Here is a 56,935-nt window from a genome sequence, read left to right on the forward strand (position 1 = left end):
GGTGGCTACCGTGGCCCCCGCGACGACCGGCAGGGCGGTTTCCGCCGAGACGACCGCCGTGACGACCGGCGCGACGATCGCCGTGATGACAGGCGTGACGACCGGCAGGGTGGGTTCCGTCGGGACGACGACCGTGGTGGCTTCCGTGGTCCGCGTGACGATCGTCGTGACGAGCGCCCCGGTGGCTACCGTGGCCCCCGCGACGACCGGCAGGGCGGTTTCCGCCGAGACGACCGCCGTGACGACCGGCGCGACGATCGCCGTGATGACAGGCGCGACGACCGCCAAGGCGGTTTCCGCCGTGACGACCGCCGCGACGATCGCGGTGGCGACCGACGTGACGACCGTGGTGGCCGCCCGGCGCCCGCTGCCGGCGGTGGCTTTCGTCGCGATGACCGCTCCGGTGGCGGCTACGGCCGCCGGGACGACGACCGGGGCGGCTTCCGCGGCCCCCGCCGCGACGACCGTGACCGGGACCGTGGTGGCTACCGCGGTTCCCGTGACGACCGCGGCGACCGCGGAGGTTACGGCCGCCGGGACGAGCGGGACCGTCCCGACCGCGAGCCGATCAAGCGTCTGCCGATTCCCGAGGACGTCACGGGCGACGAGATCGACAAGGACGTGCGGCAGGAGCTGCAGAGCCTGCCCAAGGGCCTTGCCGAGGACGTCGCGAAGAACCTCGTCATGGTCGCCAACCTGATCGACGAGGACCCCGAGAAGGCCTACGCCTACGCCCGCATCGCGCTGCGTCTCGCGTCCCGTGTCGCCGCCGTGCGTGAGGCGGCCGGTTTCGCCGCGTACGCGACGCAGAAGTACTCCGAGGCGCTGGCCGAGTTCCGTGCGGCCCGGCGGATGACCGGCACCGTGGAGCTGTGGCCCGTCATGGCGGACTGCGAGCGCGGGCTCGGCCGGCCCGAGCGGGCCCTGGCGATGGCCGGTGAGCCCGAGGTGCAGAAGCTCGACAAGGCGGGACAGGTCGAGATGCGGCTCGTCGCGGCCGGAGCGCGCAGGGACATGGGGCAGCTGGACGCCGCCATCGTGACCCTGCAGAGCCCCGAGCTGGCCTCCAGCTCCGTTCAGCCCTGGACCGCCCGGCTGCGTTACGCGTACGCCGACGCACTTCTTGCGGCCGGCCGCGAGGACGAGGCCCGGGAGTGGTTCGCCAAGGCGATCGAGGCCGACAAGGACGGCGCCACCGACGCGTCGGACCGGCTCGCCGAGCTGGACGGTGTCGAGTTCGTCGACGCCCTGCAGGATGACGAGCACGACGGCGGCGACAACACCGACACCGGCAGCGGCGAGGTGAAGGACGTCGACACCGACGCCCAGCCGACGTCCGACCCGGACGGGCGTCCCGGCGAGTAGCCGACACCGGCCGCAGCTCGGCTGTACATGAGTGGGGGCGGCACCCGTGGACCGGGTGCCGCCCCCACTCATGTCCGCCTCCGACGGCGTGGCGTCCGTCGCCGTCAGTCCAGCGTGAGGCTCCGCAGGACCAGCCCCGTCGCCGGCTTCGGTCCGAACGACGTCGACTTGCGCGGCATCGTGACGCCCGCGATCGCCAGCTTCCTGACGATCTCCTCCTGCACCGGATGCATGAGCACCGCCGTGCCGTCGACGCGCTCGGCCTGGGTGGCGGCTGCCTCCGCGTCATGGATGTAGGTGATGTGCTCGGGAGCGTCGGGGATCTGCCAGATGTGCTCCAGCAGCGTGGAGTGCAGCACCGTTGCGTCGAGCGTGCGCCAGGCCTCCGGGCGGCCGACAGGCACTGTGCGGTTCAGCAGTCCCGCGTCGGGCCGGTCGACGAGATGGAAGCGTCCGTCGCCGGCGAGGAGGAACGCGTTGCCCTCCGCGACCGCCTCGGCCAGCGCGTCCAGGGCCTGCGTCAGCGGGACGTCGAGGTGCCGCACGCGGAAGGAGCCGGCCAGACCGCTGAGCGCGTCCGCCACCGGAAGGCGGCGCAGCAGACGGTGGATCGCCCGCACCTGCAAGGGGTAGCGGGTGGTGTCGATGAGCAGCACCAGGCCGTAGTTCCAGGGGCTCGGTGACGGGTGTTCTCCCCGCAGCCGGAGGTACGTCGCCCATCGGTGGTGGCCGTCCGCGATCATCGCCTGGTGGCGTCCCAGGTCGTCGTGGATCTCTGCCAGTTCGCCGGCGTCCGTGACACACCAGAGGCGGTGGCTGAAGCCGTCCTCCGTGGTGGTGGACAGCAACGGCGAGCGCTGGATGGTGCGTTCGATGACGGCGGTCGCGCCGACGGCATTGCCGGTGCTGCGGTAGGTCAGGAGCAGCGGTTCCAGGTTCGCCGCGGTGGTCCGCATCAGGGCGGCGCGGTCCGCGACGATGTCCGGCATCACGTCCTCGTGCGGCAGGACGACGCCGTCGGACGGCTCGGTGAGAGCCAGCGCCCCGATCACGCCGCGCTGCAGGACGTCGCCCTTGCGCTGCTCGTACACGTACAGCGCGGGTTTGTCGTCCGCCGCGAGGATGCCATCGGACAGCCAGCGGGACAGCGTCCGGGCGGCCTGGCTGTGGCGGTCCTCCGCGGTGGTCGCCTGCGGCAGGATCAGCCGCACGATGTTGTGCGGGTCCGCCGACTCCAGGTGGTGCAGGCCGTCGGGCCTGACGATCACGTCGTACGGCGGCGAGGTCACGGCTGCGAGACTGCCGACCCGCTCGGGGACGTAGCGCAGTCCACGGAACGGGATCAGATGCAGACCGCCATTGGCCGCAGGACCTTCGTTGTTCATCAGGGCATCGTATGCGGCCAAGGGCCATGCGCGATGATCGGGGGAGTGGACCCGAGCGAGGAGCGGAAACGAATGAGCCAGCAGGGTATGAACCGGCCGAGCGGGAGCGCGCGGGCGCTGAGCGAGGCGTACGACACGGCCCTGCTCGACCTCGACGGTGTGGTGTATGCCGGCGGGCAGGCGATCGTGCACGCCGTCGAGTCGCTGGCCACGGCCCGCGAGCAGGGCATGCACCTCGCGTATGTGACGAACAACGCGTTGCGCACCCCCGAGGTCGTCGCCGGTCACCTGACCGAGCTCGGCATTCCGACCGAGGCCGGTGACGTGATCAACTCGGCGCAGGCCGTGGCCCGGCTGATCTCGGAGCAGGTGCCCGCCGGGTCGCGGGTCCTGGTGATCGGTGGGGAGGGACTGAAGGTCGCCCTGCGCGAGCGAGGTCTCGAGCCGGTGGAGTCGGCGGACGACGATCCGGCAGCGGTCGTCCAGGGGTACGGCGGCCCGGACCTGGCGTGGGGCCGGTTCGCCGAGGCCTGCTACGCGATCGCGGGCGGTGTGCCGTGGTTCGCGTCCAACACCGACCTGACGATCCCCAGCGCCCGGGGCATCGCGCCGGGCAACGGCGCGGCGGTCGAGGTCGTACGGATCGTCACGGGGGCCGAGCCGCAGATCGCGGGCAAGCCGCTGCCGCCGATGCACAAGGAGACGATCCTGCGGACCGGGGCCGAGCGGCCGCTGGTCGTGGGGGACCGGCTGGACACCGACATCGAGGGCGCCTTCAACGGAGGCGTCGACTCCCTGCTCGTGCTGACCGGCGTGACGGATGCGGCGCAGCTGCTGGCGGCCGTGCCGCAGCACCGGCCGACCTATGTGGACGCGGATCTGCGGGGCATGCTCACCGGGCAGCCCGAAGTGGCCGAAGCGGACGGTGCGTTCCGGTGCGGCGGATGGACCGCTGCCGCGCAGGGTCAGGAGCTGACGCTGGAAGGTGAGGGCGAGCCGATGGACGGGCTGCGGGCGCTGTGCGGGGTGGCGTGGACGAGCGCGGGGGAAGGTTCCTGCCCGCTCGACGCCGGGAAGGCGCTGGCCAGGCTGGGGTTGTAGTCGGCTCTGCCCCCAGGACGCCCGACCGAGAAATTTGGGAGGGTAGGCTAACCTAACCGCGTGTTGGTTGACAGTCCCCCGAACCGGAGCGCGGAGCCCATATCCGCACCTGCGAGCCCGAAGCGCCACGCCCTGCGTGCCACCGGGCTGCTGGTGTCGTTCGGCGTCCTGCTGCTGATGTGCGTCGCGAGCATCGCCGTGGGCGCCAAGTCGATTCCGCTCGCCGACGTCTGGGACGGGTTGTTCCACAACACGGGCTCCGGCAACGACGTGATCATCAGGGACGTACGCGTGCCGCGGACGGTGCTCGGCCTCACCGTCGGCGCGGCGCTCGGGGTCGCAGGCGCGGTGATGCAGGCGCTGACCCGCAACCCGCTGGCGGAACCGGGGCTGTTGGGCGTGAGCGCCGGCGCCTCGGCCTCCGTCGTCTCAGCCATCAGCTTCTTCGGGGTCACCTCGCTCACCGGGTATGTGTGGTTCGCGTTCCTGGGCGCCGCCGTCGTGTCCACCGCCGTGTACGCGCTCGGCGGCAGCCGCGGCGCCACCCCGGTACGGCTCGCGCTCGCCGGGACCGCCGCGACGGCGGCACTGTACGGCTACATCAACGCCGTTCAGCTGCTGGACGCGGCAGCGCTGGACCGTCTGCGTTTCTGGACGGTCGGCTCGCTCGCCTCCGCGGACATGGAGACCATCCGCAGAATCGTTCCGTTCATCACTGTCGGGCTGGTGCTCGCGCTCCTGCTGGCCCGGCCGCTGAACGCCATGGAGATGGGCGACGAGACCGCCCGCTCCCTGGGCGCGCACCTGACCCGCACCCGCGTCCTGTCGATGGCCGCGATCACCCTGCTGTGCGGGGCCGCGACCGCGGCCTGCGGACCGATCGTCTTCGTGGGACTGATGATTCCGCACGTCGTCCGCGCCATCACCGGGCCCGACATGCGCTGGATCCTGCCCTACGCGGCGGTTCTGTCGCCCGTCCTGCTGCTCGGCGCGGACGTCGTCGGCCGGGTCGTCACCCGCCCGTCCGAGCTGCAGGTGGGCATCGTGACCGCGCTGATCGGTGGGCCCGTCTTCATCCAACTCGTACGCCGCAAGAGGATGGCCAAGCTGTGATGAGGTCCGTGAAGTCCGTGCGGGCGATACGCACGCCCGGCGGGGTGTCCGTGCGGATCGAGCCACGCGCGGCCGTTGTCTTCCTGGTGCTCGCGGCAGCCGCCGCGGCCGTCTCGGTCGTGCTCATAGGCAGCGGCGACTTCCCGATGTCGTTCGGCGAGGTGGTCGACACACTGCTCGGGAACGGCACCGCGGCACAGGAGTTCATCGTCCAGGACGTCCGGATGCCACGCGTGCTGGTGGCGATCCTCGTCGGCGCGTCACTCGCGCTGAGCGGCGCGATCTTCCAGTCCCTGTCACGCAACCCGCTCGGCAGCCCGGACGTGATCGGCTTCTCGCAAGGGTCGACCGTCGGCGCGCTCGGCGTGATCGTGCTCTTCCAGGGCGGCTCGCTCGCCGTCGCGGGCGGCGCAGTCGCCGGGGGAGTCGTCACCGGTATCGCCGTTTACACGCTGGCGTGGAAACGCGGCGTGCACGGTTTCCGGCTGGTGCTCGTCGGTATCGGTGTCGCCGCCATGCTCACCGCGCTGATTCACTACCTGATCACCAAGGCCAACCTGGTGGACGCGACCAGGGCCACTCTCTGGATGACCGGGTCGCTCGACGGCCGCGACTGGGCGCAGGTCTGGCCGCTCGCCGGTCTGTGCGCCGTGCTGATGCCGCTCGTGTTCGCGCACGGACGGCCGCTGCGGATGCTGGAGATGGGCGACGACGCGGCGTATGCGCAGGGCGTTCCGGTGGAGCGCACCCGTGTCGTGCTCATGGGCTCCGGTGTGCTGTTCATCGCGGTCGCCACGGCCGCCGCCGGCCCCATCGCCTTCGTGGCGCTCAGCTCCCCGCAGCTCGCGCGCCGGCTGACCCGCTCGCCGGGGCCGAACCTGGCCGCGGCCGCGGTGATGGGCGCGGCGTTGCTGCTGGTCGCGGACTGGGTCGCCACCAACGCCTTCGGCGACCGCATGCTGCCGGTCGGCGTGGTCACGGCCGTGCTCGGCGGCGGCTATCTGCTCTGGCTGCTCGTCACCGAGCGCAAGGCGGGCCGGATATGACGCCGCCCATGACGGCACGGCCGGCCGCCGACGCCACCGTCACCTCAACCACCAGGAATTCCAGGAGTACGACGACGATGCAGCGCCTCACCGCCGAATCGGTCACCCTCGGCTACGACCAGCGGGTCATCGCGGAGAACCTGTCGGTGGAGATACCCGACAACTCCTTCACGGTCATCGTCGGCCCCAACGCCTGCGGGAAGTCCACCCTGTTGCGTGCCCTTTCCCGCATGCTCAAGCCCTCACAGGGCAGGGTGCTCCTCGACGGCCAGGCCATCCACTCCCTGCCCGCGAAGAAGGTCGCCAGGACGCTCGGGCTGCTGCCACAGTCGTCGATCGCCCCCGACGGCATCACGGTTGCCGACCTCGTGGCCCGCGGCCGCTATCCGCACCAGGGGCTGCTGAGGCAGTGGTCGTCGGAGGACGAGCGGATCGTCGAGGAGTCGATGGCGGCGACGCGGGTCGGCGAACTGGCGGATCGCTATGTCGACGAACTGTCCGGCGGGCAGCGTCAGCGGGTCTGGATCGCGATGGCGCTCGCGCAGCAGACGCCGCTGCTGCTGCTCGACGAGCCGACGACATATCTCGACATCCAGCACCAGCTGGAGGTCCTCGACCTGTGCGCCGAACTGCACGAGTCGCAGGGACGGACGCTGGTGGCGGTACTCCACGACCTCAACCAGGCCGCCCGCTACGCCACGCACCTCGTCGCACTGCGCGACGGCGAGGTCGTCGCGGAGGGGTCGCCGGCGGAGGTGGTGACGGCGGAGCTGGTGGAGCGGGTCTTCGGGGTACGGAGCCAGATCATCGAGGATCCGGAGTCGGGGACGCCGCTGGTGATTCCGGCGTCGCGGAGGGCGCGGGCGGCGCTGGGGGCGGCATAGCGGGGGCACGTGGCGCCTGCGGGCTTGTTCGGGGGCTCCGCCCCGCGCCTCAAGCGCCGGCGAAGCTCGAACCTGGCGGACTACAGCAGCGAGCGCAGACGGAGGAGGTCGCGGAAGCCCGCCTCCAGGCGGACTCGGCCCGTCGCCCACGCCTTCGCGAAGTTCAGTTCGCCGGCGACCATCGACACCAGATCGTCGCCAATCATCGCCAGGCGGATCTGGGCCTTCTCCCGCGGGGGGCCCGCCGCGGTGTCCGTCACCTCGATCCGGCCGGATTCGAGGCGGCCGATGAAGGTGACGTCGAGGTCCGTGATGTGACAGCTGAGGGAACGGTCCAGGGCGGCAGCACCCCGTACGTTGCCGTTCGCCGTCGCCAGATTGTCCGAGAGTCTGTCGAGTGCGCCGCGGCACTCCTGCGTGGTGGCCATCGGCAGCGACGGTACCTCAGGGCTTCGCGGTAGCGTCTGGGCCATGAGTGACTCGATGCCCGCCCCCGGTCCGCAGGAACCCGACGGCGGCGCGCCGGACCCCGCGCCGCTGGGCGTGCAGCGCGAACCCACCGGCAGCGCCGGGGTCGACGTGCTGCTCGAGCGGCTGGCCGATGTGGACCACCTCGCTGCGGACGGACACCTCGAGGTGTACGAGGATGTACACCGGGGCCTGCGGGATGCGCTGACCTCACTCGACACTCATGAATCGCACAATCACAGGAGCTGAACCGAACGTGGCAGGAGTGGCCCGCCGCCGTCTCGACGCAGAGCTGGTACGCCGGAAGCTCGCTCGTTCACGCGAGCACGCGAGCCAGCTGATCGCGGCGGGCCGGGTGACCGTCGGGCGCAACACGGCGAACAAGCCCGCCACTCAGGTCGAGACGAGTGCCGCCATCGTCGTCGCATCCGACGAGAGCGACCCCGACTACGTCTCGCGCGGCGGGCACAAGCTCGCGGGCGCGCTCGCCGCGTTCCTCCCGCTCGGGCTGAAGGTCGAGGGGAGGCGGGCACTGGACGCCGGTGCGTCGACCGGCGGGTTCACCGACGTACTGCTCCGGGCCGGCGCCGCGCATGTCGTCGCCGTGGATGTCGGCTACGGCCAGCTGGCCTGGTCCTTGCAGAGTGATGAACGTGTCACCGTCAAAGACCGTACCAACGTGCGTGAAATGACGTTGGAGACGATCGACGGAGTGCCGGTGGACCTTGTGGTGGGGGATCTCTCCTTCATTCCGCTCGGGCTCGTGCTGCCCGCGCTGGTGCGCTGCAGCGCACCCGACGCGGACCTCGTGCTCATGGTCAAGCCGCAGTTCGAGGTCGGCAAGGAGCGTCTCGGCAGCGGGGGAGTGGTGCGCAGCCCCGAACTGCGTGCCGAAGCCGTACGCGCCGTGGCGCGCCGCGCGGGGGAGCTCGGGCTCGGAGTACGGGGCGTCACCGCCAGCCCACTACCGGGACCCTCCGGGAACGTCGAATACTTTCTGTGGCTTCGGGCCGGGGCGCCCGAGCTCGATCCGGCGGACGTCGACCGTGCAGTGGCGGAGGGACCTCGTTGACCACGACATCAGAATCGACACCGGGCACCACGTCGAGACGTACTGTTTTCCTGCTCGCGCACACAGGGCGGCCGGCGGCCATCCGAAGCGCCGAACTCGTCGTCCAGGGGCTGCTGCGCAGCGGCATCGGCGTGCGCGTGCTGGCGGCGGAGGCGGCCGACCTGCCGCTGCCGGACTCGGTGGAGACCGTCGTGGAGGCGACCCCCGAGGTCCTCGACGGCTGCGAACTGCTGATCGTCCTCGGCGGCGACGGGACGCTGCTGCGCGGCGCCGAATTCTCGCGCGCGTCCGGGGTGCCGATGCTCGGCGTCAACCTGGGGCGGGTCGGCTTCCTCGCGGAGGCCGAACGTGACGACCTCGACAAGGTGGTCGACCGGGTCGTCAGCCGCGCGTACGAGGTCGAGGAACGCATGACCATCGACGTCGTCGTCCGCACCAACGGCGATGTGGTGCACCGCGACTGGGCGCTGAACGAGGCCGCCGTGCAGAAGGTCTCGCCCGAGCGGATGCTCGAGGTCGTCCTCGAGATCGACGGCCGCCCCGCCACCGGCTTCGGCTGCGACGGCATCGTGTGCGCCACCCCGACCGGCTCGACGGCTTACGCCTTCTCCGCCGGCGGCCCGGTGGTGTGGCCGGAGGTCGAGGCGCTGCTGATGGTGCCGATCAGTGCCCACGCGCTGTTCGCGAAGCCGCTGGTGACCTCGCCGACGTCGGTGCTGGCGGTCGAGGTGCAGCCGCACACCCCCCACGGGGTGCTGTGGTGCGACGGGCGCCGGACCGTCGAACTCCCCCACGCGGCTCGCGTGGAGGTCCGTCGGGGCGCCGTGCCCGTACGACTCGCCCGACTGCACCACGCGTCGTTCACCGACCGGCTGGTGGCCAAGTTCGCCCTCCCCGTCGCCGGGTGGCGCGGAGCCCCTCACTAGGGCCCCGGGGGCGGGGGAAAGCCCGGGAGAGTGAATCGGAGACCGGGGCCCGTCGCACACCGGGCCCCGGACCTCGTATGGTCGTGTCCGTGTTGGAGGAGATGCGGATACGGTCACTCGGGGTCATCGACGACGCTGTTGTCGAGCTGTCGCCCGGATTCACCGCGGTGACCGGCGAGACAGGCGCCGGCAAGACCATGGTCGTCACCAGCCTGGGGCTGCTGCTCGGCGGGCGCGCCGACCCCGCCCTGGTGCGGATCGGCGCGAAGTCGGCCGTGGTGGAGGGCCGGATCAGCGTGTCACCCGACGCGCCGGCCGCGCTGCGGGCCGAGGAGGCCGGGGCAGAGCTCGACGAGGGCACACTGCTCATCAGCCGTACCGTCTCCGCGGAGGGGCGCTCGCGCGCCCACATCGGCGGCCGTTCGGTGCCGGTGGGCATGCTGTCGGAGCTCGCCGACGAGCTCGTCGCCGTTCACGGCCAGACCGACCAGCAGGGCCTGCTGAGGCCCGCACGGCAGCGGGAGGCCCTCGACCGGTACGCCGGCGACGCCGTGAGCGGCCCGCACGCCAAGTACGCCGCCGCCTACCGGCGGCTGCGTGCCGTCGGCGCGGAGCTCGAGGAGATCACCACCCGCGCGCGTGAACGGGCGCAGGAAGCGGATCTGCTGCGGTTCGGGCTGAACGAGGTCGCTTCCGTGGAGCCGCTGGCCGGCGAGGACGTGGAGCTCGCGGCGGAGGCGGAGCGGCTCGGCCACGCCGAGGCCCTGGCGTCCGCCGCTTCCGTCGCACACGCCGGGCTTGCGGGCAACCCGGAGGACCCGGAGGTCGTCGACGCCACGACCCTGGTCGCGGCCGCAGGGCGGGCCCTGGACGCCGTACGCTCCCACGACCCGGCGCTGGCGGCGCTGGCGGACCGCATCGGCGAGATCTCCATCCTGCTCGGCGACGTGGCGGGTGAGCTTGCCGGATACGCCGACAACCTGGACGCCGATCCGCTGCGGCTCGCCGCGGTGGAGGAGCGCCGGGCCGCGCTGACGCAGCTGACACGCAAGTACGGCGAGGACATCACCGCCGTGCTGGCGTGGGCGGAGGACGGCGCGAGCCGGCTCACCGAGCTGGACGGCGACGACGACCGCATCGGCGAGCTCACGGCGGAGCGTGACGCTCTGCGGGACGAACTGTCCGGTCTCGCCCAGGCGTTGACGGACGCCCGCACCGAGGCGGCGGCACGTTTCGCCGAGGCGGTGACGAAGGAACTGGCGTCGCTCGCGATGCCACACGCCCGGGTGTCGTTCGCGATCCGTCAGACGGAGGATCCGGAAGGCGTCGTGGTCGACGGGCGGCCGGTGGCGTACGGGCCCTCCGGCGTCGACGAGGTCGAACTGCTGCTGGCCCCGCACCCGGGCGCGCCCCCACGGCCCATCGCCAAGGGCGCGTCGGGCGGTGAGCTGTCGCGCGTGATGCTGGCGGTCGAGGTCGTCTTCGCCGGGACCGACCCGGTGCCGACGTACCTCTTCGACGAGGTCGACGCGGGCGTCGGCGGCAAGGCGGCGGTCGAGATCGGCCGGCGGCTCGCCAAGCTGGCGAAGTCGGCGCAGGTGGTGGTCGTGACGCACCTGCCGCAGGTGGCGGCGTTCGCGGACCGCCAGCTGCTGGTCGAGAAGACGCACGACGGAACGGTCACCCGGAGCGGTGTCACGGTCCTCGAGGGCGAGGACCGGGTCCGGGAGCTGTCCCGGATGCTGGCGGGCCAGGAGAACTCGGAGACGGCCCGCGCCCACGCGGAGGAACTGCTGGCGACGGCTCGCGCGGACGGTTAGGACCTGCGGACGTCCTGCGCGAGAGCACTCGTCTCACAAACCACCCGTGTGGGTGATCCCGGTGTGCTGGACCGGCTGTGTGTCCACGCACGACAACCGGGTCGGTGCCGGAACGTCCGTACGGACTGGCATCCTTGGCGGGTGACACAGCTGCGTACGGTCCAAGTGCTGGGTGGCGGCAGTGCGGGCAGCAGCGCGCACGTCAGGTCGCTGGCCGCCGGGCTGGTGGCGCGGGGCGTGCGGGTGACGGTGTGCGCGCCCGCCGACATCGACCGCGCCTACGACTTCGCGGGCGCCGGCGCACACTTCGCCCCCGTCCCGCGCCGTAGCGACCCGGCGGCGGTCGGCGCGCTGCGCGCGGCCTGCGCCGGGGCGGACGTGGTGCACGCACACGGACTGTACGCCGCCGTACGCGCCGCGCTCGCCCTCGCCGGACAGCGCCGCCGCGTCCCGCTCGTCGTCACCTGGCACACGAGGACCCACGACGAGGGCGCGCGGGCAGCGGTCCTGCGACTGCTCGAGCGAAGGGCCGTACGCGCGGCGGCGGTTGTCTTCGGCACGTGCTCCGAACTCGTCGACCGGGCACGGGCCGGCGGCGCGCGCGACGCCAGGCTCGCTCCCGCCGCCACGCCGACGCCCCTTACGCTGCCCGCCGCCGGGCACGGCAAACTCCGGGCCGAACTGGGCGTGGTCGAACGACCGTTGCTCATGGCCGTCGGCCGCCTCGAGCAACACCGGGGCTACGGAACGCTGCTGGACGCCGCAAGGTCCTGGCGCGACCTCGATCCGGCGCCGATGCTGATGATCGCCGGTGAGGGGCCCGAGCGGGGCACGCTCCGGCGCCGCATCGCCGACGAGGGTCTGCAGGTCAGGTTGCTGGGGCGACGCGACGACGTCACCGAGCTGCTGGCGGCGGCGGACGTCGCGGTCCTGCCCTCCCGCTGGGAGTCCCGCTCGCTGCTCGCCCAGGAGGCGCTGCGGCTCGGCGTGCCGCTCGTCGCGACGGCGGTCGGCGGAGTGCCGGAACTGGTCGGCGAAGCGGCGGAGCTGGTGCCGTACGGAGACGCGGCTGCACTGTCGTCGGCGGTGACCCGCCTGCTGTCCGACCCGGCGCGACGGGAGTGGCTGTCGGAGGCGGGGCGGGCGCAGGCGGGGACGTGGCCGACGGAGGACGAGACGGTGGCGCAGGTACTGAGCGTGTACGACGAGTTGGCGGTGGCGTAGCCACGGCGCGGTGCCTGTCCGGGGCGCTGCCCCCGTGCGCCTGCGCCTCGCTCTCCCCTACAGCCTGGCGGCGGTGAGGTGCTCCCAGCGAGGCTGGAGCTTGCCGGTCTTGCCGGGGCGCTGTCCCGGGCCCCGGGCTTCGATCGCCGGCCGGGGGGTCTGGCCGGTGGGGTGGGAGCTTGCGGGGTTTGTCGGCTCCGTCCCGGACCCCCGCACCTCAAACGCCGACGGGGCTTGAGCAGCCCGCCGGAGCGGCTGGATGCCGCGCAGCGGCATTTTCAGCCCGTCTGGGGACACCTCCCACGGCTGACAGGCCGTAGGGGGATTGAGGACACCGCGCGGAGCGCGGTACGGCTCCGGGGCCGGCCCGCCACGCGGCGGAGCCGCACATCGGTACAGCGGGAAGGGGCGGGGTGGGGAACAGCCCCGCGCAGCGGCCATCCACCCGCCGCCCCTCCAGGCGTGCACCACCGTCACGACGTGTGGCGGCGGGCCCGCAGCGCCAGGCTCAGGGCCAGGACCGTTTCCGGGTCCTCCAGGTCCGTGCCCAGGAGCTCGCCGATCCGGGCCAGCCGGTTGTACAGCGTCTGGCGGTTCAGGTGGAGTTCGCGGGCGGTCTCCGCCTTGCGGCCCGCGTGGGCCAGATACGTCTCCAGCGTCGGCAGCAGCGGCGGGCGGGAGGCCGCGTCGTGGGCCCGCAGGGGGCCGATCGCGCGGTCCACGAACGCCGCCAGGTCGGGGTGCTCGCGCAGGCGCCACAGCAGCAGGTCGATGTCGAGGCGGCGGGCGTCGTACCAGGGCCGGCCGCTGAGGCCCTGCGCGGCGGTCGCCGTCTCCGCCGCGTGGCGCAGGGCCGCGCTCGCCGCGGCCCAGCCTCCGGCGGCCGCGACCACGACGACCGGTGGATGCGATCCCGCGCGTTCCAGCCCGGCCCGTTCCACGCCGGCGCGCAGCGCCTCCGCGACCCGGTCCGCGACGACGGGCCGGTCGGTCTCCGTGCGCAGCCCGACGAGGAGCGGCACACGGCCCTCCACCGGCCGTACGCCGAGCAGCACCGGCACTCCGAGGGACGACAGTTCCTCCGACACGGCGCGCGCGAGCACCGCCCAGTTGCCGGTCGGAGTCAGCTCGGCCGTGAGCCGCATCACCACCGGCAGCAGCGGCCCCGTGCCCGGCTTGAAGCCGAGGACCCGCGCCTGGGCGGGCGCGTCCTCGGGTGCGATGCGGCCCTCGGCCAGGTCGGTCAGGAAGTCTCCGCGCCCGCGGGCCGCGAGCTCCTCCTCCTGGCGCGCCTGCATCAGGACCACGGCGAGGATGCCCGCCGCACGTTCCGCCGCCATCCGGTGCACGGGCAGCAGGGGGGAGGAGACCGCCAGCAGCACCAGCCGGGCCCGTACCGCGCCGGTGCCGCGGCCGCTGCCCGGCACGTCGACGAGGACGGCGTTCGCCGGTGGACCCTCGTGGCGTCCGCCGCGCAGCCCTTCCCACACCTGCAGCGGGTCGGCGGGCGCGGGCTCGGAGCCCGGAAGGTCGGCCGCGTAGAGCAGCTGTCCGTCGGGTGTCTCCAGGAAGACCGGGTCGCCGGTGAAGGCGGCCAGGATGCCGAGCACCTGGGGGATTCCGCCGCCGCCGAGCAGGGCCTCGGTGCAGCGCCGGTGCACTTCCTCGGCCTGCTGCAGCAGCGCGTAGTGGCCGTTGACGATCTCGGTGTGGATCTCCTCGGTCACCGTCACGAACGGAACCTCGCGGTGCAGTTGAACCAGAGGCAGCCCGGCCGCGCGCGCCGCTTCCACGATCGTGGCCGGCAGCCGCGAGAAACGGGGCCCCAGTTCGACCACGAGCGCCGCGATGCCGCGTTCGGCCAGCCGGTGCACGAAGGCGCGCTGCTCCGCCGGGCGGGTTCCGAGGCCGAGGCCGGTCGTCAGGAGCAGTTCGCCGCCCTTGAGCAGGGAGGCGATGTTCGGCACCTCGCCCGCGTGCACCCAGCGCACCGTGCGGTCGAGCCGGTCCGACCCGGCGAGCACCTCCGGCAGTCCACTGCGGAGCCCGGGCAGTTCGAGTGCCCGCTGCACGGTGATGCCGCCCTGCGTTTCCATGGCTGACGACGCTACCGGGGCGACTCTTCCAAGGACAACCGCAGCCTCCTAGCCGCCGTAGGCGCCGGATGCGGTGAGGCGCAGTGCCGTGTCGATCAGCGGGACGTGGCTGAAGGCCTGCGGGAAGTTCCCCACCTGTCGCTGCAGCCTCGGGTCCCATTCCTCCGCGAGCAGCCCGAGGTCGTTGCGCAGCCCCAGCAGCTTCTCGAACAGCCGCCGGGCCTCGTCGACCCGCCCGATCATCGCCAGGTCGTCCGCCATCCAGAACGAGCACGCCAGGAACGCGCCCTCGTCACCGGGCAGACCGTCGACGCCCTCGTGGCTGCCTTCGGTGGGGTACCGCAGGATGAAGCCGTCGTCGGTGGACAGCTCGCGCTGGATCGCCTCGATGGTGCCGATGACCCGCTTGTCGTCGGGCGGCAGGAAGCCCATCTGCGGGATCAGCAGCAGGGAGGCGTCCAGCTCCTTCGAGCCGTACGACTGCGTGAACGTGTTGCGCTCGGGGTCGTAGCCCTTCTCGCAGACGTCCCGGTGGATCTCGTCGCGCAGGTCCCGCCACCGGTCCAGCGGTCCGTCCGCGTCGCCGGACTCGATGAGCTTGATGGTGCGGTCGACGGCGACCCATGCCATCACCTTGGAGTGCACGAAGTGCCGGCGCGGTCCGCGGACCTCCCAGATGCCCTCGTCGGGCTGGTCCCAGTGATTCTCCAGGTAGCGGATCAGCTTCAGCTGGAGCAGCGAGGCGTAGTCGTTGCGCGCCAGGCCCGTCATGTGGGCGAGGTGCAGGGCCTCGGTGACCTCGCCGTAGACGTCGAGCTGGAGCTGGTGGGCCGCGCCGTTGCCGACGCGGACCGGGCCCGAGTTCTCGTAGCCGGGCAGCCAGTCGAGCTCGGCCTCGCCGAGCTCGCGCTCGCCCGCGATGCCGTACATGATCTGCAGGTTCTCGGGGTCGCCGGCGACCGCACGCAGCAGCCACTCGCGCCAGGCGCGGGCTTCCTCGCGGTAGCCGGTGCGCAGCAGCGAGGAGAGGGTGATCGCCGCGTCGCGCAGCCAGGTGTAGCGGTAGTCCCAGTTGCGGACGCCGCCGATCTCCTCCGGCAGCGACGTGGTGGGCGCGGCGACGATCCCGCCGGTCGGCGCGTACGTGAGGGCCTTGAGCGTGATCAGCGAGCGGACCACGGCCTCGCGGTACGGCCCGTGGTACGTGCAGTGGTCGACCCACTCGCGCCAGAACTCGGCGGTGGCCTCCAGCGAGCCCTCGGGGTCCGGGAGGGCCGGGGGCTCCTTGTGCGAGGGCTGCCAGCTGAGCGTGAAAGCGATCCGGTCGCCGGGGCCGACGGTGAAGTCCGAGTAGGTGGTGAGGTCCTTGCCGTAGGTGTCCACATCGGTGTCCAGCCACACCGAGTCCGGCCCGGCGACGGCTACCGTGCGGCTGTCGACCTTGTGCACCCACGGCACCACGCGCCCGTAGCTGAACCGCATCCGCAGCGCGGAGCGCATCCGCACTCGCCCGGAGACGCCCTCCACGATCCTGATCAGCTGCGGCGCGCCGTCGCGCGGCGGCATGAAATCGGTCACACGCACCGTGCCGCGCGGGGTGTCCCACTCGGATTCGAGGACGAGGGAGTCGCCGCGGTAGTTGCGGCGGGTCGCGACCGGCGCGTGGGCATGCGAGCCGTACGCCGGGCCCAGCCGCCAGAAGCCGTGTTCGTCGGTGCCGAGCAGCCCGGCGAAGATGGCGTGCGAGTCGAAGCGGGGCAGGCACAGCCAGTCGACTGTGCCGTCCCTGCAGACCAGTGCTGCGGTCTGCATGTCTCCGATGAGTGCGTAATCCTCGATGCGCCCGGCCACGTGCATCTCCAGTCGAACGGCCACGTCCGCCCCGCGGGGCGCTTACTGCGGTTTCTGCGGTCCAGGGTCGTTGACGAGCCGCGACGACCCCAAAAACACCACGCGGGAGGCTGTGCCACTTGCCTGGTGGGGGGCGCCGAATGCCGGGTGACGGTCTGGGGAAGATGCCGTTCACGGGTCCGACTCGGCAGCGAGTGTCCGAGCAGGATACGACGCACGTCAATGATCTGTATGGGGGTCCCGGCAACACAGGTGCGCCGAACGGGTGAGCGGCAGGTGGGCGGCGTGGAGCGGTTCCCGAGTGTTGTCGTCACCGTACCTCCGGCACCGGCGGGGCGCGTGCGCTGGCGTGGCCGGAGGCGGGCCATCGCCGTCGCTGATACCCTGGTACCCCGTGGACCGGTGGCCGGAAGGCCCCGAAACCGCAGCGACGGCACCCCCGAATCCGGGACGGCAGCCGGCACGCACCTCACTTCGCGACCACGGGAGCCCCCTCTTGGCGATGCCGCCCAAATCCATGACGACCAAGCACATCTTCGTCACCGGGGGTGTCGCCTCCTCCCTCGGCAAGGGCCTCACGGCCTCCAGCCTGGGCGCGCTGCTCAAGGCACGGGGCCTGCGGGTCACGATGCAGAAGCTCGACCCGTACCTGAACGTCGACCCCGGCACGATGAACCCGTTCCAGCACGGTGAGGTGTTCGTCACCAACGACGGAGCCGAGACCGACCTGGACATCGGCCACTACGAGCGCTTCCTCGACGTCGACCTCGACGGCTCCGCCAACGTCACCACCGGCCAGGTCTACTCGCAGGTGATCGCCAAGGAGCGGCGCGGTGAGTACCTGGGTGACACCGTGCAGGTCATCCCGCACATCACCAACGAGATCAAGTCCCGCATCCGCCGGATGGCGACCGACGACGTCGACGTCGTCATCACAGAGGTCGGCGGCACGGTCGGCGACATCGAGTCGCTGCCGTTCCTGGAGACCGTCCGCCAGGTCCGTCACGAGGTCGGCCGGGACAACGTCTTCGTCGTCCACATCTCGCTGCTCCCCTACATCGGCCCGTCCGGCGAGCTGAAGACCAAGCCGACGCAGCACTCGGTCGCCGCGCTGCGCAACATCGGTATCCAGCCCGACGCGATCGTGCTGCGCGCCGACCGTGACGTGCCCACCGCGATCAAGCGCAAGATCTCGCTGATGTGCGACGTCGACGAGGCCGCCGTCGTCGCAGCCATCGACGCCAAGTCGATCTACGACATTCCGAAGGTCCTGCACACCGAGGGCCTCGACGCCTACGTCGTGCGCAAGCTCGACCTGCCGTTCCGCGACGTCGACTGGACGGTGTGGGAGGACCTGCTCGACCGGGTCCACAACCCCGACCACGAGGTCGACGTCGCGCTCGTCGGCAAGTACATCGACCTGCCCGACGCCTACCTCTCCGTCACGGAGGCGATGCGCGCCGGCGGCTTCGCCAACAAGGCCCGCGTCAAGGTCAAGTGGGTCACCTCCGACGACTGCAAGACCGCGGCGGGCGCGCAGAAGCAGCTCGGCGACGTCGACGCGATCGTCATCCCGGGCGGCTTCGGCGAGCGCGGCGTCGACGGCAAGGTCGGCGCGATCCAGTACGCCCGCGAGAACAAGATCCCGCTGCTCGGCCTCTGCCTGGGCCTGCAGTGCATCGTGATCGAGGCCGCGCGCAACCTTGCCGAGATCCCCGACGCCAACTCCACCGAGTTCGACGCGGCCACCTCCCACCCGGTGATCTCCACCATGGAGGAGCAGCTGGCATACGTCGAGGGCGCCGGCGACCTGGGCGGCACGATGCGGCTCGGCCTCTACCCGGCGAAGCTCGCCGAGGGGTCGATCGTGCGCGAGGTCTACGACGACCAGCCGTACGTGGAGGAGCGCCACCGTCACCGCTACGAGGTCAACAACGCCTACCGCGCGGAGCTGGAGAAGAAGGCGGGCATCCTCTTCTCGGGCACGTCCCCCGACAACAAGCTCGTCGAGTACGTCGAGTACCCGCGCGAGGTGCACCCGTACCTGGTCGCCACCCAGGCCCACCCGGAGCTGCGCTCCCGGCCGACCCGGCCGCACCCGCTCTTCGCCGGACTGGTGAAGGCGGCCGTGCAGCGGCAGCAGTCGGGCGCGTAACGCACAGGCGATACGGTTGACCGGGGTACGGACCTGCGAAGGTTCGTACCCCGGTTTCCGTTGTGTGTGGGTGGAAGGACGCTTTTCGATGGCCATCAAGGACATGCCTGAGCAGTGGGAGGTCACCGCGACCGAAACGCCGTTCCGGGGCAACAAGACCAGCGTCCGCACCGACGATGTCGTCATGCCCGACGGCACGGTCGTCAAGCGCGACTACCAGGTCCACCCCGGGTCCGTGGCCGTGCTCGCCATCGACGACGAAGACCGCGTCCTCGTGCTGCGCCAGTACCGGCACCCGGTCCGCCAGAAGCTGTGGGAGATCCCGGCCGGACTGCTGGACGTGCCCGGCGAGAACCCGTTGCACGCCGCGCAGCGCGAGTTGTACGAGGAGGCGCACGCCAAGGCGGAGAACTGGCGGGTGCTGACCGACGTCTACACCACCCCCGGCGGCTGCGACGAGGCCGTGCGGATCTTCCTCGCCCGCGATCTGTCGGCTGCGGATGGCGAACGGTTCGAGGTCGCCGAGGAGGAGGCCGACATGGAGCTGGCACGCGTGCCGCTCGACGAACTCGTACGGGGGGTGCTCGCCGGCGACCTCCACAACACCTGCCTGGTCGTCGGCGTCCTGTCGGCGGTCGCGGCTCGCGGCGGCCACGGCTTCGACGCGCTGCGGCCGGCGGAAGCGCCGTGGCCCGCGCGGCCGTTCGAGGCGTGAGCGCCCCGAACGGCACGGATGGCGTACGTGGTGTGACGATCGGCTGATCCGATCGGGCGATGGCGCCGCCGTGCTCTGCACGGATCGTCGCAGAGCGTGAACTACGCTCGAATGGCCCGTGCGGAGCCCCGGCGGGCTCGGCTCGTGCACGGCGGAGTGGAGCGTGGCCCGTGACGGATCAGGCGCTGGACTTGGACGGCCCCGACCGGCCGGCCCCACCCGAGCACATCGCCGTCCTCCCCGCACCTGGAGACGGGCCCCGCGACGGCTCCCCGACGCCCGAGGTTTCCGCTGCGGAGGAGCGCGCCGACGCCTACGACCAGGCCGGTGCCGATGATCGGGCCGGCGCGGGCGGCCGGGCCGGCGCGGACAATGACGACTCACTCGACGGGGCCGCTTCGGACGAGCACATCGGGGACCGGGCCGAGTGTGACGACCGGGCCGGCGCCGATGGTCGGGCCGTCGCGGACGACCGGACCGGCGCTCGCGACGATGCAGGCTCTCTCGACGGTGCCGCTTCGGACGAGCACGTCGGGGGCCGGGCTCGGTCGGATCACCGGGCCGGCGCTTTCGACGAGGCGGCCTCGTCCGAACGGGCCGGCGCCCACGACCGGGCCGAGTCGGACCGCGACGCGGAGTTCAGCGACCGACTGGACGTAACGCCCGCGCCGGACACCGGAGTTGGGGACGGGACGGGGGAGCCCTCCGAGGGTGGTGCCGCGGGCGGGCGGGAAGGGCTGGAGAGTCGGGACGACGGCGGTGCGGACGGGGTCGCGTCGACTGCCGCCGGTCTCGCCCGCCCCGGGGATCGGCCCGAGGCGCAGCCCACGCCCGGCGGGGGGCCCTTCTTCGGGCGGGAGCGGGAGCTCAAGGCGCTGCTCGCCGACATCGAGCGTGCCGGGCTCGACACGCTCGCCGGGCGCAAGGCGCCGCGCGCCCGTGTGCTGCTGATCGCCGGGCGCCCCGGCGCGGGGCGTACCGCGCTGGCGGAGCAGTTGGTCCGCCGGGTCGGCGGGCGCTGTCCGGACGGCGTGCTGCGGGTACGGCTCACCGAGCCCGGCGGGCGGCCGGTGCCGATGGAGGAGGCGGCCCGCGGGCTGCTCGACCGGCTGGGCATCGCCTCGCCGCCCGGCGCCGGCGACGACGAGCTGACCGAAATGGTGCGTCGGGCACTCGCCGCACGCAGGGTCCTGCTCCTCATCGACGACGCGGCCGACGCGGAGCAGGTCGACCTGCTGCTGCCGCAGAACCCCGACTGCCTCGTCGTGGCGGTCTCCCGGGGCCCGCTCACCGGTATCCCCGACGTACGGCCGTGCACGCTCGGCGGCATGGACGCGAAGTCCGCGATCGAGCTGCTCACCACCTTCACCGGGTCCGTGCGGATCACGGTGGACCCGCAGGCGGCGGAGGCCGTCGCCGAGGAGTGCGGCGGCCAGCCCGCCGCGTTGGTCCTGGTGGGCGGCTGGCTCGCGGCCCGCCCCAATGTCTCGGTCGCCGACGCGGCAAAGCGGCTCCGTGGTCTGCCGCCGGACGAGGAGCAGCCCGCCGGGGCCAGGCCGCTGGAGCGGGCGTTCCGACTGGTGTACGAGTCCCTCCCGCAGTCCGCCGCGCGGGCCCTGCGGCTGCTGGCGCTCGCTCCCGCCGGGCTGGCGGACGCGCACACCGCCTCCGCGCTGGCCGGCTGCTCCGTGCCGGCCGGGCAGGAGGCCCTCGAGAGGTTCGCCGCTCTCGGGCTGGTCCGGCACCGCGAGGACTGCTTCGAGGTGCCGGGCGCGCTCGCGCCGCTGCTGCGGGCGCTGCTGGTGGCGACCGACCGGCCCGCCGAGGTGCAGCTCGCGCGGGCGAGGATGCTGGAGCGGACCGTACGAAGGCTTCACGCGTGCCGGGCGGCGACCGAGCCGGAGGACTCCCCGGCCCGTAAGAAGCTTGCCGCGGTTCCCCGGGCGCTGCGCTTCACCTCGGCATGGGAGGCCAAGCAATGGCTGCGTGCCCGGCAGGCCGAGCTGCTGGCCTCCGCACGCCTCGCCGTCGAGGACGGTGAGCTGGACACCCTGGCGCGCAGGCTGGTGGCCGCCCTGGTCAGGGCGCTGGTCGCGCACTGGGGCACGGAGGCGGCGGCCTCCGAACTGTACGGGCTGCATCAGCTGGTCCTCGATGTCGCGGAGCGCCGCGGCCTGCACCGTGAGCAGGCCGCCGCGCTGCTCAATCTCGGAGACCTCGACGCACAGACCGGCCGCACCGGGGACGCGCTGGCCCGTTACCGGGCCGCTCTCGACGCGGGACGTGCCGCGAACGATCCGTACGCGACGAGCCGCGCGATGGAATCCGTAGGTGGCGCGTACCAGGAGATCGGGGACTGGCAGCGGGCGTCCGACTGGTACGGCCGGGCTCTCGCGCAGCGTCAGGCGCGCGGGGAGCGCGCCGACGAGGCTCGGCTGTACGGCCGGCTCGGCACCGTGCACACGTACGCGGGGCAGTACGGCGAGGCGCTGCGCAACTGGCGGGCGGCGGCCGCGGGCCACCGCAAGGTCGGCGATCTGCTTTCCCACGCGCGGGCGTTGAGCGAGGCGGCCCGCGTCCAGGAGTACGCGGGCCGGCACGAGGAGTCGCTGCGCACGTGCCAGGAGGCGGTGGAGTGGGCGCGCCGGGCCGGCGACGTACGGCTGCAGGCCGCGCTGCAGCTCAGGCTGGCCGACACGCTCGACAGGCTCGGCGACCCGGCGGCTGCGGGGCTGCACCGTGCGGCAGCGAAGAGAATGCTCGAAACGGAGGATTGAACCTACGAAATCCGTGGCGGTTCCCTGGAAGATTAATGCTTTGCAAGGCTAGACAGCGAGAAGTCCTTCATTAGACTGGCTGCACCACGTCATCTCGTGGTGTGTCCCGGTATGCCCGTGCGCATCTGGGTACGCGTGTCATCGACCGATATACCCCCTGAGTCAAGGACCGTGATCGACGTGAAGGTCGGCATCCCCCGCGAGGTCAAGAACAACGAGTTCCGGGTGGCCATCACCCCCGCCGGTGTGAACGAGCTCGTGCGCCATGGTCACCAGGTCTTCATCGAGCAGAACGCCGGTGTCGGTTCCTCGATCACGGACGAAGAGTTCATCGCCGCGGGCGCGCAGATCCTGCCCACCGCTGACGAGGTCTGGGCCACCGCCGACCTGCTGCTGAAGGTCAAGGAGCCCATCGCGGAGGAGTACCACCGCCTCCGCAAGGACCAGACGCTCTTCACCTACCTCCACCTCGCCGCCTCTCGCGAGTGCACCGACGCCCTGCTGGAGTCCGGCACCACGGCGATCGCCTACGAGACCGTCGAGGTGAACCGCACGCTGCCGCTGCTCGCCCCGATGTCCGAGGTCGCGGGCCGGCTGGCCCCGCAGGTCGGCGCGTACCACCTCATGCGCTCGGTCGGCGGCCGCGGCGTGCTCCCCGGCGGTGTCCCCGGCACCCAGGCCGGCAAGGCCGTCGTCATCGGTGGCGGCGTCTCCGGCTGGAACGCCACGCAGATCGCCGTCGGCATGGGCTTCCACGTGACCCTGCTCGACAGGGACATCAACAAGCTGCGCGAGGCGGACAAGGTCTTCGGCACCAAGGTGCAGACGATCGTCTCCAACGCCTTCGAGCTCGAGAAGGCCGTCCTCGAGGCCGACCTCGTCATCGGCGCCGTTCTGATCCCCGGCGCCAAGGCGCCGAAGCTGGTCACCAACGAGCTCGTCGCCAAGATGAAGCCCGGAAGTGTACTTGTCGACATTGCAATCGATCAGGGCGGCTGCTTCGAGGACTCGCGTCCCACTACGCACGCCGAGCCGACCTTCCCGGTGCACAACTCGGTCTTCTACTGCGTCGCCAACATGCCGGGCGCGGTGCCGAACACCTCTACCTACGCCCTGACCAACGCCACGCTGCCCTACATCGTGTCGTTGGCCAACAACGGCTGGGTCGAGGCGCTGCGCCGTGACCCCGCGCTCGCCAGGGGTCTCAACACCCATGATGGCAAGGTGGTTTACCGCGAGGTCGCGGAGGCGCACGGCCTCGAGAGCGTCGAGCTGCTGACGCTGCTCGGCTGACCGGTCAACCCGCGTCGTCAACATCACGAGTCCGGCCGGACCTTGCTCAGCAAGGTCCGGCCGGACTCGTGTCCGCCCGCTTTGCGGCTCTCGGTCAACTCGCCTCGAACGTAACCCTTTAACCGTTTCGCGCACCCCTGAAACGTGCGGGCGGAGGCACGCGAGGAAGCTTGTGCGCCCTTGACAGAGGGGTGTTCGATTGCCGACACATCGGGCCGGGTCCGGCGGATTGTGTTGCTGCGGACCGGTGACACGCCATAGAGTCGCCAATCGTCGGCATGGTGCCACGCTGACCTATCGATAAGTTTCCTGGTCACATCCAAGGAGGTAAGACGACTTGTGAATGAGTCGACATTTACTCCCGGGGGTGCCCGACCAGGAACGCCTGCGGCGGGCCAGGGCCCGTCGTCCGGTCTCGAGGCTGTCGGCTCCGTCGCTGTCCGCCCCTTCGCGACGCACCAGCACACGACGCACATGACGACAGCCCACACGATGAAGACGATGGACGGCCAACACGTGAACGCCACGGCCGGCAACGAGAGTGGCCGAGAGTCCACCCACTTCGCCGCCTACGAGGAAGTCCCCGAGGGGCACTTCTACGACCCCGATGCCGAGTACGAGCCCGATCCCGAGTACGCGGCCACCCTCGCGCCCGACGCTGCCCGACAGCGCCGCGAGAGGATCGGCCCCACCGGACGGCCGCTGCCGTACTTCCCGATCCCGGGCCCGCTGACCGACCACGGCCCCGCGAAGATCATCGCGATGTGCAACCAGAAGGGCGGCGTCGGCAAGACGACGTCGACCATCAACCTGGGCGCCGCGCTCGCCGAGTACGGACGACGCGTGCTGCTCGTCGACTTCGACCCGCAGGGCGCTCTGTCCGTAGGTCTCGGCGTGAACCCCATGGAGCTGGACCTGACGGTCTACAACCTCCTCATGGAACGAGGCATGTCGGCCGACGAGGTCCTCCTCAAGACCGCCGTGCCCAACATGGACCTGCTGCCGAGCAACATCGACCTCTCCGCCGCGGAAGTGCAGTTGGTGAGCGAGGTCGCGCGCGAGTCGACCCTGCAGCGCGCGCTGAAGCCGCTGATGTCCGACTACGACTACATCGTGATCGACTGTCAGCCGTCGCTCGGGCTGCTCACCGTCAACGCGCTGACCGCGGCGCACAAGGTGATAGTGCCGCTCGAGTGCGAGTTCTTCGCGCTGCGCGGAGTCGCGCTGCTGACCGAGACGATCGAGAAGGTCCAGGAGCGGCTCAACCCCGAGCTGGAGCTCGACGGCATCCTCGCCACCATGTACGACTCGCGGACCGTGCACAGCCGCGAGGTGCTGGCGCGGGTCGTCGAAGCATTCGACGACCACGTGTACCACACCGTGATCGGGCGGACCGTCCGCTTCCCGGAGACCACGGTCGCCGGTGAGCCCATCACGACGTACGCCTCGAACTCCGTCGGCGCCGCCGCGTACCGCCAGCTCGCCAGGGAGGTGCTCGCCCGGTGTCACGCCGAGTGAGTCTGCCCGGGGCCGACGAGCTGTTCCGTACGACCGGGGGCATGGCGCTGCAGGCGTCGTCCCCGCGCAAGCAGACGAACCCGAACGCCGGCGGTGAGCCGCGCGTCCCGACGCAGGGCGAGCCGGACGACTCGGCCGCGGCCGAGTCGCCGTCCCGGCCGCCCTCGTCGGCCGAGGCGTCGGCGCCGTCCGAGGAGCACTCCGCGGCGGACGCGGAGGCCTCCGGGGAGGGCCGCAGCCGGGCCACCGACGCCGCAGCCGCAGGCCGGTCCGGGTCCGCGGCGCCGCCCCAGGCGCGTCGCGCCCAGGAGGCCGCGCCCCGACGGCGGGGACGTGGCGCGAACCGCCGGCCCAGCGGGCGGGAGCGCCACGACGAGAAGATCACGGTCTACGTCTCCGCCGAGGAACTCATGGACCTCGAGCACGCGCGGCTCGTCCTCCGCGGCGAGCACGGCCTGGCCGTCGACCGCGGCCGGATCGTCCGCGAGGCGGTGGCGGTGGTCCTCGCGGACCTGGAGCAGCGGGGCGACGCGAGCATCCTCGTGAGACGCCTGCGGGGTCGCTGACCGGATAACCTGCGGGCGCGCCTGTACCTCCCGCCCCCTGGACCCACATGCCCCCGAACGACGACCCGCCCCGCCCCTCCCGCCGCCGCGCCCTGGGGCGGGGCCCGGGCACGTCGCCCCCGGCGGAGACCGCCCCTGCGCCTGGCGGCCCGGTTGGAACGGGAACCGGGGGAGAGCCCGTAGGCCGCGAGGAACGTGCGTGCGGGGGAGAGCCCGTGGGCCCCGAGGACCGCGCGCTTCGCGATGGCGAGAGGGGCGCGGAGGCGGTTCCGGCCCCGGCCCCGGTCGCTGCGCCTGGCGAGCCCTCGAGCCCCGCGCATCGTGCGCTGCGCGACGGCGTGCCGAGCACGGCGGCTGAGGCGGACGTGGCAGGTGCCGGGGACCGTGCGTGCGGGGGAGAGCCCGTGGGCCCCGAGGACCGCGCGCTTCGCGATGGCGACGGGGGCGCGGAGGCGGTCTTGGCCCCGGCCGCCGACGCCGGTTCGGCCGGGGCCGAGGGGGGCGTTGAGGCGGTTTCGGCCCTGACCCCGGTCGCTGCGCCTGGCGAGCCCTCGAGCCCCGCGCATCATGCGCTGCGCGACGGCGGGGCGGCCGCTCCCGCCTCTGGGGCCGGCGCAACCGACGCCGAGGACGCTTCGAGCGGCGGCACGCGCGAGCCGGACGCGCCCGGCGGCGGGTCCCCCGAGGGGGACGGGCGCTTCACGGTGCGGCTGGCGAACTTCGAAGGTCCCTTCGATCTGCTGCTGCAGCTCATCTCCAGGCACAAGCTCGACGTCACCGAGGTCGCCCTCTCCAGGGTCACCGACGAGTTCATGGCGTACATCCGCGCCATGGGGCCGGACTGGGATCTCGACCAGACCACCGAGTTCCTCGTCGTCGCCGCGACGCTGCTCGACCTCAAGGCCGCCCGGCTGCTGCCCGCCGCCGAGGTGGAGGACGAGGCCGACCTCGCGCTGCTCGAGGCGCGGGACCTGCTCTTCGCGCGACTGCTCCAGTACCGCGCGTACAAGCAGATCGCCGAGATCTTCGACGGGCGGCTGGACGAGGAGGCCAGGAGGTTCCCGCGTACCGTCGGGCTCGAGCCTCATCACGCCGAGCTGCTGCCCGACGTCGTCATCAGCATCGGGGCGGAGGGCTTCGCCAAGCTCGCGGTGAAGGCCATGCAGCCCAAGCCGAAGCCCCAGGTGTACGTGGACCACATCCACGCGCCCCTCGTCAGCGTCCGCGAGCAGGCCGAGGTCGTCGTCGGGCTGCTGAGGGAGCGCGGCCGGGCCACCTTCCGGGAGCTGACGGAAGGCGTCGACGACACCCTGACCGTCGTCGCCCGGTTCCTTGCCCTGCTGGAGCTCTACCGCGAGAAGGCCGTCGCGCTGGACCAGGGGGAGGCGCTGGGGGAGCTGACGGTGGTCTGGGCCGGCGCCGAAGCCGAATCGGTGACGGTGACGGACGAATTCGATCAAGTCGTGGAGGAGAAGCCATGAGCGACGACCTCAAGCCCGCCCTCGAGGCCGTTCTCATGGTCGTCGACGAGCCGGCCACCGAGGAGCACCTCGCCAAGGTGCTGGAGCGCCCGAGACGGCAGGTGTCGGACGCGCTGCGCGAGCTCGCGGACGAGTACACCGTGCAGAGGCGCGGCTTCGAGCTGCGGCTCGTCGCGGGCGGCTGGCGGTTCTACAGCCGCCCGGAGCACGCCGCCGCCGTGGAGCGCTTCGTGCTCGACGGCCAGCAGGCACGGCTCACCCAGGCCGCCCTGGAGACTCTCGCGGTCGTCGCGTACCGGCAGCCCGTGAGCCGGTCACGGGTCTCCGCGGTGCGTGGAGTGAACTGCGACGGCGTCATGCGCACCCTCCTTCAGCGGGGTCTCGTGGAGGAGGCGGGCGCGGAACCCGAAACAGGTGCGATCCTGTACAGGACGACGAACTACTTTCTGGAGCGGATGGGCCTGCGAGGCCTGGACGAGCTTCCGGAGCTCGCGCCCTTCCTACCGGAGGCGGACGCGATCGAGGCCGAGACGCAGGAAGGCGTTCCGTCGTTCGATCCGGACGCTCCGGACACAGACGACGCAGACAGACACTCAAACAATCAGACGGAATTTTGATGCGAAGCAGCAGCGGCAGGAACAGCAGCGGAAACAACGGCGGGAGCCGTGGTGGCAACAGCGGCGGCCGCGGCAACAGCGGCGGGCGCGGCAACTACAGGGGTGCCGGCAACAGCCGCGACGACCAGCAGAAGCGTGCGGGCAAGCCCCGTCCCGAGGAGCGCCGCTACGACGTGGGCGGCTCGCCGGAGGCGCCGAAGAAGGGGCGCGGCGGCGCGGCCCGCGGCGGAGCCAAGGGTGGCCCCAGGCAGTCGCCCCAGCGTGGCGGCGGCCGCACCGCTCCCGCGCGTTCGCGTGAGTACGACGCCCGCACCGAGGAGCGCAACCGGGAGCGTTACGCGAACAAGCCTGAGATCAAGACTCCCAAGACGTTCGGTGACGAGGAGGGCGAGCGGCTGCAAAAGGTGCTCGCCCGCGCCGGCATGGGTTCGCGCCGGGCCTGCGAGGAGCTGATCGACGCCGGCCGTGTCGAGGTCAACGGCAAGATCGTGATCGAGCAGGGCGTTCGCGTCGACCCCGAGAAGGACGAGATCAAGGTCGACGGTCTGACCGTCGCGACCCAGTCGCACCTCTTCTTCGCGCTGAACAAGCCCGCCGGTGTCGTCTCCACCATGGAGGACCCCGACGGCCGTCAGTGCCTCGGCGACTACGTCACCAACCGCGAGACCCGTCTGTTCCACGTCGGCCGGCTCGACACGGAGACCGAGGGCATCATCCTGCTCACCAACCACGGCGAGCTGGCCCACCGCCTCACCCACCCCAAGTACGGGGTGAAGAAGACGTACCTCGCCGCCATCCAGGGGCCGCTTCCGCGTGAACTGGGTAAGCGTCTCAAGGACGGCATCCCGCTCGAGGACGGCTACGCCAGGGCCGACCACTTCCGGGTGGTCGAGAACACCGGCAAGAACTACCTCGTCGAGGTCACCCTCCACGAGGGCCGCAAGCACATCGTGCGCCGCATGCTCGCCGAGGCGGGCTTCCCGGTCGACAAGCTGGTGCGGACCTCCTTCGGTCCGATCTCGCTCGGCGACCAGAAGTCCGGCTGGCTGCGGCGACTGACCAACACCGAGGTCGGCATGCTGATGAAGGAAGTCGGCCTGTAGGAGTCGGCCTGCAGGAGTCGGTCGGCCTGCAGGGGTGCCGGGAAACCGGCCCGTAGGAGAACAAACGCAGAGAAAGAGCCCGTGACCTGCCCTCAGGTCGCGGGCTCTTCGGCGTCCTACGGGCTTGTGGCGACCGCCACGTGAGCTTTATAGTCAACATGACTATTAGGGAGTCGGCGTGAGTCTCGCGGAATTTCTTCAGCCCCTGCAGCAGCCCCTGTTCACCGTGCTCGAAACCCCGGTGAGCTGGACCGAGTTCCTCGGCTTCGGCAGCGGCGCCCTCTGCGTGTGGCTCGTCGCCCGCCAGCACATGGCCAACTGGCCGATCGGCATCGCGAACAACGTCTTCTTCATCCTGCTCTTCACCCAAGCGGGCCTGTACGCCGACGCCGGCCTGCAGGTCGTCTTCATCACCCTCGCCGTGTACGGCTGGTGGGCCTGGACCCACGGGGGTGGCCCAGGCTCTGCCGTTCTGCCGGTGCGACGCACCACCCGCACCGAGTGGACCTGGCTGCTCGCGGCGGGGGTGGTGGGGACCCTCGCGCTGACCGTTCTCCTCGACCGGGCCACCGACTCGACCGTCGCCTTCTGGGACGCGCTGACCACCGCCCTCTCGCTGATGGCGACCTACGGCCAGTGCCGCAAGCGCGTCGAGTCGTGGTGGCTGTGGATCGCCGCCGACGTGGTGTACATACCGCTGTACGCGTACAAGGAGCTCTACCTCACCTCCCTGCTCTACGTCGGCTTCATGACCCTGTGCGTCCTCGGCCTGCGCAACTGGTCCCGCGACGTGTCCGCACGGCAGCCGGACGCCGTGGGGGTGAGCGCGTGAAGCGCTACGGACACGGCCTGGTGCTGGGCAAGTTCTATCCGCCGCACGCCGGCCACCACCATCTCGTACGGACCGCGGCCGACCGCTGCGAGCGCCTCACCGTCCTTGTGTGCGCCGCCTCCGTGGAGTCGTTGTCGCTCGAGGACCGGGTGGCCTGGATGAGCGAAGTGCACCCGGGAGTACGGGTCGTCGGCACGGTCGACGACATCCCCGTCGACGTCAACGACCCCGCCGTCTGGGACGCGCACATGGCCGTCTTCCGTGCTGCCGTGCCCGGACGCGTGGACGCCGTCTTCACCTCGGAGGCGTACGGAGAGGAGCTGGGCCGCCGCTTCGGCGCCGAGTCCGTCTGCGTCGACCCCGGCCGCAGTGTCTTCCCCGTATCCGGGACCGCCGTGCGCAAAGACCCCGTCGGCTGCTGGGACTTCCTCGAGCCCCCGGTGCGCGCCGCACTCGCCCGACGCGTGGTCGTCCTCGGCGCCGAGTCGACCGGTACCACCACGATGGCCTGGGCCCTCGCCGAGCACTACCGGCGGCGCGCCGGGGTCTGGGCACAAACCCGATATGTGCCGGAGTACGGGCGGGAGTTCAGCGAGCGCAAGCTGGCCGCCCTGCGGACGCTGCGTCCGGGCGCGAGCTGGGAAGAAGTCACGTTCGCGTCGGAGGAGTTCCCGCTCATCGCACGACGGCAGACACAGCTGGAGGAGGACGCGGCACGGGCCGGTTCGCCCGTCGTCTTCTGCGACACCGACGCCTTCGCCACCACCATCTGGCACCAGCGCTACATGGGCGGCCCCTACCCCGCCGCGCCCGAACCGCGCAGACAGCACCTGTGGCTGCTCACCGACCACGTCGGTGTCGGCTTCGAGGACGACGGGCTGCGCGACGGAGAGCACCTGCGGCCCTGGATGACAGGCCGCTTCCGGGAGGAACTGGCCCGCACCGGCCGCCGCACCGTCGAACTCACCGGACCGCACGAGCGGCGGCTCGCCACCGCCGTCGCAGCCGTCGACGCACTCATCGGCGAAGGCTGGGACCTCGCCGACCCTCTTCCGGAGACACCATGAGCGCCACGCGCCCGGCGGGCTACGACCCGTACGCCTTCGAACCCTTCGCCGTCACCGTCGACCTCGCCGTCTTCACCGTCCGGGAAGGCCGGCTGCTGGTCCTGCTCGTCGAACGCGGACAGGAGCCCTACCGGGGCGTCTGGGCGCTGCCGGGCGGCTTCCTGCTGCCCAGGGAGTCCGCCGAACAGGCCGCCCGCCGCGAACTGGCCGAGGAGACCGGCCTGACCGAGCAGACCGCCGCCGACCTCCACCTCGAACAACTGGGTACGTACAGCGACCCCGACCGCGACCCCAGGATGCGGGTCGTCTCCGTCGCCTACACCGCGCTCGTACCGGACCTGCCGGAGCCGCGCGGCGGCGGCGACGCCGCCCGTGCCCGGTGGACGCCGCTGCCGGCGGCCGCGCCTCCCCCGGCCTTCGGCCGGGGAGACCCCCGTCTCGCTCCACTCGCCTTCGACCACGACCGGATCCTCGCCGACGCGCTGGGCCGCATCGGTGCCAAGCTCGAATACACCTGTCTCGCCACCGCCTTCTGCCCGAGCGAGTTCACGCTCGGCGAGCTCCAGCAGGTGTACGAGACCGTCTGGGGCGTCGAACTCGACCGTCCCAACTTCCGGCGCAAGGTCCTCGCCACCCCCGGCTTCGTCGAGGCCGTCGAGGGCGAGCCGCGCCGCACCGGCGGCCGAGGGAAACCCGCCGCGCTCTACCGGGCGGGAGCCGCGTCCGCCCTGCACCCACCACTCCTGCGACCGGAGGGACGGCAACAGACATGACCACCACGAGGAGCACCAGGACCATCACCAAGCAGGCAGCCACCGGTTCGCTGACCGGGCTCGCGCTCGGCGACGCGCTCGGCTTCCCGACCGAGTTCAACGACGTGCCGTCGATCCTGGCCAAGTGCGGGCCGTGGCGGCGGATGGAACTGCCCACGCCGGCGATCGTCACCGACGACACCCAGATGACGCTCGCCCTCGCACGCGGCATCCGCACGGCGATGTCCCGCGGCCTGCTCGTCGCGTCCCGGCTCGTCGGGCCGGTGCGCGACGAGTTCGTCGGCTGGTACCACTCGCCGGACAACAACCGGGCCCCCGGCCGCACCTGCCTCGTCGCCTGCCAGAAACTCGACAGCGACCGGCCCTGGCAGGAAGCCAGCCAGATCGACTCCAAGGGCTGCGGAGCCAACATGCGCGTCGCTCCCGTCGGCCTCGTACCGGGCCTGAGCGAGGAACAGCGCGCCGGCGCGGCGCAGTTGCAGGCCGCACTCACCCACGGCCACCCGACGGCGCTCGCCGCGAGCGACCTCACCGCCCGCGCGGTGTACCTGCTGGCGCAGGGCGCCGAGCCGACCGGTCTGGTGGGCCAGCTGCGGTCGTACGCGTACGAGAACCGCAGCCGCTATCTGCACCGCTGGCTCGGCGACCTGTGGACGTACTCGCACGACCCGACGCCGGAGGCGTTCATCGCGCGCGGCTGGGACGAATGCCTGCAGATCCTGGAGCGGCTGGCCGCGGCGCTGCGCACGCCGGAGCCGGAGCTCGATCCCTGTCTGGCCACTGGCGAGGGCTGGATCGCGGAGGAGGCGCTCGCCACGGGCCTGCTGTGCTTCCTGACGTTCCCCGAGGAACCCCTGACGGCCCTGCGCCGCGCCGCGTGCACCAAGGGCGACTCCGACTCCATCGCCTGCCTCGCCGGCGCCTTCGCGGGCGCCCACCTGGGAGCCGGGGCATGGCCCAGCCAGTGGGCGGACCGGATCGAGTACCGGGGCGAACTCGTGACGCTGGGGGCGCTCTGGGACGCTTGATCCATGACCGAATCGCTCGACCTGGCCGATCTGCGCTCGGCGCTGCCCGCGCAGAACGGCGGGCTGCTCTTCGCCACCGTCTCCGGGGCGCATCTCTACGGATTCCCGTCCCGTGACTCGGACGTGGACCTGCGGGGCGTGCATCTCCTCCCCATCGCCGCTCTGCTGGGACTGCGCGAGCCCGAGGAGACGGTCACGCGGATGTGGGAGCGGGACGGCGTCGAGATGGACCTCGTCACCCACGACCTGCGCAAGTTCGTCCGGCTGATGCTGCGGCGCAACGGCTATGTGCTGGAGCAGCTGCTGTCGCCGCTCGTCGTCGAGACGAGCGAGGCGCACGCCGAGCTGGTGTCGCTCGCGCCGGAGGTGCTGACCTCGCATCACGCCCACCACTACCGGGGTTTCGCCGGCACCCAGTGGCGGCTGTACGAGAAGACCGGCGAGCTGAAGCCGCTGCTGTACACCTTCCGCGCGCTGCTGACGGGCATCCACCTGATGCGCACCGGCGAGGTACAGGCCCATCTGCCCACGCTGCTCGCACAGGTGCCGGCGCCCAGCCGGCTGCGGGACCTCATCGCCGCGAAGGCCGAGGCGGAGCACGGCTTCGCAGACGGAGTCGACAAGGAGCGGATGAGGGCGGACGTCGAGGCGTTGCATGGGGCGCTGGAGGAGGCGCAGGCGGCAACCGAGCTGCCCGACGAGCCGTCGGGGTTCAACGCGTTGGACGAGCTGGTGACGCGCACGCGCATGCGGTAACTGCTGGGCACCGCCCGGCGGACGAGTCGGTCGGTCACCCGGCCGACGCCCTCCGGGCCCTCACCAGGAAGTCCTCCACGCGGTCCCGGTCCGGTTCCGGAGGGAGGGGGGAGCCGGGGGTTGCCGCGTGCGCCTCTTCGGCGAGGCGGGTCATCCACGACTCCACCCGCTCCCACCGAACTTCGCCGCGCTTGACCTCCAGCAGGCGTTCGCGGTCTGCGCCCACATCGATCACCAGCTCGCCCGTGCGCAGCAGATCACGGCAACTGGCCAGCAGCCGCAGCAGATGCATCGCGTGCTTCCACCGCGGCGCGCCGTGCTGCCGCACGTCCGCCTCCAGCTTCCTGCGCTGGCCGGCGGCGTACCGGACGAACGTCTCGTACGCCCGGCGGGACAGGAACGCCCCGCGCAGGGACAGCAGTTCGCGGCCGGTGTCGTCGAGGTGCTCGACGAGGGGTGAGTGCAGGCACTCCAGGACGTTCGGGTTGGCGCGCAGGGCCAGCTCCAGGAAGCGTTCCAGCTCCCAGGAGAACTGCTCCTCGGCCGGCCCGTCGATGTGCGTGGGCGGCTTCTCGAAGCCCCAGAAGAGCCGCGTGGGAGCCAGGAACACCCCGCGCCGGTCGGTGTCGCTGTCGTCGGTGGCCAGCCCGAAGGCGCGCGAGCCCATGACACACGAGTAGACCGTGTGGTCGCTTACGAGTGTCTCGGGGTTCATGCGCGAGAGGGTACGTGACGAACCCCCGGCTCCTCGGACTACGTCAGCCGGATCGAGTCCCCGGAGACGGTGATCTGCTCCGGTGGCAGCGGCTTCGTCGCCGGGCCATCGGCGACGGTGCCGTCGGCGATCTTGAACTTGCTGTCGTGGCACGTGCAGTTGATCATGCCGCCGGTCACGTTCACGACCGTGCACCCCTGGTGTGGGCAGACCGCGGAGAACGCCTTGAACTCCCCGGCCTTCGGTTGGGTGACGACAACTTTCCTGTCGGCGAAGATCTTGCCGCCGCCGACCGGGATGTCGGCGGTACTGGCGAGTTCCTCGCCCGCGGCGGCGGGCGAGACGTCCTGCTCGGGCGTGCCCGGCGGCTGCGTGGCCGGGTCGTCCCCGCCACCGTCTCCGCCCCCGCAACCCGTCATCAGGGCGGCGGCGCCCGCCGCGCCCGCCGCCAGGACCGTCCGCCGGTGCGTGCTCATGGCAGTCTCCTCAAGCTCGTGACCCCGATCCGCTCGGGCACGAGCATCCTGACCCGGGAAGCGGCGCAGACGAAGCACCCCGGCAGCGTGTGTCCGCCCGCCGGCCCGGTGTGCGCCCGCTCAGTCCCAGGGGGTGAGCCGATGAGGACGGCCCTCCGCGTCCCGGCGAACCGCCAATACGGCTTGGACCGCCGAACGCTCCACGGGCCCGTACACGTGAGGGAACCGCCCCGCGGTCCCCTCGCGGCGGACCTCGGCCCCCCAACCGTGCTTCGTCGATGACCAGGACCAGCAGCTCCGGCACCTCGCGGTAGTGCGCGTCCGCCACGGCCGGCGCCGAGGGTTCGTCGGCGGAGCAGTGCACAAAGCCCTCGGCGGCCGGCGACGCGGGGGCGTACGGCCGCTCGGGGGCGGCGGTCCATTCGGCCGCGGGCACGACATGGAAGATCATGGGCCCAGTTGTCACGCAAACGCGGCGGGCCGCTGCCCGCCTCGTCTCGCAGGGCGGTCGCCGCGGCCGTCCCGCCGCGCGCTGACTACGCTGAAACCCGGAGCACCCGCGCAGGCAGGCACTGGCAAGCACTCAGGTGAGCACTAAGGAGCACGACGTGGCGGTACGAGCGGTCCGTGGAGCCGTCCAGCTGGAAAGGGACGACGCCGGACACATGGACGAGCAGGTCAGCGAGCTGCTCACCGCCATCCTGGAGCGCAACGGCCTGGTCCCCGACGATCTGATCAGCGTCTGGTTCACGGCCACCCCCGACCTCCACAGCGACTTCCCGGCCGCCGCGGCGCGCAAGCTCGGCATCGTCGACGTGCCGCTGATCTGCGCGCAGGAACTGGACATCGTCGGCGCCATGCCGCGTGTGGTGCGCATACTCGCCCATGTCGAGTCCGACCTGCCCAAGGCGGAGATCGCCCACGTCTACCTCGGCGCCGCAGCCGCCCTTCGCAAGGACATCGCCCAGTGAGAACCGCGCTCGTCATCGGAACCGGTCTGATCGGCACGTCCGCGGCGCTGGCCCTCGCGGGCCGCGGAGTCGCCGTGCACCTCGCGGACCACGACCCGGAGCGGGCCCGGACCGCCGCCGCTCTCGGCGCGGGCACGGAGGAGCAGCCGGAGGGACGCGTCGACCTGGCCGTCGTGGCCGTGCCGCCGGCGCACGTCGCCACGACGCTGGCCGACGCCATGCGTGCCGGCGTCGCCCGCGGCTACCTCGACGTCGCCAGCGTCAAGGGCGGCCCGCGGCGGGAGCTCGAGGCACTCGGCATCGACCTGTCCGGCTACATCGGGACCCATCCGATGTCCGGCAAGGAACGCTCCGGACCCCTGGCGGCCACCGCCGACCTCTTCGAGGGCAGGCCGTGGGTGCTGACACCCACTCGCGACACCGACACCGAGGTCCTCAACCTCGCGCTGGAGCTCGTCGCCCTGTGCCGGGCCGTCCCCGTCGTGATGGACGCCGACGCCCACGACAAGGCGGTCGCTCTCGTCTCCCACACTCCCCAGCTCATCTCCTCGATGGTCGCGGCGCGGCTCGAGGACGCCGACGACACCGCGGTACGGCTCTGCGGGCAGGGCATCCGGGATGTGACCCGTATCGCGGCCTCCGACCCCCGGATGTGGGTGGAGATCCTGTCCGCCAACCCCGGTCCGGTGGCCGATGTGCTGGCCGGGGTGGCTGCCGACCTCGACGAGACGGTCCGTGCGCTCAGGTCCCTGCAGTCCTCCGACGAGTCCAAGCGGCAGGACGGCGCCGAGGGCATCGAGGACGTCCTCCGCCGTGGCAACGCGGGACGGGTGCGGGTGCCCGGCAAGCACGGCACGGCGCCGGCGGCGTACGAGGTCGTCGCGGTGCTGATCAGCGACCAGCCCGGCGAGCTGGCCCGCATCTTCGCCGATACCGGGCGCGCCGGGGTGAACATCGAGGACGTCCGCATCGAGCACGCGACGGGGCAGCAGGCGGGTCTGGTCCAGCTCATGGTCGAACCCACGGCGGCGACGCTCCTGACGGCGGCCCTGCGGGAGCGGGGCTGGTCGATCCGCCAGTAGCCGACGACGCCGCACCCGACCGGCCGGCAGCCGACGGTCGGGTGCGGCCTTCGCACAGCGCCCGACCGCCTCCGCAGGCGCCCGGCCCGGCCCCCGGACGGGGGCCGGGCAGGCCCCTTGGACCGGCCCCGCCGGACGGGTGCAGAAGCGGTGGTCCGCACTCGGTAACCTTGTGCTGGGTGATTCGGCGTTCCCGCCCACCCACTCCCACCGACCTGGAAGGTGTCCGACACCGTGGAATCCGTGATCGTCGCCATCGATGGCCCCTCCGGCACGGGCAAGTCGAGCACCTCCAAGGCCGTCGCGTCCGCGCTGGGCCTGAGCTACCTCGACACCGGCGCGCAGTACCGAGCGATCACCTGGTGGATGATCAGCAACGGCATCGACGTGTCCGACCCCGCCGCGATCGCGAGCGCCGCCGGCAAGCCCGTGATCGAGTCCGGCACCGACCCGGACAAGCCGACGATCACCGTCGACGGCCTCGACGCCTCCGGGCCCATCCGCGACCAGGACGTCACCTCCAAGGTCAGCGCGGTCAGCGCCGTGCCCGAGGTGCGTACCCTGATCACCGAGCTGCAGCGTTCCATCGCCGCGGCCGCCGAGAAGGGGATCGTCGTCGAAGGCAGGGACATCGGCACCACCGTGCTGCCCGACGCCGACCTGAAGATCTTCCTGACCGCGTCCCCCGAGGCTCGTGCCGCCCGCCGCAGCGGCGAGCTCAAGGGCTCGGACGTCTCGGCCACCCGCGAGGCCCTGATCAAGCGGGACGCGGCCGACTCCAGCCGTAAGACGTCGCCGCTCGCGAAGGCGGACGACGCGGTCGAGGTCGACACCACCGACCTCACCCTTCAGCAGGTCATCGAGTGCGTCGTGACCCTCGTTGAGGAGAAGCGGGCCGTCAAGTGACCGTACCCTCGCAGAAGGGCGCGGCCGTCGGGCGGGGCATCGGCATCGGGCTGATGTACGGGTTGTGGAAGCCGCGTGTGCTGGGCGCGTGGCGGGTCCCGGCCGCCGGGCCGGTCATCCTCGCGGTGAACCACTCGCACAACATCGACGGGCCGATGCTCATGGGCACCGCGCCCCGGCCCGTGCACTTCCTGATCAAGAAGGAGGCGTTCGTCGGTCCTCTGGACCCGTTCCTGACCGGGATCGGGCAGATCAAGGTGGACCGCACGATCCCCGACCGCGCCGCCATCACCAGCGCCATCGGTGTGCTGGAGAACGGCGGCGTCCTCGGCATCTTTCCCGAGGGCACCAGAGGCGAGGGCGACTTCGCCGCGCTGCGCGCCGGGCTCGCGTACTTCGCGGTGCGCGGCGGCGCCCCGATCGTGCCGGTCGCGGTGCTGGGAAGCACCGAGCGCCGCGGGCGGTTGATACGGGCGCTGCCTCCGCTGCGCAGCAAGGTCGACGTCGTCTTCGGCGAGGCCTTCGAGGCCGGTGACGGCAGCGGACGCCGCACGCGCAAGGCGCTCGACGAAGCGACCGTGCGCATCCAGGAGCGGCTCACCGCCCACCTGGAAAACGCAAAGCGCCTCACTGGGCGCTAGGCCAGACTTGAGTAATGGACCGCCCAAGTGACGCGGTTCAGTGACGAACGAGGAACGGACTTCATGAACGACCAGCACGACCACGGAGCGCTCGGCGATGCCGAGTACGCGGAGTTCATGGAGCTCGCCGCGGAAGAGGGCTTCGACGCAGAGGACGTCGAAGGCGCGATCGAGGAGGCCGGGCACGGCCCGCTGCCCGTCCTCGCCGTCGTCGGCCGCCCCAATGTCGGTAAGTCGACCCTGGTGAACCGCATCATCGGTCGCCGCGAGGCAGTCGTCGAGGACAAGCCCGGCGTCACCCGCGACCGCGTCACCTACGAGGCCGAGTGGGCCGGCCGCCGCTTCAAGGTCGTCGACACCGGCGGCTGGGAGCAGGACGTCCTCGGCATCGACGCCTCCGTCGCCGCCCAGGCCGAGTACGCGATCGAGGCCGCCGACGCGGTCGTCTTCGTCGTCGACTCCACCGTCGGCGCGACCGACACCGACGAGGCCGTCGTCAAGCTGCTGCGCCGGGCCGGCAAGCCCGTCGTGCTCTGCGCCAACAAGGTCGACGGACCGAGCGGCGAGGCCGACGCCACGGCGCTGTGGTCGCTGGGCCTCGGCGAGCCGCACCCGGTCTCCTCACTGCACGGCCGCGGTACGGGCGACATGCTCGACGCCGTCCTCGAAGCCCTGCCGGAGGCGCCCGCCCAGACCTTCGGCACCGCCGTCGGCGGCCCGCGCCGCATCGCCCTGATCGGCCGTCCGAACGTCGGCAAGTCCTCGCTGCTGAACAAGGTCGCGCGCGAGGAGCGGGTCGTCGTCAACGAACTCGCCGGCACCACCCGCGACCCGGTCGACGAGCTGATCGAGCTCGGCGGCGTCACCTGGAAGTTCGTCGACACCGCCGGTATCCGCAAGCGCGTCCACCTCCAGCAGGGCGCCGACTACTACGCCTCGCTGCGCACGGCCGCCGCCGTCGAGAAGGCCGAGGTCGCTGTCATCCTGATCGACGCGACCGAGAACATCAGCGTCCAGGACCAGCGCATCATCACCATGGCCGTCGAGGCGGGCCGCGCGATCGTCGTCGCCTACAACAAGTGGGACACCCTCGACGAAGAGCGCCGCTACTACCTCGAGCGCGAGATCGAGACCGAAATGCAGCAGGTCGCCTGGGCACCGCGGGTGAACGTCTCGGCGCTCACCGGCCGCCACATGGAGAAGCTGGTCCCGGCGATCGAGACGGCCCTGGCGGGCTGGGAGACACGAGTCCCGACCGGCCGGCTGAACGCCTTCCTCGGCGAGATCGTCGCCGCCCACCCGCACCCGATCCGCGGCGGCAAGCAGCCCCGCATCCTCTTCGGCACCCAGGCCGGCACCAAGCCGCCGCGGTTCGTGCTCTTCGCGTCCGGCTTCCTGGAGCACGGTTACCGGCGCTTCGTCGAGCGCCGGCTGCGTGAGGAGTTCGGCTTCGAGGGCACCCCGATCCACATCTCGGTGCGGGTGCGGGAGAAGCGCGGCCGCACCAAGAAGTAGTCAGCAGGTCGTTGCCAACGGCGCTGCCCCCGGACCGTGATCGACGGTCCGGGGGCAGCGCCGTTCGGCGTCCCGCCGGTGGGTCAGATCCCTTTACGGGGGGCCGGCGGCAGCGCCGCGGGCTGGTGGGCCGAGTGCCTGCCCGTCGAATGGGAGTGCCAACTACCCTGATGGGCGGTGGAGTTCGAGTAGCTCCCCGAATGGGCCGAGTGGCCACCGTAGCCCCCGTGGCTTCCGTGACCGGCAGGGCTCACATGGCTCCCGTAGCCGTAGAAGCCGCCCCGACTGCTGTGCAGGCCCGTCCCGAACGCCTTGAAACCCAGATCCTCCTCCCCGCTGCGGTCGCCCGGCAGCGTCCTGAACGCCCTGAGGTACTCGGAGTACAGCGCGTCGTAGATCGGCGTGGCCGAGTGGGCCGCCGACCCGTCGCGGCCGGAGCGCATGGAAGGGATCTGGCTCTGGAACGGCTGGGGGGAGGGGTCGTATGAGTGCACGTACCTGCAACGACGCCGCCGTCCCACGGATGCGGCCTGCGAGCAGCTGCATTCTTCCGGGGGACGGCCCCTCCGCTGCACGCGTGCGGGCACACGCAGACGTACGCCGGGGCGGGAGAGCGCTCCCCGGCGTACGTCGTGCCTGCCGGGCCGGTCGGCAGGCAACCCCCAGTGATTTCGGGGTCCGCCGGCGGCTCAGGTACCCGCCAGCGGCATCGCGGCGGCGACCAGGCGCCCACCCGCCGCCGCCTTCTCGAGCGCGTCGCGCAACAGATCCTCGCGCGGCTGCTGACCGATCGAACCCACGGGAGCGGCGAAGACCAGGACCGTGCGCGTCCTGCTCGCGGCTGTCCGCCAGCCCTCTGTGACCTGGAGCGGCTGGTGCGCCTGCCACCAGGCCACCGGGCTGCCACCGCCCATACCGGGCTGGAGAACGGCGTGCAACTGCCCCATGGCGACCAGCACGGACCAGCCGGGCAGCTGGGACGGACGCCGGTTCACATCGGTCACGGGCAGGAAGCCCTGCTCGATCAGGAGCGGCAGGAAGTCGTCGCCGCCGCTGCCCGTCGTGCCGGGCCGGGCGATCGGGGCGGTCGGCTCCACGACAAGAGCGGGATGCACCTCGCCGTCGATCAGGATGAGGCCACTGGTGACGCCGAGTACTGCCTGCTGAGGGGCGGCGCCCGGGATCCGCGGCTCCTCGCCGGTGATGGAGCGGACGGCGCCCTGGAGCTGCTCCTCCGCGACCTGCACGACCTGCGACGGGATGCACGTGGCGTGGGCGAAGGCCAGTACAGCGGTTTCGTCGCCCACGAACAGCACGGTGCTGGTCTGCTCCTGCTCGGAGTCGCCCGGGGTGCGGCAGGAGGTGCAGTCGTAGCTGCCCGGGGCGTTCAGGCCTGCGAGCAGCCGGTCGGCTTCTTCGTCGCCGATCTCGGCGCGTACGTCCTCGCTGACGTCGAGCATGCGCGGCACGGGTGGCTCCTCGGACTTGATCGTGTGTGCCGGGCGGGTCCCGGCTCGACAGGGTCAACGGGTGATCTGTGGCGGTGGTCACGCGTGAACGGGCAACGAATCGAAGCGCTTGCCGTGACGCACGGCCAAGCGGGAGCCCGTGACAGGCCGGCAGCCGGCCGGATCTGGGCGGCGGAGCAGGCACTTCGTGCACCGGCCGGTGTGCTGCCGCCCTCTTGCGGGCCGCGACCGACCGCGCATCAATTACCGGCTCCCACGGCGAAGTAGACTCACCATGTACACGCGTGCCCCTCGACCAGGGGCATCGGCAGGACCCGGGGGACGCGGCGAAGCATGCGCATTTCATTTCTGCTCCACAACGGCTACGGCATCGGCGGGACGATCCGGACGACGTTCACTCTCGCCCGCACGCTCGCCGAGCGGCACGACGTCGAGATCGTCTCCGTCTTCCGCCACCGCGACGAACCCGCGATGGGCGCGCCCGCCGGGGTCACCATGAAGCATCTGGTCGATCTCCGTAAGAAGAGCCCCGGTTACGACGGTGACGACCCGCTCGCCAAGCGGCCCGCCAAGGTCTTCCCGCGCGGCGACGGCCGGCACAAGCAGTACAGCCGCCTCACCGACGCGCGGATCGCGGCTCATCTGGCGTCCCTCGACGCCGACATCGTCGTCGGCACGCGCCCCGGCCTGAACGTGCACATCGCCCGGCAGACACGGCGCGGCGTCGTGCGGGTCGGGCAGGAGCACCTGACGCTCGACAGCCACAGCTACCGCCTGCGCCGTGAGGTCGGTCACCGCTACACGCTCCTCGACGCGATCACCACCGTCACGGAGGCCGACGCCCGCTCCTACCGCGAGCGGCTGAAGCTTCCCGGCGTTCGAATCGAGGCGGTGCCCAACAGTGTGCCCGCCCCGTCCGTCGCGCCCGCGGACGGCACCGCGAAGGTGGTCGTCGCGGCCGGCCGCCTCACCCGCGTCAAGCGGTACGACCTGCTCGTCGAGGCGTTCTCCAAGGTGGTCGCCGCCCGCCCCGACTGGCGGCTGCGGATCTACGGCAGCGGGGACGCCACGGGCAACGAGAAGCAGGCGCTGCGCACCCTCGTCGAGGAGCGGGGCCTGAACAACCACGTCTTCCTCATGGGCCCCGCCAACCCGCTGGAACCGGAGTGGGTCAAGGGCTCCGTCGCCGCTGTGACCTCCAGCCTGGAGTCGTTCGGCATGACCATCGTCGAGGCGATGCGCTGCGGCCTGCCCGTCGTCTCCACCGACTGCCCGCACGGCCCCCGCGAGATCATCGAGGACGGCGTGGACGGCCGGCTGGTGCCCGTCGGCGACGTGGACGCGATCGCCGACGCGCTGCTCGGACTGATCGACGACGACGCACTGCGGCTCCGCATGGGCAGCGCGGCGCTGGCCGCCTCCGCCCGTTTTGATCCCGTGCCGATCGCCCGGCGCCACGAGGCGCTTTTCACCGAGCTCGTCGCGCGCGGCGAGGGCGGTCGCTCGCGCAGCGCGCTGCGCGAGGCGCTGCACCACGGCCGGAGCTCGCTCTATGACGCGGCCTACTCCCTGCGTTATGTTGCCGCGGATGTGATCCGCAGAGGGAAGAAGAGCTCATGAGCACGCCCACCACGTCCACGCGGCGCACGACGCCGCGGGCCGACTGCGTCGCCGACGCGGCCGGCGGCATCACCTTCGACGTGGCCGGCACGGGTGCGGACGACGCGGCGCTCGTCCTGAAGCGGCGCGGGGGCAAAGGTCCCTCGGACGAGGTGCGGCTGCCGCTGACCGCGTCCGGCGAGGGCTTCTCGCGGGCCGTCGTGCCCAGCGCCGTCGAGCTCGCCGAAGGGCGCTGGGACGCGTACACGGAGAGCGGCGCGGCCGTGGAACCCGGAATCCGGGACCTGCGGGCCCTCGTGGTCCAGGAACCCGACTCCGGCCGGATCGCCGTGCGCATTCCCTATCCGACCGCCGACGGCCGGCTCGCGGTGCGCTCCTGTGTGCGGACCCCGCACGCCGAGGCCGGTGCGATCGGCTTCGCCCCCGATCAGGGCGCGATGTCCGTCGAGGGAGTGCTGTACGGCACGGAGCTGGGGGAGGGCGCGGTCGTGGAGGCGCGCCTGCGGTCCGGCGAGCGGGTGCACGAGGTGCCCGTGAGCGGCGGGGGCCGGACGTTCGGCTTCACGCTGGCCTACGGGCCGATCGCCGAGGCAGGCGCGGGCGAGGAGGGGCTCTGGGAGCTGTGGCTGAGGCCGGCGTCGGACGGCCCCCGGGTGCGGATCTCCCGCATCCTGGACGACGTCTGGGACAAGAAGTCCATATTCGTCTATCCGGAGCAGCGCACGGCCACCTACCAGGCCGCGGCTTGCTACACCGGGGACAACGACCTCTGCGTCCGCCTGACTGTGCCGGTCTGACACCGGAACCCGGCCCCGGTAGCAGGCCCTGACACCGGGACCCGGTTGAGGACAGAAACTGTCCTCAAGCCCTGCCAGACTCCTGACCATGTTGGAAACCTCGGCACGACTGCTGCGTCTGCTCTCCCTTCTGCAGGCACACCGTGAATGGTCCGGCGCCGACCTGGCCGACCGGCTCGGCGTCACCCCACGCACGATCCGCAGGGACGTGGACCGGCTGCGCGAGCTCGGCTATCCGGTCAACGCCAGCCCCGGCACGGGCGGCGGCTATCAGCTCGGCGCGGGTGCCGAGCTGCCGCCGCTGCTGCTGGACGACGAGGAGGCCGTGGCCGTCGCCGTAGGTCTGCACACCGCGGCCGGGCAGGGCATCGAAGGCATCGGGGAGACCTCCGTACGCGCCTTGGCCAAGCTGGAACAGGTGTTGCCGAACCGGCTGCGGCGGCGGGTGAGCGCCCTGAACTCCTTCACCGTGCCGATGCTGCGCGGACAGCAGCGTTCGACCGTCGACGCGAGCGTGCTCACCGAGCTCGCCAATGCCTGTAGGGACAGCGAGCGGTTGCGCTTCGAGTACCGCGACCACGGAGGCTCCTCGACCCGCCGCACCGTCGAACCGCACCGGCTGGTGTGCACCGAGCGCCGCTGGTACCTCGTCGCGTGGGACGTGGAGCGCGGCGACTGGCGTACGTTCCGGGCCGACCGGATCACCCCCAAGCCACCGCACGGCCCGCGTTTCACCCCGCGCACGCCGCCCGCGGAGGATCTTGCCGCATACGTCTCCAAGGGCGTCTCCATCGGGGTGTACACGGCCCGGGCGGTCATCCGCCTGCGCACCTCCGCGGACCGGGCGGCCCGGGCGATCGGCCCGTCCGACGGCGTCCTGGAAGCGATCGACGACACCACCTGCCTGCTGCGTACCGGGGCCGCGGGCCTGGACGTCATGGTGATCCACGTACTGCTGATGGGCGTCGACTTCGAGGTGGTGGAGCCGCAGGAGCTGAACGACCACATCAGGACACTGCGCGACCGTCTCTCCCGCGCGCTGCCATAGCGGGCGGGGACTCCTGCGCGGATTCTGTAAGGAAGCGGTGAATTCTCCACGGCCGGTGAATTCCGCGCCGCCCGCCGGTGTCCGCCCAATTCGAAGCGGAAACAAATGCGAACCGTTCACCATTGGTCCTGTTGGACCAATTGCCGTACGAGTACGCGGGAGAGCCCGTTCGAGTGAACGGGTTCGAAGCGGACAGTGTCGAGATCCTGTGACAGAAGCGTGACCCCTGGGGTACGCGCGACTGCTGGGGATGCCGGGCGGGTTGCTTCCGTCACTGTCCGCTGCCGCCTACGGTGGGGGGATGGCACCCATACCGACCCCTCCCGCACAGCCCGACGACGCACCCGACGCATACGTCGGGCTTGATGCACAGGACGCCGAGCAGCAGGCCCGTCAGCGAGGCTGGACGACTGTCAGAACGCTGCCGCCCGGGTCGATCATCACCATGGAGTACGTGGCGGGCCGGCTGAACTTCGAGGTGAAGGACAGCTCGGTCATCCGCTGCTGGAAGGGCTGAGCCCGGCCGGGCACGAGCGGAAACGCAAGGCCCCGGTGCTCGACTTCTCGTCGAGCACCGGGGCCTTGCGTGTTCAGCCGCCGGTCAGCCGCCGGTCAGCCGCCGGTCAGTGGCCGCGAATGCGGCGGCCGTCGGCTGCCCGACGGGGTCACCGGCGTCCGTTCGGAGCGTGCGTGCGGCCGGGACCGGTCGTGCATGGTCGTCCGGGTGCCCGCGGCCGGCCCGGTCGCCGAGCCGGCGGTGGCCGGCCGGGCCGTGGGGCCGGCGGTGGCGACCGGCTCACGAGCCGGCTCGTCGGGCTGTGCGGTCTGCGTCTCGCGCTGCGGGAACATCGCGGGCCGCGGGCCGCCCGACGCGACCGGAAGCGAGGGGGCCAGCGCCCGGCGCCTGCGCCACTGCTCGCGCAGCGCCAGGATCCAGGCCTCCGCCCGCCCGATCAGCGGCTCGCACCAGGGCAGGGCCAGCAGGATCAGCAGCCCGGCCGCCCAGCCGAGCAGCACGTCGCTGAGCCAGTGGGTACCGAGATACACGGTGGTCAGACCGACGCCGAGGGAGACGACGGCCGACAGGGCCGACAGATAGCGCCGGGCCCTGGGGGTGGTGGCCAGATAGGCCAGGATTCCCCAGGTCACGACCGCGTTGGCGGTGTGTCCGGAAGGAAATATATCGCCGCCGGCGAAGAGCTCGGCGGAGCCGATCTGCGTCGCGTAGTGGGGGCCCAGCCGGCCCAGTCCGATCTTGACCGCGCCCACGGTGACGTTCAGCAGCAGCAAGGCCGCGCCGAGCGCCAGCAGGGGGCGAAGGGTGTGCTGGCGCCAGGAGCGCCAGCCCAGCCACGCCGCGACCATGACGGCCGTGGGACCGCGCTGGCCGAGCACCACGAAGTAGTCGAGAAAGGCGTGCTGTTCGGGCCATTGCTCGTAGGGCCGGAAGAGCATGAGCTTCCAGTCGAGGGCCACGAGCGAGGTCGATGCCAGCACGGCGACGACGATGGCCAGATAGAACGCCGACGTCCCGCCGAAGAGGGCGAGACGCGTGCGGCTCATCCGCGGGATCTCTATCTTCGGCGGTTCCGGCTCCCGGTCCAGCCGGGCAAAGAAGTCGGTACGCACGCAATCGACGTTACAGCGAGTGAGTCCGTGGTCCGGTCGATCCACTCTCTTCGTGATGCCTATGTGATGTGGAGTTTGTCTCAGGTCCGGTTTCATTCACGGCTCGTCAGGAAAAACCGGTGAGCCTGTTCCCTATTTATCGGACGGTCTTCCCGGAGGGTTTATTCGTGCTGTACGTAAATGCTTAACCGGGCGTCTGTGTGGAATTTCTGTGGCGTTCGGGGTCGACCAAGATCCATTACCGCACGGCCGACGAGTGGCGTACGCCACACCCGGCCGCCCGACGTGGTGAGACATCGACCACGCGCACCGCACACGAACTCGCGTACGCTGGCGACTCGCTCGCCCGTCGATGCCGGGCTGCCAGTAGGGACGTCCCCGAACCACCGTCCTGGCCGGCCCGCCGAGCGCGAGGGACTCACTGGGAGGTACGTACATGTCCGTGACGCCCACGGCCGGCGCACGCCTGCGCTCCGTCGGCGGCGGCGCCAACCGCTGGGTCGTCCTTTTTGTCCTCTGCGTCAGTCTGGTGCTCGTCGCCCTCGACGCGACGGTGCTGCACGTCGCCGTCCCCGCGGTCACGGAGGACCTTCGGCCCAGCGGCGTCGAGCTGCTGTGGATCGTGGACGCCTACCCCCTCGTCTGTGCCGCGCTGCTGATCCTGTTCGGCACGCTCGGCGACCGGGTCGGCAGACGCCGGGTGCTGCTGATCGGCTACGGCATCTTCGGCCTGGCCTCCGCCATCGCCGCTTTCGCTCCCAGTCCCGAGGTGCTGATCGGCGCCCGCGCCCTGCTCGGCGTCGGCGGCGCGATGATCATGCCGGCGACGCTGTCGATCCTGCGGGCCGTCTTCCCCGACCGGCGAGAGCGGGCCACGGCGATCGGTATATGGACCGCCACCGCCGCCGTCGGCGCCGCCGCCGGACCGGTTCTCGGCGGCTTCCTCGTCGAGAACTTCTGGTGGGGCTCCGTCTTCCTGATCAACATTCCGCTGATGGCGCTGATCCTTCTGGCCGGGCGCCGGCTGCTGCCCGAGTCCAGGGGCGGCGCGGACGGCCCCTGGGACGTGCTCGGTGCTCTCATGGCCGCGGCGGGCATGCTGGGCGTGGTCCTCGGCGTGAAACGGCTTGGCGCGGGCGCCGGTCTGCTCGACGTCACAGCCGTGGGGCCGCTGCTCTTCGGCGGCGCGTTGCTCGCGCTGTTCGTGGGGCGGCAGAAGCGCCGCGAGCATCCGCTGATCGACATGCGGATGTTCGCCAGGGCCGCGTTCTCCACTTCCGTGGGCTGCATCGTTCTCGGCATGCTCGCGCTGGTCGGTCTCGAGCTGATCGCCGTCCAGTACCTCCAGTTGATCCTGGGGCTCAGCCCGTTGGAGACCGGCCTGCGGCTGCTGCCACTCACGTTCGCGGCCATGGCCGCCGGGGCCACCGGCTCGTACAGCCTGAAACGTCTGGGCCCGCGCCGGATGGTCGGCTGGGGCTTCGTGCTGACCGCCGGGGCGGTGCTGCTGCTGACCGTGATGGGGCAGCACGACCGTCCCTGGCTGCTGACGGCCGCGTTCGTCCTGCTCGGCTTCGGGCTGCAGACCACGCTCTTCGGCGCGTACGAATCGATGCTCAGCGAGGCCCCGGCCGAACAGGCCGGCGGGGCCGCCGCAATCGGCGAGACCTCCTACCAGCTCGGCGCCGGAATGGGCATAGCCCTGCTCGGCAGCGTGATGAACGCCGCGTACGCCCCCGCGGTCGCCTCCGCGACCGGCGTCCCGGGCGCCGCGAGCTCGGCCGCCTCGCACTCGCTCGGCGAGGCCTATCAGGTGGCCGACCGGCTCGGTGGTCACGCGGGTGAGGTGCTGCGCTCCACGGCACGCCACTCCTTCGTGCACGGTCTGCACCTCACGCTGCTGGTCAGCGCGGGGCTGCTGCTCCTCGGCGCGCTGGCCGCGATGCGGCTGCCGCGGAAGATGGAGTGCGCCACGGCCGAGAAGTGCCCGCAACCGAGGCGTTCCGACGCGACGGCCCAGGCCGACCACGACGTCGACGGTACGGCCATCCGTGAAACGGGAGCCGGGAGTGCGGTGGCCGGCGTTCCGGCGGGCCGCAGGCCGCACCTGCCGGAAGCGCACGCAGCCGCTGAGGCGGCGGGTACCGGACGCGCGGCACACTGAGGCGGCGGGGTCTGGACGCGCGGCACACTGAGCCGTAACGTCTGGCGAGGCCCCAACTAGCAGCGCTAGTTTTTGGGTCCTGTCCGTTCGTCCTCCTTCCCCGGCCTCGCGGCCGGGAAGGGGTTGCCCAGTGTGAGAGCCGCCGGAGGTCACGCCATGTCCGCAACCTCGAAGCTTCCGCCCTTCGATCCCGGCGACCCGCTCGGCATCGACGACCTTCTGGAACCCGAGGATCTCGCGATCCGCGACACCGTCCGCACCTGGGCCGCCGACCGCGTGATGCCCCACATCGCCGGCTGGTACGAGCGCGGCGAGCTCCCCGGCATCCGCGACCTCGCCCGTGAACTCGGCTCCATCGGTGCCCTCGGCATGTCGCTCGACGGCTACGGCTGCGCAGGCGCCACCGCCGTCCAGTACGGACTGGCCTGCCTCGAGCTCGAGGCCGCCGACTCCGGCATCCGCTCCCTCGTCTCCGTGCAGGGCTCACTCGCCATGTACGCGATCCACCGCTTCGGCTCCGAGGAGCAGAAGCAGCGCTGGCTGCCCGGCATGGCGGCCGGCGAGATCATCGGCTGCTTCGGTCTGACCGAGCCCGATCACGGCTCCGACCCGGCCGCCATGCGCACCTACGCCAAGCGCGACGGCGAGGACTGGGTGCTCACCGGCCGCAAGATGTGGATCACCAACGGCTCTGTGTCCGGTGTCGCCGTCGTCTGGGCGCAGACCGAGGACGGCATCCGCGGCTTCGTCGTGCCCACCGACCGCCCCGGCTTCTCCGCTCCCGAGATCAAGCACAAGTGGTCCCTGCGCGCGAGCGTCACCAGCGAACTCGTGATGGACGAGGTGCGGCTGCCCGCCGACGCGGTGCTCCCCGGCGTCACTGGCCTGCGCGGCCCGCTGAGCAGCCTCAGCCACGCGCGGTACGGAATCGTGTGGGGCTCGATGGGCGCCGCGCGCTCCAGCTTCGAGGCGGCGGTGTCGTACGCGAAGACGCGTGAGCAGTTCGGCCGGCCGATCGGCGGATTCCAGCTCACGCAGGCGAAGCTCGCGGACATGGCCGTCGAACTGCACAAGGGGATCCTGCTCGCCCACCACCTGGGCATGCGGATGGACGCCGGAAAGCTGCGGCCGGAGCAGGTCAGTTTCGGAAAGCTCAACAACGTGCGCGAGGCCATCGAGATCTGCCGTACCTCGCGCACCATCCTCGGCGCGAACGGGATCTCGCTCGAGTACCCCGTGATGCGGCATGCGACCAACCTCGAATCGGTGCTCACCTACGAGGGCACCGTCGAGATGCATCAGCTGGTGCTGGGCAAGGCGCTCACCGGCCTGGACGCCTTCCGGTAGTCCGGTGCGACCGGGTCGGGCGGGGCCGGTGCGCGCCCTGCTCAGCTCTGGTTGAAGAAACCGTCCTGCGAACGGCCCGCCGGGTCTCCGCTGACGATCTGGGTGTCCGCGGGGGTCAGCAGAAAGACCCGGGTCGCGACGCGCTCGATCGAACCGCGCAGCCCGAAGGCGAGGCCCGCGGCGAAGTCCACGACACGCTTGGCGTCCCCGGGCTCCATCGACGTGAGGTTCACGATGACCGGAACGCCCGCGCGGAACAGCTCACCGATCCCGCGGGCGTCCCGGAAGCCGTGGGGGGAGACGGTGGCGATCCGGCGGCCCTCCTGCTCGGCGGACTCGGAGGCGACACGAACCCGGGGGTCGGTGACCCACGCGTCACCCGTCTCAGCACCCTCGGCGTACTCGTCGTCGTAGTAACGCCCGTCGTCCTCGACGAGTCCCAGCCAGGCGCTCGCCTTACGCACCGATCCCATGGACGCCTCCTTTCATCGCGGTCACTTGTGGTTCCGCATATCCCCTATCGTCGTCCATGATGCGGATCGGGCGCCAAGTGGATAGTCGGCGCGCAGGGGATTCGTGACGGTACTGGTGCAGAAGATGTGGCGATTCGTCAAGGTCCGGCGGCCGCAGGGGCCGTGACGGGATGAAAATACAAAAGTCGAGCCGGACGGGTGACCTTGGGGACGTACGGGTGAACGGTCACTCGTTACGATGCCCACCGCACATCTCAGTGACGCACGGGGGACAGTCGTGTTCGGAATCGTCAGGCCATGCTCGCACCGTCTCACCGACGGGCTGAAAACCGAGTGGATGGCCCATCTCTGCGGACTGTGTCTGGCACTTCGAGCCGACCACGGACAGCTCGCCCGGATCGTGACCAACTACGACGGCCTGATCGTCTCGGTCCTGACGGAGGCTCAGGCCGAACGCGCCCCGGCACAGCGGCGCACGGCCGGGCCCTGCCCGCTGCGGGCCATGCGCACCGCGCCCGTGGCGCGCGGCGAGGGAGCGCGGCTGGCCGCCGCCGTCTCGCTGGTGCTCGCGTCCGCGAAGGTACGGGACCACATCGCGGACGGGGACGGCGTGTTGGCGCGCAGGCCCGTGGCCGCCGCCGCCCGCCGGGTCGCCGCAGGGTGGGACAAGGCGGGTGCACGCTCGGGCGCCGTGCTCGGCTTCGACACCGCGGTGCTGCTCGACGCCGTCGACCGGCAGACCGAGATCGAGGCCCTGGCCGGGCCGGGGACCTCGCTCCTGACGGTCACGGAGCCGACGGAGACCGCGACGGCGGCGGCCTTCGCGCACACCGCCGTGCTCGCCGGCCGGCCCGAGAACATCGCGCCGCTCGCCGAGGCCGGCCGGCTCTTCGGACGGCTCGCGCATCTGCTGGATGCCGTCGAGGACCAGCAAGCTGACGCCGCGTCGGGTGCCTGGAACCCGCTCACCGCCACGGGCACTCCGCTCGCGGAGGCCCGCCGGCTCGCCGACGACGCGTTGCACGGCATCAGGCTGGCGCTGCGGGACGTGCACTTCGTGGACGGAAAGCTGGTCCATGTGCTGCTCGCACACGAACTCGCCACGTCGGTGAACCGCGCCTTCGGTACGCCGACGTGTGCGCACCAGGGCTACGGCGGGCAGCAGCCGCCCCAGCACGGGAACCCGTACCAGGGCGGCGCCCAGGGCCCGTACGGCTCGAATCCGTACGGCGGCGGCCCTTACGGCGGCGGCCCCTATGGCGGCGGTGCGGGCGTTCCCGGCGGGCCGGGTGGGCCCGGCGGTCCTGGTGGGATGCCGCCCGGACCGGGGCCGCAGCGCCCCGCCCGCCGTGGACTCTGGGCGGGCTGCGCGGTCTTCATAGGCCTGTGCTGCTCGTGCCGGTTGTGCTGCGCCAAGGAGTACGAGGGCCCTTGGTCCCGCAAGAAGCGGGAAGGCTGCTGCCGCGACTGCGACTGCCCGGACTGCGGCTGCCCCAGCTGCGACTGCTGACGGCCCGTCGGCTCCGAGGGGCGAATTCCGGCCGTCTGGCGGCAGCCCCGAGCGAGAACGGCGACAAGGTGGCGGCGGTGCCACCACCACGGACGCCTTCGGCCGCGAGGGCAAGGCTCTCACCGGCCAGTTCCGCCTCGCCGCCGACCGCGGCCCGATCGCCGGCGCACGGGTCGCCCACGGCGACCGGCGGCTGGTCGCGCCGCGCCGCGAAGGTCTCCGGGTGACGGGCGACTTCGCCCGCGTCCGCCCGGACGCTTCCGTCCGTGCGAGTCGGCCCCCGGCCGGCGCAGAACCCGACCCCTTGCCGTCGCCGCCGGTGAACGGAACCTCCTGACGCCCTGACACGTCCCACCGGGCGAAGACGTGTCACCGAACAGCGCAGCCCCGGCGGCAGCAGGCCACCGGGGCCGTCGGGTGTGCATATGCGCTGCGGCCGAAAGGCGCCCTTGCGCGCGTAGTTGACGCCGCGAATACTCCCGAACAGCGCTTGTCAGGAGCATGGTCTGTCCGATATCCGGCGTTCCGGATGTCGAAGTGCTCATGGCTGCGCCTCACAGGCCCCGACCCCACGGACGGGCCATCCACCCCTCGGGAGGAACGACAAGTGAGGATCAAGCGCACCATCCCCCGCACCGGCACCGCGAGACGCACCCGTCTGCTCGCGGTCTCCACCGGCCTGATAGCCGCCGCAGCTCTGGCCGTCCCCACCGCCAACGCCGACCAGGCACAGACCTTCAGCGCAGGGCAGCTCACCGCGGCGAGCGACGCAGTGCTCGCCGCTGACGTGGCGGGCACCGCCTGGCACGTCGACAAGGCGACAGGAACGCTCGTCGTCACCGCCGACCGCACCGTCTCGAAGGCCGAGATAGCGAAGATCAAGCGCGAGGCGGGGACCAACGCCGGTGCCCTGCGCATCGAACGCACCCCCGGTACCTTCTCCAAGCTGATCTCCGGCGGCGACGCGATCTACGCCTCCAGCTGGCGCTGCTCCCTCGGCTTCAACGTCCGCAGCGGCAGCACCTACTACCTCCTTACCGCCGGGCATTGCACCGACGGTGCGGGCACCTGGTACACCAACTCGTCCCGCAGCACGACGATCGGCCCCACGGCCGGCTCGAGCTTCCCGGGTAACGACTACGGTCTCGTGCGCTACTCCAACACCTCGCTCAGCCACCCCGGCGCCGTAGGCGGCCAGGACATCACCAGCGCGGCCAACGCCACCGTCGGCATGTCCGTCACCCGCCGCGGCTCCACGACGGGCACCCACAGCGGCTCCGTCACCGGACTCAACGCCACCGTCAACTACGGCGGCGGAGACGTCGTCTACGGCATGATCCGCACCAACGTCTGCGCCGAACCGGGCGACAGTGGAGGTCCGCTCTACTCCGGCAGCCGGGCCATCGGCCTGACCTCCGGCGGCAGCGGCAACTGCTCCTCCGGCGGCACGACGTTCTTCCAGCCCGTGACCGAGGCCCTCAGCGCCTACGGAGTCAGCGTCTACTGACGCTCCTCCCGCAAGGTCGTGTCCACCGGCACGGCACCCGGCACCAGTCGAGCCCTCGCCCCGTGACGACGGGGCGAGGGCTCGACGTCCGCTCCCTGCTCGACGTCCGCTCCCTGCTCGACGTCCGCCCGTGCTCGACGTCCGTCCTCTGTTTGGGGCCGTCTCCTGTTTGAGAGGATGTAAGGACGGCGGGGGAGCGCAGTAACGGGGGTTGCAGCTCAGTGAAACGCATCGGAGTGACCGGCCACCGCAGCATCCCACTCGAGGCCCTGGCCCATGTCAGCGCGGGGCTGCGGGCCGTTCTCTGCGGCCACCAGGGCTCGATGGAAGCACTGTCCAGCCTGGCGGTCGGCGCCGACCAGCTCTTCGCGGACATCGCCCTGGACTGCGGCGCGGAACTCACCGTCGTCATCCCCAGCAGCGACTACGAACAGGGCTTCAGCGGCCCGGAGGAACTCGCCGGATACCGACGGCTCAAGGGCCTGGCCACCCGGGAGGTCCGGCTCGCCTTCCCGTTCTCCACGGACGAGGCCTACTACGCGGCCGGCGCCTACATCGCCGACCACTGCGACCGGCTCCTCGCCGTCTGGGACGGTCTCCCGGCCCGGGGCCACGGCGGCACTGGCGATATCGTGCGCTACGCCCGCGGCCTCGGAAAACCCGTGACCGTCATCTGGCGCGAGGGTCTTCGGCGGGCCTGAGAGGACCACCGGCGAGGCGGTCAGCTACGGTGCCTGACCAGCCAGTCGGTGTGCTGGGGCGAGACGATGCGCTCGGTCTCGTACACCGCGGAGGGCCACTGCGCATCGGTGACCGTCGTCTCCATCGCCGTGTGCATGGCCGCCAGATCCTCCTCCACCAGCGCGTGCGCGGCGATCAGCGGCTGGTGGCGGCGGATCTCGCTCCACGCCAGGCAGGCGGCGGCCGCGGCCGACAGCACACCCTGCGCGGGGACGAAGTCGCCCACGGAAAAGGTCCGCAGTGTGGCGAAGAACAGGGCGAGGAGGGTGAGCAGCGCGATCGAGGCGGACCAGAGCGCGGTGGCGCGGCGGGAAACCTCCGTACGCCGGTGGTACCAGTTGCGCTGCTCGATCAGCCGGTCCCTGACGTAGGTCTCCTTTCGCACGCTGAAGGGCTTCGCCCGGAGCCGTCTCATGGGAGTGGTGATCAGGTCGGCCGCGGCGGCGTCCCCCGCCGTACGCGGATCCTCCCAGCCGACCTTGGCCAACTCCCGTAATCCCTCCTCCAGACGGGCGGTGAACAAATCATCGGCTTCGCTTTCGGAAGTACGTGAGTCGAAGGGTGCTCCATGGACCGCGTAACGCCAGCACATCGACTTGATGAACTCGGCGGCGGAGCGGTTCAGTTGCCAGTGTGACTTTGCTCTGCGGCGCGAGGAGCGGTACCCCAGCACCAGGACACCGGCGTACGCCAATGCGCTGAACATGGAGTCGAGTTGGAAGGACCCACCGAGCCTGAGCGAGGTGGGAAGGGCCGCCAGGGCCGCTCCCGCCACCAGCAGGAGCAGTTGGAGGCGGGTGCCCGCGACGGCCTCGCGCTGGCGGGCGATGGCTATGGTGTCCGTGCGGTGGTAGAGAACCGGTAGATCCCCGTTGCGGAAGACCATGCTGTGCAATGGGCTCGAAAGCTCGCTCATACGCACCCCCGTCTGCGGTTTTGTCTTCACTCTTTAGGCGGAATCGCTTGTTCCTTGCGGTCCTGCGAGAATGTGGCGCAACTCGTTTGCAGCTTGTGCCCATGCTGAGTTGCTGCGAGTGGCCATGAGAGTAAAGTCGTGCCGCCGGCATCGCAACGGTGCGTGGTATCCCCGCTGGGCACAACATTGAGCTGGACACAACATCAAGGACGGCCCCGTCATGACCCTTCACTCCTCCGCTTCATTCGCCGCTGCGAAGAAGAATCGCGTTCCACTGGCGCAGATCGACGTGCGCGGTGCCGATGCCACCGAGAAGCTCGCCCGCGTTCTGCCCACATCCGGCGCACCCGCTCTGCGTTCCACGACGTTCAACTCTGCGCTCTGAAGCAACTCCGGAGCGCTCCGAACTGGCCCTAGACTGGTGGAATGACAGGGCCCCCTTTGGTCCCCTTCCAGCAGATTGTTGTGAAGGTCCACAGCAGGTGCGATCTTGCCTGCGATCATTGCTACATTTACGAACACGCTGATCAGAGCTGGCGTACCCGCCCGAAGGCAATCTCTGACGAAGCGATTTCCTGGACAGCTCTGCGACTGGCCGAGCATGCCAAGAGTCATGCCCTGCCCTCCGTGTCAGTGATCCTGCACGGAGGGGAGCCTCTGCTGGCGGGCCCCGCCCGTCTGCGCCGCGTCTGCGAGGAGCTCACCGCAGCCCTCGACAACGTCGCCGCGCTGGATCTGAGGATCCACACCAACGGAATCCAGCTCAGCAGCCGCTATCTCGACCTGTTCGACGAATTCGACGTCCGGGTCGGCATCTCCCTCGACGGCGACCGCGCCGCCAACGACCGTCACCGCCGCTACGCGGACGGCCGCACCAGTCATCCGCTGGTCCTGCGGGCCGTGGATCTCCTCCGCCAGGAGCGCTACCGCCACCTCTACCTCGGTCTGTTGTGCACCATCGACGTGGCCAACGACCCGGTGGCCGTGTACGACGCCCTGGCCGAGCTCGAGCCGCCGCGGATCGACTTCCTGCTCCCGCACGCCACATGGGACGAGCCGCCACCCCGGCCGAATGGATCCGCCACCGCCTATGCCGACTGGATCCTGAAGGTCTTCGACCGCTGGGACGCCCACGGCAGGCCCGTACCTGTGCGGCTCTTCGAGTCCGTGCTCTCCACCCTCGCCGGCGGCCCGAGCCTCACCGAATCCCTGGGACTGGCCCCCTCCGACCTCGTCGTCATCGAGACCGACGGCGCCCTGGAACAGGTCGACTCGCTCAAGAGCGCCTACGAGGGCGCGGCCGCCACTGGATTCGACGTCTTCGACGACGCCTTCGACCGCGTCGCCTCCCACCCCGGGGTCCGGGCGCGCCAACTCGGCCTGGAGGGAGTGAGCCGGACATGCCGTCAGTGCCCCGTCGTCAGATCCTGCGGCGGCGGGCTCTACACCCATCGCTACGCCTCGAAGACCGGGTTCGACAACACTTCGGTGTACTGCGAGGACCTCAAGGCGCTGATCCGCGGCATCGAGCAGCGCACTGCGGAGGCGACCGTGTCCCCGGCCGTGACCGATGGGGAGGCGCTGCTCATTCTCCAACAGGACCTGACCCGCTACAGCCTCGCCCGACTCAACGAGGAGCTGGCGGGCCGCGGAGGCGAACGATGGTCGACCGCCTGGCGGCTGGCGGCCACCATCGACGAGACGTCCCTCGGCTTCGACGAGATCTACGCCCACCCCTATACCCGCACCTGGCTCCACAGCTGCCTGGACGCCCTGCGGGAACAGCGAGCGGACGCCGTCGCGCTCGCGCTTCGCCTGGACTCCTATGTCGCCGCCGCGGCCCTGCGGAGCGGGCTCGACCTCCCTGTACAGGTGCACTGTCCCACCGGCACGCTTGTCCTGCCCACCCTGGGCGAACTGCGGCTGTCCGTGAACGGCGAGCCGTGCGACGCCGAAGTCCGCGGCAGCCGGGACGAGCTGTGGGTGGCGGTGCGGGGGCGAGCGGCATTACGCGTACGGACCGCCGAGGCCACCGCCGACTGGCGACCCGTGCACCGGCCGGGGCTCGAGGGCTGGCCGGACCTCGTGCTCGACGACCTCGACCCGTTCCGTGACTGCTTCGACGAGCCTGTGCACGCCGTCGAGGACACCGAGGCGCTCGCCGCGGCGTGGGCCCTGCTGCGGACCACGGCACCCGAGCAGGCCGCCGAACTCGCCGCTTCTCTGACCACTCTGACGCCGCTTCGCGGCGGTGGACCGTCGGTCGGCCGGCACGCCTTCGGTGCGCTCGGTCTCAGCCTGGACGGAGCCCCCCAAGCCCTCGCGGCCGCGCTGCTGCGCGGTCACCGCCGGGCCTGGCTGCGGGCACTCGGCGAA

The 56,935-nt window shown here is 71.4% G+C and carries 52 protein-coding genes and 1 pseudogene (1 of these 53 running past the window's edge); 40 read left to right on the forward strand and 13 right to left on the reverse strand.

Features of this window, described 5'->3' with window-relative positions; genetic code table 11:
* Positions 1–288, reverse strand: a pseudogene (locus ACIQ7Q_RS33245) (hypothetical protein); the annotation flags it as partial.
* Between the two features lie 333 nt (positions 289–621).
* Between ACIQ7Q_RS33245 and ACIQ7Q_RS33250 the strand changes: the two are divergent.
* Positions 622–1,365, forward strand: a complete 744-nt coding sequence (locus tag ACIQ7Q_RS33250) for a hypothetical protein (protein ID WP_403870609.1) — start codon at positions 622–624, stop codon at positions 1,363–1,365.
* 104 nt (positions 1,366–1,469) lie between these two features.
* On the opposite strand, the gene ACIQ7Q_RS33255 is transcribed toward ACIQ7Q_RS33250, so the two are convergent.
* Positions 1,470–2,750, reverse strand: a complete 1,281-nt coding sequence (locus tag ACIQ7Q_RS33255; protein ID WP_403870612.1) for a DUF1015 domain-containing protein — start codon at positions 2,748–2,750, stop codon at positions 1,470–1,472.
* 72 nt (positions 2,751–2,822) lie between these two features.
* Here ACIQ7Q_RS33255 and ACIQ7Q_RS33260 point away from each other — a divergent pair, with 72 nt between their 5' ends.
* The 4 genes from ACIQ7Q_RS33260 to ACIQ7Q_RS33275 all read left to right on the forward strand — a co-directional run bounded on the left by ACIQ7Q_RS33260 (position 2,823) and on the right by ACIQ7Q_RS33275 (position 6,894).
* The gene (locus tag ACIQ7Q_RS33260) at positions 2,823–3,851 is read left to right on the forward strand and encodes an HAD hydrolase-like protein (protein ID WP_403870615.1); all 1,029 of its coding nucleotides are present in this window, start codon (positions 2,823–2,825) and stop codon (positions 3,849–3,851) included.
* 177 nt (positions 3,852–4,028) lie between these two features.
* Complete coding sequence (locus tag ACIQ7Q_RS33265) at positions 4,029–4,964, forward strand: FecCD family ABC transporter permease (RefSeq protein WP_403870778.1); 936 nt, start codon at positions 4,029–4,031, stop codon at positions 4,962–4,964.
* A complete protein-coding gene (locus ACIQ7Q_RS33270) occupies positions 4,964–6,010 on the forward strand; it encodes a FecCD family ABC transporter permease (RefSeq protein WP_403870618.1) in 1,047 nt (348 codons plus the stop codon). Before ACIQ7Q_RS33265 ends, ACIQ7Q_RS33270 begins: the two co-directional genes overlap by 1 nt.
* A 77-nt stretch (positions 6,011–6,087) precedes the next feature.
* A complete protein-coding gene (locus ACIQ7Q_RS33275; protein ID WP_403870781.1) occupies positions 6,088–6,894 on the forward strand; it encodes an ABC transporter ATP-binding protein in 807 nt (268 codons plus the stop codon).
* 80 nt (positions 6,895–6,974) lie between these two features.
* Here ACIQ7Q_RS33275 and ACIQ7Q_RS33280 read toward each other — a convergent pair whose 3' ends face one another.
* Entirely contained in the window at positions 6,975–7,322 is a 348-nt protein-coding gene (locus tag ACIQ7Q_RS33280; protein WP_403870621.1) for a sterol-binding protein, read from the reverse strand.
* Positions 7,323–7,365: 43 nt separating this feature from the next.
* Between ACIQ7Q_RS33280 and ACIQ7Q_RS33285 the strand changes: the two genes are divergently transcribed.
* From ACIQ7Q_RS33285 to ACIQ7Q_RS33305, 5 genes are all read left to right on the forward strand, one after another.
* Complete coding sequence (locus ACIQ7Q_RS33285; protein WP_403870624.1) at positions 7,366–7,611, forward strand: hypothetical protein; 246 nt, start codon at positions 7,366–7,368, stop codon at positions 7,609–7,611.
* A gap of 7 nt (positions 7,612–7,618) precedes the next feature.
* On the forward strand, positions 7,619–8,434 hold the full coding sequence (locus ACIQ7Q_RS33290; RefSeq protein WP_403870627.1) for a TlyA family RNA methyltransferase: 816 nt from the start codon (positions 7,619–7,621) through the stop codon (positions 8,432–8,434).
* On the forward strand, positions 8,431–9,360 hold the full coding sequence (locus tag ACIQ7Q_RS33295) for an NAD kinase (protein ID WP_403870630.1): 930 nt from the start codon (positions 8,431–8,433) through the stop codon (positions 9,358–9,360). The genes ACIQ7Q_RS33290 and ACIQ7Q_RS33295 overlap by 4 nt, the downstream gene beginning before the upstream one ends.
* Positions 9,361–9,437: 77 nt before the next feature.
* Entirely contained in the window at positions 9,438–11,180 is a 1,743-nt protein-coding gene (gene recN / locus ACIQ7Q_RS33300; protein WP_403870633.1) for a DNA repair protein RecN, read from the forward strand.
* A 141-nt stretch (positions 11,181–11,321) separates the two neighbouring features.
* Positions 11,322–12,404: a glycosyltransferase family 4 protein gene (locus ACIQ7Q_RS33305; protein ID WP_403870636.1), complete on the forward strand. Its 1,083-nt coding sequence runs from the start codon at positions 11,322–11,324 to the stop codon at positions 12,402–12,404.
* Between the two features lie 473 nt (positions 12,405–12,877).
* Here ACIQ7Q_RS33305 and ACIQ7Q_RS33310 read toward each other — a convergent pair whose 3' ends face one another.
* A complete protein-coding gene (locus ACIQ7Q_RS33310; RefSeq protein WP_403870639.1) occupies positions 12,878–14,500 on the reverse strand; it encodes a PucR family transcriptional regulator in 1,623 nt (540 codons plus the stop codon).
* A gap of 48 nt (positions 14,501–14,548) precedes the next feature.
* A complete protein-coding gene (locus ACIQ7Q_RS33315; RefSeq protein ID WP_403870784.1) occupies positions 14,549–16,351 on the reverse strand; it encodes a glycoside hydrolase family 15 protein in 1,803 nt (600 codons plus the stop codon).
* Positions 16,352–16,853: 502 nt separating this feature from the next.
* On the opposite strand from ACIQ7Q_RS33315, the gene ACIQ7Q_RS33320 reads away from it, so the two are divergent.
* The 14 genes from ACIQ7Q_RS33320 to ACIQ7Q_RS33385 all read left to right on the forward strand — a co-directional run bounded on the left by ACIQ7Q_RS33320 (position 16,854) and on the right by ACIQ7Q_RS33385 (position 33,032).
* Positions 16,854–18,506 (forward strand): CTP synthase, encoded by a 1,653-nt coding sequence (locus ACIQ7Q_RS33320; RefSeq protein WP_403870641.1) that lies wholly within the window; start codon positions 16,854–16,856, stop codon positions 18,504–18,506.
* 88 nt (positions 18,507–18,594) lie between these two features.
* Positions 18,595–19,221 carry an NUDIX domain-containing protein gene (locus tag ACIQ7Q_RS33325; protein ID WP_403870644.1) on the forward strand — a complete coding sequence of 209 codons (627 nt, stop codon included), beginning with the start codon at positions 18,595–18,597 and terminating at the stop codon, positions 19,219–19,221.
* 737 nt (positions 19,222–19,958) lie between these two features.
* Positions 19,959–21,998 carry a tetratricopeptide repeat protein gene (locus ACIQ7Q_RS33330; protein WP_403870787.1) on the forward strand — a complete coding sequence of 680 codons (2,040 nt, stop codon included), beginning with the start codon at positions 19,959–19,961 and terminating at the stop codon, positions 21,996–21,998.
* A 180-nt stretch (positions 21,999–22,178) separates the two neighbouring features.
* On the forward strand, positions 22,179–23,291 hold the full coding sequence (gene ald / locus ACIQ7Q_RS33335; RefSeq protein ID WP_403870790.1) for an alanine dehydrogenase: 1,113 nt from the start codon (positions 22,179–22,181) through the stop codon (positions 23,289–23,291).
* A gap of 339 nt (positions 23,292–23,630) precedes the next feature.
* Entirely contained in the window at positions 23,631–24,809 is a 1,179-nt protein-coding gene (locus ACIQ7Q_RS33340) for a ParA family protein (protein WP_403870647.1), read from the forward strand.
* The gene (locus tag ACIQ7Q_RS33345; RefSeq protein ID WP_403870650.1) at positions 24,794–25,375 is read left to right on the forward strand and encodes a hypothetical protein; all 582 of its coding nucleotides are present in this window, start codon (positions 24,794–24,796) and stop codon (positions 25,373–25,375) included. Before ACIQ7Q_RS33340 ends, ACIQ7Q_RS33345 begins: the two co-directional genes overlap by 16 nt.
* A gap of 47 nt (positions 25,376–25,422) precedes the next feature.
* Entirely contained in the window at positions 25,423–26,856 is a 1,434-nt protein-coding gene (locus ACIQ7Q_RS33350; protein ID WP_403870653.1) for a segregation/condensation protein A, read from the forward strand.
* The gene (gene scpB / locus ACIQ7Q_RS33355; protein WP_403870656.1) at positions 26,853–27,473 is read left to right on the forward strand and encodes an SMC-Scp complex subunit ScpB; all 621 of its coding nucleotides are present in this window, start codon (positions 26,853–26,855) and stop codon (positions 27,471–27,473) included. Before ACIQ7Q_RS33350 ends, scpB begins: the two co-directional genes overlap by 4 nt.
* Positions 27,473–28,576 (forward strand): pseudouridine synthase, encoded by a 1,104-nt coding sequence (locus ACIQ7Q_RS33360; protein WP_403870659.1) that lies wholly within the window; start codon positions 27,473–27,475, stop codon positions 28,574–28,576. The genes scpB and ACIQ7Q_RS33360 overlap by 1 nt, the downstream gene beginning before the upstream one ends.
* Before the next feature lie 178 nt (positions 28,577–28,754).
* Entirely contained in the window at positions 28,755–29,408 is a 654-nt protein-coding gene (pnuC, locus tag ACIQ7Q_RS33365; RefSeq protein ID WP_403870662.1) for a nicotinamide riboside transporter PnuC, read from the forward strand.
* Positions 29,405–30,475, forward strand: a complete 1,071-nt coding sequence (locus ACIQ7Q_RS33370; RefSeq protein ID WP_403870665.1) for an AAA family ATPase — start codon at positions 29,405–29,407, stop codon at positions 30,473–30,475. The genes pnuC and ACIQ7Q_RS33370 overlap by 4 nt, the downstream gene beginning before the upstream one ends.
* Entirely contained in the window at positions 30,472–31,248 is a 777-nt protein-coding gene (locus tag ACIQ7Q_RS33375; protein ID WP_403870668.1) for an NUDIX hydrolase, read from the forward strand. Before ACIQ7Q_RS33370 ends, ACIQ7Q_RS33375 begins: the two co-directional genes overlap by 4 nt.
* Positions 31,245–32,276 (forward strand): ADP-ribosylglycohydrolase family protein, encoded by a 1,032-nt coding sequence (locus ACIQ7Q_RS33380; RefSeq protein ID WP_403870671.1) that lies wholly within the window; start codon positions 31,245–31,247, stop codon positions 32,274–32,276. Before ACIQ7Q_RS33375 ends, ACIQ7Q_RS33380 begins: the two co-directional genes overlap by 4 nt.
* Before the next feature lie 3 nt (positions 32,277–32,279).
* On the forward strand, positions 32,280–33,032 hold the full coding sequence (locus ACIQ7Q_RS33385) for a DNA polymerase beta superfamily protein (protein WP_403870674.1): 753 nt from the start codon (positions 32,280–32,282) through the stop codon (positions 33,030–33,032).
* Positions 33,033–33,066: 34 nt separating this feature from the next.
* On the opposite strand, the gene ACIQ7Q_RS33390 is transcribed toward ACIQ7Q_RS33385, so the two are convergent.
* From ACIQ7Q_RS33390 to ACIQ7Q_RS33400, 3 genes are read right to left on the reverse strand one after another with little or no spacing between them, the layout of a single operon-like run.
* Positions 33,067–33,747 (reverse strand): DNA polymerase beta superfamily protein, encoded by a 681-nt coding sequence (locus ACIQ7Q_RS33390; protein ID WP_403870676.1) that lies wholly within the window; start codon positions 33,745–33,747, stop codon positions 33,067–33,069.
* Positions 33,748–33,785: 38 nt separating this feature from the next.
* Positions 33,786–34,223: a Rieske (2Fe-2S) protein gene (locus ACIQ7Q_RS33395; protein ID WP_403870679.1), complete on the reverse strand. Its 438-nt coding sequence runs from the start codon at positions 34,221–34,223 to the stop codon at positions 33,786–33,788.
* A 10-nt stretch (positions 34,224–34,233) separates the two neighbouring features.
* The gene (locus ACIQ7Q_RS33400; protein WP_403870682.1) at positions 34,234–34,674 is read right to left on the reverse strand and encodes a DUF952 domain-containing protein; all 441 of its coding nucleotides are present in this window, start codon (positions 34,672–34,674) and stop codon (positions 34,234–34,236) included.
* 157 nt (positions 34,675–34,831) lie between these two features.
* Here ACIQ7Q_RS33400 and aroH point away from each other — a divergent pair, with 157 nt between their 5' ends.
* The 5 genes from aroH to der all read left to right on the forward strand — a co-directional run bounded on the left by aroH (position 34,832) and on the right by der (position 39,338).
* Positions 34,832–35,194 carry a chorismate mutase gene (gene aroH, locus ACIQ7Q_RS33405; protein WP_403870685.1) on the forward strand — a complete coding sequence of 121 codons (363 nt, stop codon included), beginning with the start codon at positions 34,832–34,834 and terminating at the stop codon, positions 35,192–35,194.
* Positions 35,191–36,276: a prephenate dehydrogenase gene (locus tag ACIQ7Q_RS33410; protein WP_403870688.1), complete on the forward strand. Its 1,086-nt coding sequence runs from the start codon at positions 35,191–35,193 to the stop codon at positions 36,274–36,276. The genes aroH and ACIQ7Q_RS33410 overlap by 4 nt, the downstream gene beginning before the upstream one ends.
* A gap of 222 nt (positions 36,277–36,498) precedes the next feature.
* Entirely contained in the window at positions 36,499–37,182 is a 684-nt protein-coding gene (gene cmk, locus ACIQ7Q_RS33415; protein ID WP_403870691.1) for a (d)CMP kinase, read from the forward strand.
* Positions 37,179–37,823 carry a lysophospholipid acyltransferase family protein gene (locus ACIQ7Q_RS33420; RefSeq protein ID WP_403870693.1) on the forward strand — a complete coding sequence of 215 codons (645 nt, stop codon included), beginning with the start codon at positions 37,179–37,181 and terminating at the stop codon, positions 37,821–37,823. The genes cmk and ACIQ7Q_RS33420 overlap by 4 nt, the downstream gene beginning before the upstream one ends.
* Positions 37,824–37,886: 63 nt before the next feature.
* Positions 37,887–39,338: a ribosome biogenesis GTPase Der gene (der, locus tag ACIQ7Q_RS33425; protein WP_403870696.1), complete on the forward strand. Its 1,452-nt coding sequence runs from the start codon at positions 37,887–37,889 to the stop codon at positions 39,336–39,338.
* An 83-nt stretch (positions 39,339–39,421) separates the two neighbouring features.
* Here der and ACIQ7Q_RS33430 read toward each other — a convergent pair whose 3' ends face one another.
* Together ACIQ7Q_RS33430 and ACIQ7Q_RS33435 are read right to left on the reverse strand one after the other, a co-directional pair.
* On the reverse strand, positions 39,422–39,781 hold the full coding sequence (locus tag ACIQ7Q_RS33430) for a hypothetical protein (RefSeq protein WP_403870699.1): 360 nt from the start codon (positions 39,779–39,781) through the stop codon (positions 39,422–39,424).
* A 246-nt stretch (positions 39,782–40,027) separates the two neighbouring features.
* A complete protein-coding gene (locus ACIQ7Q_RS33435; protein WP_403870702.1) occupies positions 40,028–40,807 on the reverse strand; it encodes a hypothetical protein in 780 nt (259 codons plus the stop codon).
* Between the two features lie 333 nt (positions 40,808–41,140).
* On the opposite strand from ACIQ7Q_RS33435, the gene ACIQ7Q_RS33440 reads away from it, so the two are divergent.
* The 4 genes from ACIQ7Q_RS33440 to ACIQ7Q_RS33455 all read left to right on the forward strand — a co-directional run bounded on the left by ACIQ7Q_RS33440 (position 41,141) and on the right by ACIQ7Q_RS33455 (position 44,789).
* Positions 41,141–42,427, forward strand: coding sequence for a glycosyltransferase family 4 protein (locus ACIQ7Q_RS33440; protein WP_403870705.1), 1,287 nt, complete (start codon positions 41,141–41,143; stop codon positions 42,425–42,427).
* Entirely contained in the window at positions 42,424–43,224 is an 801-nt protein-coding gene (locus ACIQ7Q_RS33445; RefSeq protein WP_403870708.1) for a hypothetical protein, read from the forward strand. Before ACIQ7Q_RS33440 ends, ACIQ7Q_RS33445 begins: the two co-directional genes overlap by 4 nt.
* 88 nt (positions 43,225–43,312) lie before the next feature.
* Positions 43,313–44,272 carry a helix-turn-helix transcriptional regulator gene (locus ACIQ7Q_RS33450; RefSeq protein WP_403870710.1) on the forward strand — a complete coding sequence of 320 codons (960 nt, stop codon included), beginning with the start codon at positions 43,313–43,315 and terminating at the stop codon, positions 44,270–44,272.
* A gap of 301 nt (positions 44,273–44,573) precedes the next feature.
* Positions 44,574–44,789 (forward strand): I78 family peptidase inhibitor, encoded by a 216-nt coding sequence (locus ACIQ7Q_RS33455; RefSeq protein ID WP_403870712.1) that lies wholly within the window; start codon positions 44,574–44,576, stop codon positions 44,787–44,789.
* A 95-nt stretch (positions 44,790–44,884) separates the two neighbouring features.
* Here the strand turns inward: ACIQ7Q_RS33455 and ACIQ7Q_RS33460 are convergent, their stop codons facing one another.
* Positions 44,885–45,901 carry a phosphatase PAP2 family protein gene (locus tag ACIQ7Q_RS33460; RefSeq protein WP_403870715.1) on the reverse strand — a complete coding sequence of 339 codons (1,017 nt, stop codon included), beginning with the start codon at positions 45,899–45,901 and terminating at the stop codon, positions 44,885–44,887.
* Between the two features lie 436 nt (positions 45,902–46,337).
* On the opposite strand from ACIQ7Q_RS33460, the gene ACIQ7Q_RS33465 reads away from it, so the two are divergent.
* Both ACIQ7Q_RS33465 and ACIQ7Q_RS33470 read left to right on the forward strand, forming a co-directional pair.
* Positions 46,338–48,065 (forward strand): MFS transporter, encoded by a 1,728-nt coding sequence (locus tag ACIQ7Q_RS33465; RefSeq protein ID WP_403870718.1) that lies wholly within the window; start codon positions 46,338–46,340, stop codon positions 48,063–48,065.
* A 156-nt stretch (positions 48,066–48,221) separates the two neighbouring features.
* Positions 48,222–49,412, forward strand: a complete 1,191-nt coding sequence (locus tag ACIQ7Q_RS33470; protein ID WP_403870720.1) for an acyl-CoA dehydrogenase family protein — start codon at positions 48,222–48,224, stop codon at positions 49,410–49,412.
* A 41-nt stretch (positions 49,413–49,453) separates the two neighbouring features.
* Here the strand turns inward: ACIQ7Q_RS33470 and ACIQ7Q_RS33475 are convergent, their stop codons facing one another.
* On the reverse strand, positions 49,454–49,885 hold the full coding sequence (locus ACIQ7Q_RS33475; RefSeq protein ID WP_403870723.1) for a cell division protein SepF: 432 nt from the start codon (positions 49,883–49,885) through the stop codon (positions 49,454–49,456).
* A 277-nt stretch (positions 49,886–50,162) separates the two neighbouring features.
* On the opposite strand from ACIQ7Q_RS33475, the gene ACIQ7Q_RS33480 reads away from it, so the two are divergent.
* From ACIQ7Q_RS33480 to ACIQ7Q_RS33490, 3 genes are all read left to right on the forward strand, one after another.
* On the forward strand, positions 50,163–51,395 hold the full coding sequence (locus tag ACIQ7Q_RS33480) for a DUF5685 family protein (RefSeq protein WP_403870725.1): 1,233 nt from the start codon (positions 50,163–50,165) through the stop codon (positions 51,393–51,395).
* Between the two features lie 607 nt (positions 51,396–52,002).
* Positions 52,003–52,902: a S1 family peptidase gene (locus tag ACIQ7Q_RS33485; RefSeq protein ID WP_403870727.1), complete on the forward strand. Its 900-nt coding sequence runs from the start codon at positions 52,003–52,005 to the stop codon at positions 52,900–52,902.
* Between the two features lie 221 nt (positions 52,903–53,123).
* Positions 53,124–53,603, forward strand: coding sequence for a hypothetical protein (locus ACIQ7Q_RS33490; RefSeq protein ID WP_403870730.1), 480 nt, complete (start codon positions 53,124–53,126; stop codon positions 53,601–53,603).
* Between the two features lie 20 nt (positions 53,604–53,623).
* On the opposite strand, the gene ACIQ7Q_RS33495 is transcribed toward ACIQ7Q_RS33490, so the two are convergent.
* The gene (locus ACIQ7Q_RS33495; protein WP_403870793.1) at positions 53,624–54,529 is read right to left on the reverse strand and encodes a DUF4231 domain-containing protein; all 906 of its coding nucleotides are present in this window, start codon (positions 54,527–54,529) and stop codon (positions 53,624–53,626) included.
* Positions 54,530–54,779: 250 nt separating this feature from the next.
* On the opposite strand from ACIQ7Q_RS33495, the gene fxsA reads away from it, so the two are divergent.
* Positions 54,780–54,944, forward strand: coding sequence for an FxSxx-COOH cyclophane-containing RiPP peptide (gene fxsA / locus ACIQ7Q_RS33500; RefSeq protein ID WP_403870734.1), 165 nt, complete (start codon positions 54,780–54,782; stop codon positions 54,942–54,944).
* Positions 54,945–54,985: 41 nt separating this feature from the next.
* On the forward strand, positions 54,986–56,935 hold the 5' portion of the coding sequence (fxsBH, locus tag ACIQ7Q_RS33505) for a radical SAM/SPASM protein FxsBH, inactivated beta-hydroxylase extension form (RefSeq protein WP_403870737.1). Its footprint extends 237 nt past the window's final position; the window shows 1,950 of its 2,187 coding nt (coding positions 1–1,950); the start codon lies at positions 54,986–54,988; the stop codon falls past the right edge of the window.

It is taken from the genome of Streptomyces sp. NPDC096176 (assembly GCF_044763255.1).
Taxonomy (GTDB): domain Bacteria; phylum Actinomycetota; class Actinomycetes; order Streptomycetales; family Streptomycetaceae; genus Streptomyces.

Bases quoted from the DNA above. Each gene is read 5' to 3' on its own strand.
- ACIQ7Q_RS33255 (WP_403870612.1), bottom strand. From the start codon at position 2,750: ATGAACAACGAAGGTCCTGCGGCCAATGGCGGTCTGCATCTGATCCCG.
- ACIQ7Q_RS33260 (WP_403870615.1), top strand. From the start codon at position 2,823: ATGAGCCAGCAGGGTATGAACCGGCCGAGCGGGAGCGCGCGGGCGCTG.
- ACIQ7Q_RS33265 (WP_403870778.1), top strand. From the start codon at position 4,029: ATGTGCGTCGCGAGCATCGCCGTGGGCGCCAAGTCGATTCCGCTCGCC.
- ACIQ7Q_RS33270 (WP_403870618.1), top strand. From the start codon at position 4,964: ATGAGGTCCGTGAAGTCCGTGCGGGCGATACGCACGCCCGGCGGGGTG.
- ACIQ7Q_RS33275 (WP_403870781.1), top strand. From the start codon at position 6,088: ATGCAGCGCCTCACCGCCGAATCGGTCACCCTCGGCTACGACCAGCGG.
- ACIQ7Q_RS33280 (WP_403870621.1), bottom strand. From the start codon at position 7,322: ATGGCCACCACGCAGGAGTGCCGCGGCGCACTCGACAGACTCTCGGAC.
- ACIQ7Q_RS33285 (WP_403870624.1), top strand. From the start codon at position 7,366: ATGAGTGACTCGATGCCCGCCCCCGGTCCGCAGGAACCCGACGGCGGC.
- recN (WP_403870633.1), top strand. From the start codon at position 9,438: ATGGTCGTGTCCGTGTTGGAGGAGATGCGGATACGGTCACTCGGGGTC.
- ACIQ7Q_RS33310 (WP_403870639.1), bottom strand. From the start codon at position 14,500: ATGGAAACGCAGGGCGGCATCACCGTGCAGCGGGCACTCGAACTGCCC.
- ACIQ7Q_RS33320 (WP_403870641.1), top strand. From the start codon at position 16,854: ATGCCGCCCAAATCCATGACGACCAAGCACATCTTCGTCACCGGGGGT.
- ACIQ7Q_RS33325 (WP_403870644.1), top strand. From the start codon at position 18,595: ATGGCCATCAAGGACATGCCTGAGCAGTGGGAGGTCACCGCGACCGAA.
- ACIQ7Q_RS33350 (WP_403870653.1), top strand. From the start codon at position 25,423: ATGCCCCCGAACGACGACCCGCCCCGCCCCTCCCGCCGCCGCGCCCTG.
- scpB (WP_403870656.1), top strand. From the start codon at position 26,853: ATGAGCGACGACCTCAAGCCCGCCCTCGAGGCCGTTCTCATGGTCGTC.
- ACIQ7Q_RS33360 (WP_403870659.1), top strand. From the start codon at position 27,473: ATGCGAAGCAGCAGCGGCAGGAACAGCAGCGGAAACAACGGCGGGAGC.
- ACIQ7Q_RS33375 (WP_403870668.1), top strand. From the start codon at position 30,472: ATGAGCGCCACGCGCCCGGCGGGCTACGACCCGTACGCCTTCGAACCC.
- ACIQ7Q_RS33380 (WP_403870671.1), top strand. From the start codon at position 31,245: ATGACCACCACGAGGAGCACCAGGACCATCACCAAGCAGGCAGCCACC.
- ACIQ7Q_RS33385 (WP_403870674.1), top strand. From the start codon at position 32,280: ATGACCGAATCGCTCGACCTGGCCGATCTGCGCTCGGCGCTGCCCGCG.
- ACIQ7Q_RS33390 (WP_403870676.1), bottom strand. From the start codon at position 33,747: ATGAACCCCGAGACACTCGTAAGCGACCACACGGTCTACTCGTGTGTC.
- ACIQ7Q_RS33395 (WP_403870679.1), bottom strand. From the start codon at position 34,223: ATGAGCACGCACCGGCGGACGGTCCTGGCGGCGGGCGCGGCGGGCGCC.
- ACIQ7Q_RS33400 (WP_403870682.1), bottom strand. From the start codon at position 34,674: ATGATCTTCCATGTCGTGCCCGCGGCCGAATGGACCGCCGCCCCCGAG.
- der (WP_403870696.1), top strand. From the start codon at position 37,887: ATGAACGACCAGCACGACCACGGAGCGCTCGGCGATGCCGAGTACGCG.
- ACIQ7Q_RS33430 (WP_403870699.1), bottom strand. From the start codon at position 39,781: ATGCGCTCCGGCCGCGACGGGTCGGCGGCCCACTCGGCCACGCCGATC.
- ACIQ7Q_RS33440 (WP_403870705.1), top strand. From the start codon at position 41,141: ATGCGCATTTCATTTCTGCTCCACAACGGCTACGGCATCGGCGGGACG.
- ACIQ7Q_RS33445 (WP_403870708.1), top strand. From the start codon at position 42,424: ATGAGCACGCCCACCACGTCCACGCGGCGCACGACGCCGCGGGCCGAC.
- ACIQ7Q_RS33450 (WP_403870710.1), top strand. From the start codon at position 43,313: ATGTTGGAAACCTCGGCACGACTGCTGCGTCTGCTCTCCCTTCTGCAG.
- ACIQ7Q_RS33455 (WP_403870712.1), top strand. From the start codon at position 44,574: ATGGCACCCATACCGACCCCTCCCGCACAGCCCGACGACGCACCCGAC.
- ACIQ7Q_RS33465 (WP_403870718.1), top strand. From the start codon at position 46,338: ATGTCCGTGACGCCCACGGCCGGCGCACGCCTGCGCTCCGTCGGCGGC.
- ACIQ7Q_RS33470 (WP_403870720.1), top strand. From the start codon at position 48,222: ATGTCCGCAACCTCGAAGCTTCCGCCCTTCGATCCCGGCGACCCGCTC.
- ACIQ7Q_RS33475 (WP_403870723.1), bottom strand. From the start codon at position 49,885: ATGGGATCGGTGCGTAAGGCGAGCGCCTGGCTGGGACTCGTCGAGGAC.
- ACIQ7Q_RS33495 (WP_403870793.1), bottom strand. From the start codon at position 54,529: ATGGTCTTCCGCAACGGGGATCTACCGGTTCTCTACCACCGCACGGAC.
- fxsA (WP_403870734.1), top strand. From the start codon at position 54,780: ATGACCCTTCACTCCTCCGCTTCATTCGCCGCTGCGAAGAAGAATCGC.